This is a genomic window from Amnibacterium sp. (assembly GCF_036559085.1).
Taxonomy (GTDB): Bacteria; Actinomycetota; Actinomycetes; order Actinomycetales; family Microbacteriaceae; genus Amnibacterium.
In genome coordinates this window covers 1-50,217 of the sequence record NZ_DATBTU010000058.1, presented here as the reverse complement: position 1 = coordinate 50,217, position 50,217 = coordinate 1, and the positions used below count along the sequence as shown (strand labels likewise).

General features: G+C 71.9%; 58 protein-coding genes and 1 tRNA gene. 26 read left to right on the top strand and 33 right to left on the bottom strand.

Translation table 11 applies throughout. The features are described from left to right. Nucleotides 1-527: 527 nt before the first annotated feature. Both VIG76_RS10650 and VIG76_RS10645 read right to left on the bottom strand, forming a co-directional pair. Nucleotides 528-785, bottom strand: a complete 258-nt coding sequence (locus tag VIG76_RS10650) for a Txe/YoeB family addiction module toxin (protein ID WP_331953899.1) — start codon at nt 783-785, stop codon at nt 528-530. Next, nucleotides 782-1,024: a type II toxin-antitoxin system Phd/YefM family antitoxin gene (locus tag VIG76_RS10645; RefSeq protein ID WP_331953897.1), complete on the bottom strand. Its 243-nt coding sequence runs from the start codon at nt 1,022-1,024 to the stop codon at nt 782-784. Before VIG76_RS10645 ends, VIG76_RS10650 begins: the two co-directional genes overlap by 4 nt. A gap of 129 nt (nt 1,025-1,153) precedes the next feature. On the opposite strand from VIG76_RS10645, the gene VIG76_RS10640 reads away from it, so the two are divergent. Both VIG76_RS10640 and VIG76_RS10635 read left to right on the top strand, forming a co-directional pair. After that, nucleotides 1,154-1,792: a hypothetical protein gene (locus tag VIG76_RS10640; protein ID WP_331953895.1), complete on the top strand. Its 639-nt coding sequence runs from the start codon at nt 1,154-1,156 to the stop codon at nt 1,790-1,792. Nucleotides 1,793-1,891: 99 nt separating this feature from the next. Then, complete coding sequence (locus VIG76_RS10635; protein ID WP_331953893.1) at nt 1,892-2,614, top strand: YcnI family copper-binding membrane protein; 723 nt, start codon at nt 1,892-1,894, stop codon at nt 2,612-2,614. Nucleotides 2,615-2,747: 133 nt separating this feature from the next. On the opposite strand, the gene VIG76_RS10630 is transcribed toward VIG76_RS10635, so the two are convergent. After that, entirely contained in the window at nt 2,748-4,130 is a 1,383-nt protein-coding gene (locus VIG76_RS10630; RefSeq protein ID WP_331953891.1) for an NAD(P)-binding domain-containing protein, read from the bottom strand. An 89-nt stretch (nt 4,131-4,219) separates the two neighbouring features. Here VIG76_RS10630 and VIG76_RS10625 point away from each other — a divergent pair, with 89 nt between their 5' ends. Both VIG76_RS10625 and VIG76_RS10620 read left to right on the top strand, forming a co-directional pair. Continuing rightward, nucleotides 4,220-4,567, top strand: coding sequence for an ArsR/SmtB family transcription factor (locus VIG76_RS10625; RefSeq protein ID WP_331953889.1), 348 nt, complete (start codon nt 4,220-4,222; stop codon nt 4,565-4,567). A gap of 112 nt (nt 4,568-4,679) precedes the next feature. After that, nucleotides 4,680-5,030, top strand: coding sequence for an arsenate reductase ArsC (locus tag VIG76_RS10620; RefSeq protein ID WP_414640635.1), 351 nt, complete (start codon nt 4,680-4,682; stop codon nt 5,028-5,030). A gap of 226 nt (nt 5,031-5,256) precedes the next feature. On the opposite strand, the gene VIG76_RS10615 is transcribed toward VIG76_RS10620, so the two are convergent. Then, nucleotides 5,257-5,931, bottom strand: coding sequence for an arsenate reductase/protein-tyrosine-phosphatase family protein (locus VIG76_RS10615; RefSeq protein ID WP_331953885.1), 675 nt, complete (start codon nt 5,929-5,931; stop codon nt 5,257-5,259). Nucleotides 5,932-5,979: 48 nt separating this feature from the next. Here VIG76_RS10615 and VIG76_RS10610 point away from each other — a divergent pair, with 48 nt between their 5' ends. Both VIG76_RS10610 and VIG76_RS10605 read left to right on the top strand, forming a co-directional pair. Continuing rightward, nucleotides 5,980-6,738: an aquaporin gene (locus VIG76_RS10610; RefSeq protein ID WP_331953883.1), complete on the top strand. Its 759-nt coding sequence runs from the start codon at nt 5,980-5,982 to the stop codon at nt 6,736-6,738. A 24-nt stretch (nt 6,739-6,762) separates the two neighbouring features. Further along, nucleotides 6,763-8,148 carry an FAD-dependent oxidoreductase gene (locus VIG76_RS10605; protein ID WP_331953881.1) on the top strand — a complete coding sequence of 462 codons (1,386 nt, stop codon included), beginning with the start codon at nt 6,763-6,765 and terminating at the stop codon, nt 8,146-8,148. 55 nt (nt 8,149-8,203) lie between these two features. On the opposite strand, the gene VIG76_RS10600 is transcribed toward VIG76_RS10605, so the two are convergent. Beyond that, nucleotides 8,204-9,070: an alpha/beta fold hydrolase gene (locus VIG76_RS10600; protein ID WP_331953879.1), complete on the bottom strand. Its 867-nt coding sequence runs from the start codon at nt 9,068-9,070 to the stop codon at nt 8,204-8,206. Between the two features lie 136 nt (nt 9,071-9,206). On the opposite strand from VIG76_RS10600, the gene VIG76_RS10595 reads away from it, so the two are divergent. After that, nucleotides 9,207-10,025 carry a COG4705 family protein gene (locus VIG76_RS10595; protein ID WP_331953877.1) on the top strand — a complete coding sequence of 273 codons (819 nt, stop codon included), beginning with the start codon at nt 9,207-9,209 and terminating at the stop codon, nt 10,023-10,025. Between the two features lie 164 nt (nt 10,026-10,189). After that, entirely contained in the window at nt 10,190-10,618 is a 429-nt protein-coding gene (locus VIG76_RS10590; RefSeq protein ID WP_331953875.1) for an SRPBCC family protein, read from the top strand. Nucleotides 10,619-10,681: 63 nt separating this feature from the next. Here the strand turns inward: VIG76_RS10590 and VIG76_RS10585 are convergent, their stop codons facing one another. The 3 genes from VIG76_RS10585 to VIG76_RS10575 all read right to left on the bottom strand — a co-directional run bounded on the left by VIG76_RS10585 (nt 10,682) and on the right by VIG76_RS10575 (nt 14,342). Then, nucleotides 10,682-11,383, bottom strand: a complete 702-nt coding sequence (locus VIG76_RS10585; protein WP_331953872.1) for a Crp/Fnr family transcriptional regulator — start codon at nt 11,381-11,383, stop codon at nt 10,682-10,684. 3 nt (nt 11,384-11,386) lie between these two features. After that, the gene (locus VIG76_RS10580; protein ID WP_331953870.1) at nt 11,387-12,619 is read right to left on the bottom strand and encodes an NAD(P)-binding domain-containing protein; all 1,233 of its coding nucleotides are present in this window, start codon (nt 12,617-12,619) and stop codon (nt 11,387-11,389) included. A 328-nt stretch (nt 12,620-12,947) separates the two neighbouring features. Further along, nucleotides 12,948-14,342 carry an NAD-dependent succinate-semialdehyde dehydrogenase gene (locus VIG76_RS10575; RefSeq protein WP_331953868.1) on the bottom strand — a complete coding sequence of 465 codons (1,395 nt, stop codon included), beginning with the start codon at nt 14,340-14,342 and terminating at the stop codon, nt 12,948-12,950. 159 nt (nt 14,343-14,501) lie between these two features. On the opposite strand from VIG76_RS10575, the gene VIG76_RS10570 reads away from it, so the two are divergent. Next, the gene (locus VIG76_RS10570) at nt 14,502-14,924 is read left to right on the top strand and encodes a VOC family protein (RefSeq protein ID WP_331953866.1); all 423 of its coding nucleotides are present in this window, start codon (nt 14,502-14,504) and stop codon (nt 14,922-14,924) included. Between the two features lie 13 nt (nt 14,925-14,937). Here VIG76_RS10570 and VIG76_RS10565 read toward each other — a convergent pair whose 3' ends face one another. The 3 genes from VIG76_RS10565 to VIG76_RS10555 all read right to left on the bottom strand — a co-directional run bounded on the left by VIG76_RS10565 (nt 14,938) and on the right by VIG76_RS10555 (nt 16,912). Then, nucleotides 14,938-15,261 (bottom strand): YciI family protein, encoded by a 324-nt coding sequence (locus tag VIG76_RS10565; RefSeq protein ID WP_331953864.1) that lies wholly within the window; start codon nt 15,259-15,261, stop codon nt 14,938-14,940. Nucleotides 15,262-15,446: 185 nt separating this feature from the next. Next, a complete protein-coding gene (locus tag VIG76_RS10560) occupies nt 15,447-16,364 on the bottom strand; it encodes a prenyltransferase/squalene oxidase repeat-containing protein (protein WP_331953862.1) in 918 nt (305 codons plus the stop codon). Beyond that, nucleotides 16,364-16,912 carry a GNAT family N-acetyltransferase gene (locus VIG76_RS10555; RefSeq protein WP_331953860.1) on the bottom strand — a complete coding sequence of 183 codons (549 nt, stop codon included), beginning with the start codon at nt 16,910-16,912 and terminating at the stop codon, nt 16,364-16,366. Before VIG76_RS10555 ends, VIG76_RS10560 begins: the two co-directional genes overlap by 1 nt. A 174-nt stretch (nt 16,913-17,086) precedes the next feature. Here VIG76_RS10555 and VIG76_RS10550 point away from each other — a divergent pair, with 174 nt between their 5' ends. The 5 genes from VIG76_RS10550 (at nt 17,087) to VIG76_RS10530 (ending at nt 21,027) form a co-directional block, all read left to right on the top strand. Continuing rightward, nucleotides 17,087-17,896 carry an FAD:protein FMN transferase gene (locus tag VIG76_RS10550; protein ID WP_331953858.1) on the top strand — a complete coding sequence of 270 codons (810 nt, stop codon included), beginning with the start codon at nt 17,087-17,089 and terminating at the stop codon, nt 17,894-17,896. Continuing rightward, entirely contained in the window at nt 17,893-19,287 is a 1,395-nt protein-coding gene (locus VIG76_RS10545) for a ferredoxin reductase family protein (RefSeq protein WP_331953856.1), read from the top strand. Before VIG76_RS10550 ends, VIG76_RS10545 begins: the two co-directional genes overlap by 4 nt. A gap of 11 nt (nt 19,288-19,298) precedes the next feature. After that, on the top strand, nt 19,299-19,886 hold the full coding sequence (locus VIG76_RS10540; RefSeq protein WP_331953854.1) for an FMN-binding protein: 588 nt from the start codon (nt 19,299-19,301) through the stop codon (nt 19,884-19,886). A gap of 40 nt (nt 19,887-19,926) precedes the next feature. Next, entirely contained in the window at nt 19,927-20,631 is a 705-nt protein-coding gene (locus tag VIG76_RS10535; protein ID WP_331953852.1) for a class I SAM-dependent methyltransferase, read from the top strand. Nucleotides 20,632-20,829: 198 nt separating this feature from the next. After that, entirely contained in the window at nt 20,830-21,027 is a 198-nt protein-coding gene (locus VIG76_RS10530; RefSeq protein WP_331953850.1) for a TFIIB-type zinc ribbon-containing protein, read from the top strand. A gap of 57 nt (nt 21,028-21,084) precedes the next feature. Here VIG76_RS10530 and VIG76_RS10525 read toward each other — a convergent pair whose 3' ends face one another. The 5 genes from VIG76_RS10525 to VIG76_RS10505 all read right to left on the bottom strand — a co-directional run bounded on the left by VIG76_RS10525 (nt 21,085) and on the right by VIG76_RS10505 (nt 25,328). Further along, nucleotides 21,085-21,666 carry a carboxymuconolactone decarboxylase family protein gene (locus tag VIG76_RS10525; protein WP_331953848.1) on the bottom strand — a complete coding sequence of 194 codons (582 nt, stop codon included), beginning with the start codon at nt 21,664-21,666 and terminating at the stop codon, nt 21,085-21,087. Nucleotides 21,667-21,727: 61 nt separating this feature from the next. Beyond that, entirely contained in the window at nt 21,728-22,693 is a 966-nt protein-coding gene (locus tag VIG76_RS10520; RefSeq protein WP_331953846.1) for a nucleoside hydrolase, read from the bottom strand. Further along, nucleotides 22,677-23,174, bottom strand: a complete 498-nt coding sequence (locus tag VIG76_RS10515) for an HNH endonuclease (protein WP_331953844.1) — start codon at nt 23,172-23,174, stop codon at nt 22,677-22,679. The genes VIG76_RS10520 and VIG76_RS10515 overlap by 17 nt, the downstream gene beginning before the upstream one ends. A 358-nt stretch (nt 23,175-23,532) precedes the next feature. After that, the gene (locus VIG76_RS10510; protein ID WP_331953842.1) at nt 23,533-24,348 is read right to left on the bottom strand and encodes a C40 family peptidase; all 816 of its coding nucleotides are present in this window, start codon (nt 24,346-24,348) and stop codon (nt 23,533-23,535) included. A 287-nt stretch (nt 24,349-24,635) separates the two neighbouring features. Continuing rightward, a complete protein-coding gene (locus tag VIG76_RS10505) occupies nt 24,636-25,328 on the bottom strand; it encodes an iron-dependent transcriptional repressor DtxR (protein WP_331953840.1) in 693 nt (230 codons plus the stop codon). Between the two features lie 133 nt (nt 25,329-25,461). Here VIG76_RS10505 and serC point away from each other — a divergent pair, with 133 nt between their 5' ends. Further along, nucleotides 25,462-26,580 carry a phosphoserine transaminase gene (gene serC, locus VIG76_RS10500; protein ID WP_331953838.1) on the top strand — a complete coding sequence of 373 codons (1,119 nt, stop codon included), beginning with the start codon at nt 25,462-25,464 and terminating at the stop codon, nt 26,578-26,580. A gap of 21 nt (nt 26,581-26,601) precedes the next feature. Here serC and VIG76_RS10495 read toward each other — a convergent pair whose 3' ends face one another. Both VIG76_RS10495 and VIG76_RS10490 read right to left on the bottom strand, forming a co-directional pair. Then, entirely contained in the window at nt 26,602-27,192 is a 591-nt protein-coding gene (locus tag VIG76_RS10495) for a DUF3027 domain-containing protein (protein ID WP_331953836.1), read from the bottom strand. Nucleotides 27,193-27,196: 4 nt separating this feature from the next. After that, nucleotides 27,197-27,577: a cold-shock protein gene (locus VIG76_RS10490; RefSeq protein WP_331953834.1), complete on the bottom strand. Its 381-nt coding sequence runs from the start codon at nt 27,575-27,577 to the stop codon at nt 27,197-27,199. A 109-nt stretch (nt 27,578-27,686) separates the two neighbouring features. Here VIG76_RS10490 and VIG76_RS10485 point away from each other — a divergent pair, with 109 nt between their 5' ends. The 4 genes from VIG76_RS10485 (at nt 27,687) to VIG76_RS10470 (ending at nt 30,844) form a co-directional block, all read left to right on the top strand. After that, a complete protein-coding gene (locus VIG76_RS10485; protein WP_331953832.1) occupies nt 27,687-27,950 on the top strand; it encodes a hypothetical protein in 264 nt (87 codons plus the stop codon). Between the two features lie 103 nt (nt 27,951-28,053). Next, on the top strand, nt 28,054-28,746 hold the full coding sequence (locus VIG76_RS10480) for a response regulator transcription factor (RefSeq protein ID WP_297343301.1): 693 nt from the start codon (nt 28,054-28,056) through the stop codon (nt 28,744-28,746). Nucleotides 28,747-28,810: 64 nt separating this feature from the next. Beyond that, a complete protein-coding gene (locus tag VIG76_RS10475) occupies nt 28,811-30,499 on the top strand; it encodes a sensor histidine kinase (protein ID WP_331953828.1) in 1,689 nt (562 codons plus the stop codon). A gap of 57 nt (nt 30,500-30,556) precedes the next feature. Beyond that, nucleotides 30,557-30,844: a WXG100 family type VII secretion target gene (locus VIG76_RS10470; protein ID WP_331953826.1), complete on the top strand. Its 288-nt coding sequence runs from the start codon at nt 30,557-30,559 to the stop codon at nt 30,842-30,844. Between the two features lie 160 nt (nt 30,845-31,004). Here VIG76_RS10470 and groL read toward each other — a convergent pair whose 3' ends face one another. The 4 genes from groL to VIG76_RS10450 form a co-directional block, all read right to left on the bottom strand. Then, nucleotides 31,005-32,627 (bottom strand): chaperonin GroEL, encoded by a 1,623-nt coding sequence (groL, locus tag VIG76_RS10465; protein WP_331953824.1) that lies wholly within the window; start codon nt 32,625-32,627, stop codon nt 31,005-31,007. Between the two features lie 196 nt (nt 32,628-32,823). Then, nucleotides 32,824-33,024: a cold-shock protein gene (locus VIG76_RS10460; protein ID WP_331953822.1), complete on the bottom strand. Its 201-nt coding sequence runs from the start codon at nt 33,022-33,024 to the stop codon at nt 32,824-32,826. A 160-nt stretch (nt 33,025-33,184) separates the two neighbouring features. Further along, nucleotides 33,185-33,715: a LytR C-terminal domain-containing protein gene (locus tag VIG76_RS10455; RefSeq protein WP_331953820.1), complete on the bottom strand. Its 531-nt coding sequence runs from the start codon at nt 33,713-33,715 to the stop codon at nt 33,185-33,187. Nucleotides 33,716-33,774: 59 nt separating this feature from the next. Continuing rightward, on the bottom strand, nt 33,775-34,065 hold the full coding sequence (locus VIG76_RS10450; protein ID WP_331953818.1) for a DUF3263 domain-containing protein: 291 nt from the start codon (nt 34,063-34,065) through the stop codon (nt 33,775-33,777). A 151-nt stretch (nt 34,066-34,216) separates the two neighbouring features. Between VIG76_RS10450 and msrB the strand changes: the two genes are divergently transcribed. Then, nucleotides 34,217-34,624 (top strand): peptide-methionine (R)-S-oxide reductase MsrB, encoded by a 408-nt coding sequence (gene msrB / locus VIG76_RS10445; RefSeq protein ID WP_331953817.1) that lies wholly within the window; start codon nt 34,217-34,219, stop codon nt 34,622-34,624. Nucleotides 34,625-34,705: 81 nt separating this feature from the next. Here msrB and VIG76_RS10440 read toward each other — a convergent pair whose 3' ends face one another. Next, on the bottom strand, nt 34,706-35,794 hold the full coding sequence (locus VIG76_RS10440; protein WP_331953815.1) for a GAF domain-containing protein: 1,089 nt from the start codon (nt 35,792-35,794) through the stop codon (nt 34,706-34,708). Between the two features lie 449 nt (nt 35,795-36,243). Between VIG76_RS10440 and VIG76_RS10435 the strand changes: the two genes are divergently transcribed. Further along, nucleotides 36,244-36,319 (top strand) — tRNA-Thr (locus tag VIG76_RS10435). Between the two features lie 35 nt (nt 36,320-36,354). Here VIG76_RS10435 and VIG76_RS10430 read toward each other — a convergent pair. The 3 genes from VIG76_RS10430 to VIG76_RS10420 all read right to left on the bottom strand — a co-directional run bounded on the left by VIG76_RS10430 (nt 36,355) and on the right by VIG76_RS10420 (nt 38,294). Next, the gene (locus VIG76_RS10430; protein WP_331953814.1) at nt 36,355-36,711 is read right to left on the bottom strand and encodes a hypothetical protein; all 357 of its coding nucleotides are present in this window, start codon (nt 36,709-36,711) and stop codon (nt 36,355-36,357) included. 145 nt (nt 36,712-36,856) lie between these two features. Further along, nucleotides 36,857-37,159, bottom strand: a complete 303-nt coding sequence (locus VIG76_RS10425; RefSeq protein WP_331953813.1) for a hypothetical protein — start codon at nt 37,157-37,159, stop codon at nt 36,857-36,859. Nucleotides 37,160-37,322: 163 nt separating this feature from the next. Next, nucleotides 37,323-38,294, bottom strand: coding sequence for a DsbA family protein (locus tag VIG76_RS10420; protein WP_331953812.1), 972 nt, complete (start codon nt 38,292-38,294; stop codon nt 37,323-37,325). A 247-nt stretch (nt 38,295-38,541) separates the two neighbouring features. On the opposite strand from VIG76_RS10420, the gene VIG76_RS10415 reads away from it, so the two are divergent. Beyond that, nucleotides 38,542-39,639, top strand: a complete 1,098-nt coding sequence (locus VIG76_RS10415; RefSeq protein WP_331953811.1) for an ABC transporter ATP-binding protein — start codon at nt 38,542-38,544, stop codon at nt 39,637-39,639. 8 nt (nt 39,640-39,647) lie between these two features. Continuing rightward, nucleotides 39,648-40,931 (top strand): DUF4032 domain-containing protein, encoded by a 1,284-nt coding sequence (locus tag VIG76_RS10410; protein ID WP_331953810.1) that lies wholly within the window; start codon nt 39,648-39,650, stop codon nt 40,929-40,931. A gap of 159 nt (nt 40,932-41,090) precedes the next feature. Here VIG76_RS10410 and rlmB read toward each other — a convergent pair whose 3' ends face one another. From rlmB to VIG76_RS10390, 4 genes are read right to left on the bottom strand one after another with little or no spacing between them, the layout of a single operon-like run. Next, nucleotides 41,091-42,062: a 23S rRNA (guanosine(2251)-2'-O)-methyltransferase RlmB gene (gene rlmB, locus VIG76_RS10405; RefSeq protein ID WP_331953809.1), complete on the bottom strand. Its 972-nt coding sequence runs from the start codon at nt 42,060-42,062 to the stop codon at nt 41,091-41,093. After that, nucleotides 42,052-43,449 carry a cysteine--tRNA ligase gene (gene cysS, locus VIG76_RS10400; RefSeq protein WP_331953808.1) on the bottom strand — a complete coding sequence of 466 codons (1,398 nt, stop codon included), beginning with the start codon at nt 43,447-43,449 and terminating at the stop codon, nt 42,052-42,054. Before cysS ends, rlmB begins: the two co-directional genes overlap by 11 nt. Before the next feature lie 9 nt (nt 43,450-43,458). After that, on the bottom strand, nt 43,459-44,622 hold the full coding sequence (gene ispD, locus VIG76_RS10395) for a 2-C-methyl-D-erythritol 4-phosphate cytidylyltransferase (RefSeq protein ID WP_331953901.1): 1,164 nt from the start codon (nt 44,620-44,622) through the stop codon (nt 43,459-43,461). Next, the gene (locus VIG76_RS10390) at nt 44,619-45,101 is read right to left on the bottom strand and encodes a CarD family transcriptional regulator (protein WP_331953807.1); all 483 of its coding nucleotides are present in this window, start codon (nt 45,099-45,101) and stop codon (nt 44,619-44,621) included. The genes ispD and VIG76_RS10390 overlap by 4 nt, the downstream gene beginning before the upstream one ends. Before the next feature lie 173 nt (nt 45,102-45,274). Here VIG76_RS10390 and VIG76_RS10385 point away from each other — a divergent pair, with 173 nt between their 5' ends. Continuing rightward, nucleotides 45,275-45,841 (top strand): hypothetical protein, encoded by a 567-nt coding sequence (locus VIG76_RS10385; RefSeq protein WP_331953806.1) that lies wholly within the window; start codon nt 45,275-45,277, stop codon nt 45,839-45,841. Between the two features lie 18 nt (nt 45,842-45,859). Here the strand turns inward: VIG76_RS10385 and VIG76_RS10380 are convergent, their stop codons facing one another. Next, the gene (locus VIG76_RS10380) at nt 45,860-46,558 is read right to left on the bottom strand and encodes a response regulator transcription factor (RefSeq protein WP_331953805.1); all 699 of its coding nucleotides are present in this window, start codon (nt 46,556-46,558) and stop codon (nt 45,860-45,862) included. Continuing rightward, a complete protein-coding gene (locus VIG76_RS10375; protein WP_331953804.1) occupies nt 46,555-47,727 on the bottom strand; it encodes a sensor histidine kinase in 1,173 nt (390 codons plus the stop codon). The genes VIG76_RS10380 and VIG76_RS10375 overlap by 4 nt, the downstream gene beginning before the upstream one ends. 148 nt (nt 47,728-47,875) lie before the next feature. On the opposite strand from VIG76_RS10375, the gene phoU reads away from it, so the two are divergent. Then, nucleotides 47,876-48,529: a phosphate signaling complex protein PhoU gene (phoU, locus tag VIG76_RS10370; RefSeq protein WP_331953803.1), complete on the top strand. Its 654-nt coding sequence runs from the start codon at nt 47,876-47,878 to the stop codon at nt 48,527-48,529. 100 nt (nt 48,530-48,629) lie between these two features. Here the strand turns inward: phoU and VIG76_RS10365 are convergent, their stop codons facing one another. After that, nucleotides 48,630-49,382, bottom strand: a complete 753-nt coding sequence (locus tag VIG76_RS10365) for a phosphoglyceromutase (protein WP_331953802.1) — start codon at nt 49,380-49,382, stop codon at nt 48,630-48,632. 55 nt (nt 49,383-49,437) lie between these two features. Between VIG76_RS10365 and VIG76_RS10360 the strand changes: the two genes are divergently transcribed. Continuing rightward, entirely contained in the window at nt 49,438-50,211 is a 774-nt protein-coding gene (locus VIG76_RS10360; RefSeq protein WP_331953801.1) for a class I SAM-dependent methyltransferase, read from the top strand. Nucleotides 50,212-50,217: the final 6 nt, after the last annotated feature.

Sequence of the window (50,217 nt, the reverse complement as noted above, 5' to 3'; positions counted from 1 at the left end):
GTCCGGGAGTCCGCGCTCCGGCAGCGCCGGGCGGAAGTAGTTCCGCCGGAGACTGCCGACGCCGAGCACGCCGGATCGCCGGACGGTGGGTGCGTCAGCAGGAGCGCCGCAGTTCCGCGATGAGCCGCTGATCCAACAGCGGCACGATGCGCCTGCTGCGAGCGGACTTCGGCATTCTGGGCAAACGAGCCGCCCCTCCAGGCCTTGCAGCGTCTGCCGCACCTGGACCCGGCGCGTGACAACATTTTGACAACAACTGAGCGCATCACCCTGGCGTCGGGCTCTACCAACATCACTCCAAAGGCCCGGGATCATGCGCATTTTGTGCCCGTGCGGCGCGATTGTGGGCCTGGAACTAGGGTTCGAGTCCCTCCAGGGGCACGCTGTATCAGAGCTCGAGAAGCCCGGAATCCGCACGCGGCACGAGATCGCGGTCTCGACAGGCGTGACACCGCCCCCAGACCGGTAGACCGTCGCTCGCGATCAGCCGATCGTTGTCGAGCTCTGCCGCCTTCCCCGGTTCTGGCTCAGCGGTAGTGGTACCGCGCTTGCAGCACGACGAGATCGTCACCGTCCACGAGGTGGACGAGCCGATGCTCCTCGTCGATCCGCCGCGACCACGCGCCTTGCAGCACGTGGCGGAGCGCTTCCGGCTTGCCGATCCCTTCGGCAGGGGCGCGGAGCGCGTCCTCGATCAGACGGTTGAGGCGCTTGAGCACCGCGCGGTCGGTTCGCTGCCAGTACAGGTAGTCATCCCACCCGTTGTCCGTGAAGACGAGCCTCACGCCAGCTCGTGTGGCTGCGTCTCGGCCGTCCGGGCCTGCCGGAGGGACTCGAGGAGCCGCTCCGCGTTCGCCGGGGACCGGAGCAGGTAGGCGGTCTCGTTCAGGGCGTCGAACTCGGCGCGCGAGAGCAGTACCGCATCGCCGCGCTTCGACGTGATCTCGATCTCGATCCGGTCGTTGTTCACCTGCTCGATCAGCCCGAACAGGCCCTTGCGGGCTTCGGACGCCGTGATGGCCATGGCCCCTCCTTGTACCACAAATGGTACAACTCCCGGGTGGCCGGTGCTACCCCCCGAGCCCGCGTGGTGAAGGCCGAGGTCTCCCGGTTGCGATCAGCCTCACGCCGGCCCGGGGCTTAGGCTCCTGTCGTGGTCGATGTCACCATCGAGCGCTCGGTGCGGCAGATCCGCGTCCTCCGGTGCGTCGGCGCCTCCACGGCTGCGACGCTCGTCGCGCTGGCCTCGCACGTCGCGGCCGGGGGGACTCCGCCGCCCGCGCTGCTGGTGCTCGCCGTCTGCGTGCTCTCGTGGCTTCCCGGGCTGCTGCTCATCGGCCGGCGCCCGTCCCTGCTCGGCCAAGCGGCGACGATCCTGACCGCCGAGGTGGTTCTTCACGTGACCTTCGCGCTCGCAGCGGGCCCGGGCGCTGCGTCCCTCGTTCCGTCAGGCGGGGCCGCGATGAGGGGCATGCCGGGCATGGCTGCGCCGCCCATTCGCGCGATGTCGCCGATGTCCATGCCGTCCGCCGGCATGTGGGTCGCGCACGGTGTCGCGGCCCTGATCACGGTCCTCGCCTGGAATCGCGGGGAGGCCGCCTTCTGGGGCCTCGTGCGCGTCGGGGAGCGCCTCTCGAGGACCGTACTGGCCGATGTCGTCACCGCGATCCCGCTCGCCCGTCCGCTTGCGCGACCCGAGCCGCGGTCGTTCGACCAGCCGCCGGCACTGCACCTGCGACGTGCCCTGGCTGCATCACCTCGAAGAGGACCGCCGCTCCCTCCGCAGTTCTGATGCTTCGTCCGGGCCCTCGGCCCGGCTGCTTCCGTGCGCTGCGCACGACTCCTGCTGATCGAGCGGCCCCCTGGTCGCTGTCCCTTGTGAGGAACTCCCATGCCTTCGAAGTCCTTGTCCCGCGCCGGTCTCGCCGTCGCGGCGACCCTCGCCCTCGTGCTCGCCGTTCCGTTGTCGGCGAGCGCACATGTCCGCGTCTATCCGAAGCAGGCAGTCGCCGGCGCGGACGACACCCAGCTCACCTTCTCGGTCCCGACCGAGTCCGGCACCGCCACGACGACCAAGGTCGTGATCGACCTGCCCACATCGACACCGTTCGGCGACGTCTCCTACCAGCCGGTCGCCGGCTGGTCTGCGACGGTCGTGACGGGCAGGCTGCCCAAGCCCGCGAGGATCGACGGCACCACGGTCACCGAGGCGCCGACCCAGGTCGTCTGGACCGCTGACACCGGTACCAGACTGACCGGCGGTCAGTTCCAGGACTTCATCCTCAGCGTCGGCCCGATGCCGGATACGGGACGGCTCACGTTCCCGACGACCCAGACCTACTCCGACGGCAAGGTCGTGAAGTGGGCGGAGTCCGACACCGCGAGCGGAGCGAGACCGGACTTCCCGGCACCGGTGCTGTACGTCAACGACGCGCCGCCGGCCACCGAGCGTCTCACCTCGGACACGGTGGGGCTGAGCGCGCAGGCGCCGGCGCCGGCGTCGGACGTGACCGTCGCCCTCGTCGTCGCCCTCGTCGCGCTCCTCCTGGCCGTGATCGCGGTGGCGATGGCTGCAGCGACGATCGTGCAGGCCCGTCGAGCGCGGCGGCCCTGACGATTCGCCGCGGCCCTCACGACCTGGTGGGGGTCGCGGTCGCCGCGGCGGTCGTCGAGCAGGCGGCGGCCGACGCCGACTCGACTCGCGTGGGCTGCGACGTGCCGTCAGCGGACGACCTGAGACCGCCGTATCAGCAGCCGCCGCCTCGACTCGGCCGGACGGTCAGGAGCTGCAGCGGCCGACGAGCCGGAGCGGACGTCGACGGCGTGCTGCAGCAGGCGCTGCCTTCGCCGCCGGAGCAGACGCCGGTCTCGGGCAGCGTCAGCCGCACACGTCGCGCGGCCGCGTGGTCGCCCGCGAGCTCGTCGGCGATGGAGCGGACCTGCTCATAACCGGTGAGCAGCAGGAACGTCGGGGCACGGCCGTAGCTCTTCATCCCGGCCACGAAGAAGTTCGGCTCGGGCTGGGCCAGCTCCGCGACGCCGTGGGGCGGGACGGTGCCGCAGCTGTGCAGGTTGGGGTCGATGAGCGGCGCGAGCGCACTGGGTGCCTCGACGATGTCGTCGAGGGCGAGGCGGATCTCGCGGAGCATGTCGAGGTCGGGCTTGAAACCCGTGGCGCCGACGATCACGTCGGTCTCGATCGACACCGGCTCCCCGGCACGTCGGCCGTCGACGCGGACGGCACCGCCGGCCAGCTCGACGCGGTCGACCTCGAAGGAGTCGAGCAGCGTGATGCGCCCCTCGGCGACGAGGCAGGCGACCCGGTCGCCGAGCGCCGCCCGGTCCTGGAGCTCGTCGTCCGCGCCGGTGTAGACGCGCTTCGGGCCGGCGTTGCGGATGCCCCACACGACCTCGGTGCCGGGCTGCTGCCGGGCGAGGCCGGCGAGGGCGATGAGGGTGTTGGCGGCGGAGTGGCCGGCGCCGAGCACGAGGGTGCGCCTGCCGGCGAACCGGGCACGGTCACGCCCGAGGACGTCGGGGAGGGCGTGGCTGAGGTGCGGCCGGAGCGCGTCGAGGTCGACGGGGTCGAGGCCGGAGGCGAGGAGGCCGTTGGGGTTCCGATAGGTGCCGGACGTGTCGATGACGGCTCGGGCGAGCTCATCCCGCACGTTGCCGTTCTGCTCGACGCGGAGGACGAACGGCGCGTCGGCCCGACCGGTCGATCGGGTGCGGTCCATGCCCTGCCTGCTGACGGCTGAGACGTTGGCCGAGTAGCGGATGTGCGGGGCGAGCTGCGGCGTCGCCGCCAGAGGCTCGAGGTAGTCGGCGACGAGGTCGCGACCACGCGGCAGCACCTCCGGGTCGGGACTCGTCCACCCCTGCGCCGCCAGCAATCCCCTGGCTGCCTCGTCGATCACGTAGCGCCACGGCGAGAAGAGGCGGGTGTGGCCCCACAGCGCGATGGCGGACCCGGCGGACTCGCCGGCTTCGAAGACCACGAACGGCAGCCCTCGCCGGGAGAGGTGGGCCGCAGCGGCGAGTCCGACGGGGCCCGCGCCGATGATCGCGACCGGCAGTCCGGCGAGCCGATCCGGTGCCGTCTCGGTCGGTGCCGACAGGGTGAGGGTCACGGGTGCTCCTTCAGTGCTGCGAAATCATCGATCGCTGTCGATGCACGCACAATACATCGACCGTCGTCGATCTATGCGACACTTGGCCGGTGACGTCAGCCCTGGAGATCACCGCGACCACGGATGCGGCCTGCTGCACGCCGGGCACCGGCGGCATGGCCTCCAGCGCGGCGACGGATCTTGCTCGCACGCTGAAGGCGTTGGCGGACCCGGCGCGGCTGCGGCTGCTGTCCATCGTGGCGGCGTCCGAGGGCCAGGAGGCGTGCGTCTGCGACCTCACGGATCCGATCGGCCTGGCGCAGGCGACGGTGTCGTACCACCTGAAGACGCTGACCGACGCGGGCTTCCTGACCCGGAGCAAGCGGGGCACGTGGGCGTACTACCGGCTCGTTCCCGAGGCGCTGAACGCCGCCGGCGCTGCCGTTTCCGCTCTCTGACGCGCCACACGGGCGCCCTACACTGCCGACGACCGACCCGTCCGACCGAGGGAGCACCGTGGCGAAGCCGACCGTCCTGTTCGTCTGCATCCACAACGCCGGCCGCTCCCAGATGGCGGCGGGCTACCTGCGGGCGCTCGCCGGCGACCGCGTCGAGGTGCTCTCCGCGGGCAGCGAGCCGAAGGACCAGATCAACCCGGTGGCCGTGCAGGTGATGGCCGAGGACGGCATCGACATCACGGGCGAGGCGCCGAAGGTGCTGACGACGGAGGCGGTCAAGGATTCGGACGTCGTGATCACGATGGGCTGCGGGGACGCCTGCCCGATCTTCCCGGGGAAGCGGTACGAGGACTGGGAGCTCACGGATCCGGCGGGACGCCCGGTCGAGGAGGTCCGGCCGATCCGCGATGACATCAGGGCGCGGGTCTCCGCGCTGCTCGAGGAGCTGGTTCCCGCATCCTGACGCCGCCCGGTCAGCCTCGGCGGATCGCCGGCACACCGATCTGGTCGAGGAGGTGCAGGACGCGGCGTTCGATGTCGTCGCGCCCGGCTCGAGCCGCCGGACCACGCGACCGCCTGGTCCCCGGCGTATCGCTCGAAGAAGCCGAACCCCATCTGCGATCGGCCGGCGTTGTGCACGCAGAGGAACAGCACGGTCACGGCCGTGCCGCTCATAGCGGTGATCCTGTTCAGCTCGCGACGATGCGAGGGGCGAGGTCGCCGATCCGGCGAGCGATGTCGTCGAACGCGGCGTCGAACGCGGCGTCGGTGCCGACCCGGACGGGATCCGGCACCGACCAGTGGAGTCGACTGCGGGCACCGAGCTCCTCGTGGGCGTTGTCGCAGACGGTGATGACGAGATCCCCATCGGAGAGAACCTCCTGCAGCCCCCGAGGACGGGCTTCGTGGAGGTCCAGTCCGCGCCGATGGGCGACCGCGACGGCGCCGGCATCGATCGACTCGGCGGGGTGGGTGCCGGCCGACGCCGCGGGAACGCTGCTCGCCGTCGCCCACAGCTCAGCGGCCAGGTGGGAGCGGGCCGAGTTGGCCGTGCAGACGAAGACCACCCGGGACGCGGGCTGCGCCCGACCGGGGACGAGGCCGTCGAGGGCATCGCGCACGAGGTGGACGTAGGTTCGCCGCTTGTCCGCCTCCGACCTGCCGCGCGCGACGAGACCGGCGCGCTCGAGAACGCCGAGATGATGCGCGAGGAGGTTCGAGGGCGCCTCGAGAGCGGCCTGCAGCTCGCTCGGCGCGAGGTCTCCGAGCGTCAGCATGTCGACGATCCGGATGCGCGTCGGATCCGACAGCGCGGCATGCTTCGCGGCCCGTCGATCGAGCTCGTCATTCAACTCGACGTTCATTGAGTCAATGTTGACTGAGTGAACTGTCGCCCGTCAAGATGACGGGAGATGAACGACTCCATCCGGCGCTCCACCGGCCACACCGCTCCCCTGCCTCGCCGTCTCCTCGCCGAGCTCCTCGGCACCGGACTGCTCACCACGGTGGTGATCGGCTCGGGGATCGCTGCGCAGCGGCTCTCCCCGTCGGATGTCGGCCTGGAGCTGCTGGAGAACAGCACCGCGACGGTGCTCGGCCTCGCCGTGCTGATCCTGACCTTCGGGCCCGTCTCCGGCGCGCACCTCAACCCGGTGGTGAGCGCCGCCGACTGGTTCGTCGGCCGAGCCGCCGGCGCCGGGCTGCCCCTCATCGAGTTGGGCTGGTACGCCCTCGCGCAGATCGCGGGCGCCATCGGCGGCGCCGTCCTCGCGGACGCGATGTTCGCCGCCCCGGTCGCCATCTCCCAGACGCAGCGCGCGACCACCGGCCATCTGCTCGGCGAGGTCGTCGCGACCGCGGGACTGATCCTGCTGATCTTCGCGCTCGCCCGGTCAGGGCGCGGGACGGCCGGCGCCGCGGCCGTCGGTGCCTACATCGGCAGCGCCTACTGGTTCACCAGCTCCACCTCGTTCGCGAACCCCGCCGTCACCATCGGGCGGATGTTCACCGGCACCTTCGCCGGCATCGCGCCTTCGTCGGTCCTGCCGTTCATCGCGGCCCAGGTCGCCGGCTGCGCCGTCGGCGTCGCCGTCCTCCTCGCGCTCCACCCCGCCGCGTCGGCCACTGCGGACGACGTCGTCGTCCCGGCCGCCGAGCCGCTCGAATCCTGACCCCGTCCCCGAAAGGCCACCCTCATGCACCTCGTCGCGATCGGCGGCAGCGATGCCGGCATCTCCGCCGCGCTCCGCGCCCGCGAGCTCGACCCCACCGTGGACGTGACCGTCGTCGTCGCGGACGCCTATCCGAACTTCTCCATCTGCGGGATCCCGTACTACTTCTCCGGCGAGGTCAGCCCCTGGCAGTCCCTCGCGCACCGCACGCACGCCGACCTCGAGGCCACCGGCATGCGCCTGCGCCTCGACACGCTGGCGACCGGCATCGACGTGCCCGGCCGGCGCCTCACCCTCCGCGACCGCACCGGCGACGAGTCGGCGCTCGACTACGACGAGCTCGTCGTCGGAACCGGCGCCCTCCCATCCACGGCCGGGATCTCGGGGCTCCAGGACCTCGGCCCCGAGGACGGCGTCCACGTGCTCCACTCCATGGGCGACACCTTCGCGCTCGACCGGTTCCTCGAGTCCGCCCGGCCCGAGACCGCGATCATCGTCGGCGCCGGCTACGTCGGCCTCGAGATGGCCGAGGCGCTCACCGTGCGCGGGCTCGTGGTCACGCAGCTGCAACGCGGGCCGGAGGTGCTCTCGACGCTCGACCCCGAGCTCGGCGCCCTCGTCCACGCCGAGCTCACGCGCCACGGCGTCGACGTGCGACCGGACAGCCGCGTCACCTCGATCGCCCGCGCCGATCGTGGCCTGGCCGTCGCGGGCATCCGCCAAGGCGAGCCGTTCACCGACGTCGCCGACGTCGTGCTGGTGGTCGTCGGCGTGCGCCCGAACACCGAGCTGCTCGCGGACGCCGGCGCGCAACTCGGTGCGGGCGGCGCAGTGGTCGTCGACGAGTCGATGCGCACCGGGCTCCCGCACGTCTTCGCCGCCGGCGACGGCGTCGTCACCCAGCACCGCCTGCTCGGCGTCACCTACCTGCCGCTCGGTACCACCGCGCACAAGCAGGGCCGCGTCGCGGGCGAGAACGCCCTCGGCGGCTCGGCCCGGTTCACCGGGAGCCTCGGCACCCAGGTGGTGAAGGTCTTCGATCTCGTCGCCGCCCGCACCGGCCTCCGTGAGCACGAAGCGATACCGGCAGGCTTCTCGCCCGTCAGCTCCACCGCCGTCGCCGACGACCACAAGGCCTACTACCCGGGCGCCCAGCCGATCAGCATCCGGATCACCGGCGACGAGCGGTCGGGCCGCCTCCTCGGCGCGCAGCTCGTCGGAGCCCGGGGCACCGAGACGGCGAAGCGGGTCGACACGTTCGCCACCGCGCTGCACCACGGGATGACGGTCGCGGAGATCAGCGACCTCGATCTCTCCTACACGCCGCCGCTCGGTTCCCCTTGGGACGCCGTGCAGATCGCGACCCAGCGCTGGGAGCGCGACCGCCGCCTCGCTGCGGCCGGCGTATGAGCCACCCAGCCGTTCGGATGCACGGCTCCTGCGACCCGCCGACGCCGGCCTCGAGTCACTGCGAGGGGTCGAGCATCGATCGGAGCCGCTCGGCGAATGCCGCCGGTCGCCCCGCGTAGGGTCCGTCTCCCCCGACGAATCCTCCGTGGTGGCTCGGAAACACGACGGCGCGCTGCCCGAGCAGCGCGGCCATCGCCTCACTGGTCCGCGCCGTGAACGTGCCTGCGGACTCCTCCCCCACGGCGATGACCACACGGGTCGGCGCGGCCAGCAGCGCAGCAACATCGGGGCGGAACGCCATGACGGCCGCGGACCCGCTGAACAGCGGGTCGTCGCGCCGTCCGTCATCGACGTCGGCGAATCCGAACTCGGAAGGAGAGGGAGCAGGGCGCTCGAAGTAGTCCGCGGTGAGCTCCCCCTGCCACATGTTCATGGCGAGGAAACGCGCCATGCCCGCGCTCCATCCGCGCGCCTGATACTCGGCGACCACATCGGCGAACGCACGGTGGACGGCATCCTCATCAGGGAGGACGGATGCGAGCGGGGGTTCGTGAGCCACAAGGGTCGCCACGTCGTTCGGATGCGCGGCGACCAGCGCGAACGCCGCGACGGCCCCACCGCTGCTTGCGAACACGTCGACCGGACCCACGTCGAGCGCCCCGATGATGCGGTGGAGATCGGCACCCTGGACGTCGGGGTCGGCGTCCACGCCCCCGTCCCGCCGTGTACTGCGGCCGAGTCCCCGAGGGTCGTAGGTGACGACGGCCCGGTCAGGGAACCGATCGGCCAGCGCGGTGAACCCTGAGGCGTCCATCGGTTGCCCGATCAGCAGCAGGGGCTTCTGGTCGGGAACGGGCTCAGGGCCGCGGACGTCATAGACGATCGTGGCGTCATCGAGCACGATCGTGCGGGTCTCGAACATCGTTCCTCCTCGCCGGACCGAGCCTAGGGAGCCCGTCGCACCGACAACAGCCGTCGCGCGGGCCAGGCTCGAGCTCGGGCGCTGAGCGGCGTGTCACTTCGGAGCGTCTTGGGACGTGCTCGACAGGCTCACCGCCATGACGACTGCCACGCCATTGAGCGCGACATCTGCCGCCGGCCGGACGATGCTGAACAAGGTGCCCGAGGTCACCGTCTTCTTCTGGGTGATCAAGGTGCTCTGCACCACCGTCGGCGAGACCGTCGCCGACTTCCTCAGCACCAACCTCAACTGGGGGCTGACGGGCACGACCGCGTTCATGGGCGCGCTGCTCGCCATCGTCCTGGTTCTGCAGTTCCGCTCCCGCCAGTACCAGGCGGCGATCTACTGGCTCGCGGTCGTGCTGCTCAGCGTCGTCGGCACCCTGATCACCGACAACCTCACCGACAACTTCGGCGTCCCGCTCATCACCACGACCGTGCTCTTCTCCGTCGTGCTCGCGGTCGTCTTCGCCATCTGGTTCGCCGTCGAGCGGACCCTCTCGATCCACAGCATCACCACCACCCGCCGCGAGGCGTTCTACTGGCTGGCGATCCTGTTCACCTTCGCCCTCGGCACCTCCGCCGGCGACCTCGCCGCGGAGAAGCTCGCCCTCGGATACCTGCCCTCGGCGCTGATCTTCGCCGGCGCCATCGCGATCATCTTCGCCGCCCACAAGCTCATGAAGCTCAACGCGATCCTCGCCTTCTGGCTGGCCTACATCCTGACCCGGCCCCTCGGCGCATCCCTCGGCGACTTCCTCTCCCAGGCACGCACCGACGGCGGCCTCGGACTCGGCACCACCGCCACCAGCGGCATCTTCCTCGCCGCGATCCTCGCCCTCGTGACCTACCTCAGCGTCACCGGCCACGACCGAACCATCACGCGCGCCCCCTACACCGGCATCGCCTTCGACTGAGCGTCCACCCCGCCGCTCCCACCCGTCCGGTGCACGAGGCCCTGTTCACTCGTGCACCGGACTTCTCTCCTCGCGATAGCGCCGATCCGGCGCGACGTTCCGAGCCGAGCGGCACGGGGAGTTCCGGCCGATACCGTGTGTCCCGACACGAGACGGGACGCCCGATGACGCACGCCGCGCGCACAGTGACTGTTGCAAGGCCCATCGAGGACGTGTTCGCGTTCCTCGCCGACGGGATGAACGAGCAGCGGTGGCGTCCGGACGTCACGAGCGTTCGCCTGGCGTCCGGGTCCGGCGTGGGGGCGGTCTGGGCGCAGACCATGCGGGGGCCCGCAGGTCGATCCATCCGTGGCGACTACCGCATCACCCGCCTCGACGAACCCACCCTCATCGCCTTCGAGGTCATCGCCGGACCGGCTCGTCCCACCGGCAGCTTCGCACTCGTCGCGCTCACGCCGACCTCCACGGAGGTGACCTTCACGCTCGACCTCGTGCCGCGCGGCCTCATGCGGCTCCTCGGACCGATGATCGCGAAGCAGGTCGCCAAGGAGGCCGACGCCATCATGAACGTGCCCGCCGCCATGGAGGGCTGAGCGCGCCCTCACCGCGCTCACGGCGTCGCCGCCGGTCGACCGTGGAGCGGCGGACGCCGGTCGCTACTCCCGCACCAGCGAGCGCCGCAGCGCGACCTCGTCGAGGATGACGAAGGCCCCGCCGGACCTCGTCACGGCCCCCTCGGCGGCGAGTGCGCTGAGCGCCCGGTTCACGGACTCCCTGGTCGAGCCGACCAAACCGGCGAGGGTGGTCTGCGAGAGCTTCACCGGCAGGCGCACGCCCGCAGCAGTCCGGATGCCGTACTCGTCCGCCAGCTTCAGCAGCTGGTAGGCGACCCGGCCGCGGATGTCGTGGAACACCAGCTGCCCGAACAGCACCGACTGGGACACCGCCATCCGGCTGAGCGCCTCCAGCATCCGCCGCAGGGCCGGCGGATGTCGTTCCAGGAAGCGCAGGAGGGGCTCCTTCGGCAGGCTGAGCACGCGGCAGTCGGCGAGCGCGATCACGGACACGACGCGCTCTCCGTGTTCGAGGAAGAGCGCCGGCTCACCGAAGCTCTGCCCGGCAAGGATCAGCTGGGTGACGACCTCCTCCCCGACCTCGTCGGCGTAGACGGTGTGGAGCTGGCCGGTGAGCAGGAACCACAGATCGCTCGCGGGATCCCCCGCCCACCAGAGGTGCTCCCCCGCGAGCCGGTGGTGATCTCGGAGGAACGGAGCCAACTCGAGCACCTGGCCGACGGCCAGGTCCTGCAGCGGCGCGCAGCGGTTCAGCGTGTGCAGCTCGGCATCGGACAGGTCCACCCCTCAGAGGATGACACCCACCGGGTCGCGCTGCGCGATCGCATCCACGAGCGCGGTGGCGTCGGCGCCCGCCCCGCACAGGGTCGCCGACGTGCGGGTGCGCTGGAACGGCACCCCGGCGAAGTGCAGGTGAGGAACGACGTCGCTCGTCCCGTCCTTCTGCAGCGGGAACCCCATCGCGTCGAACGCGACCGGGATGTCGATCCACGACCGGTACGTAGGGCGGTATCCGGCGGCGACGACCACGGCGCCGACCTCCGCGAGCGGCAGCTCGGCCAGCTCCTCGGCGTGCCACGGGGAGGGGTCGGGCATCTCGGGAGCGGGCAGCCCCTTGGCGCGGGCGCTCATCTCGACGAGGCCCCGGATGTCGGCGTACCGGGCGTCGCCGAAGGCGACGGAATCCGCCAGATCCGGGGCGAAGCGGAGGGATCGGTGGTCCTCGCCCATCAGGTGGCCGGCCAGGCGGATCCCGCCGTCCTGCAGCGTGCGGTAGTTGAGGTCGCGTCCGCCGCGGGTCCCCGACACCTGGGGGTTCGGGCTGAGCCGCGCCAGCGGGCTCGGCAGGTCCTCGAGCGTCATCTCCATGAACGGAGTCCCGTCGAGCCACCAGAAGATGTCCCGGCCGCCCACCCGGCGCGGTTCCCACGGCGCCTTCCCGCACGCGAGCACCACCTCCCGCCCGGAGTCGTGCAGCTCCTCCGCGATCTGACACCCCGACTGGCCGGACCCCACGACGACGACGGTCCCGGTCTCGGGCAGGTCATTCGGACGCCGGTACGCCGACGAGGCCAGCACGGGCACGGACGCCGGCAGCGACCGCACGGCGGCGGGCCGGTGGTCGTCCTGGTAGCCGCCCGTCGCCACGATCACGCGCTCGGCCGCGAGCGGGCCGGTCGTGGTGTCGAGGCGGAACCCGTCGTCCGTCGCCTGCAGCGCATGGACCTCCACGCCGTCCTCGATCGGGGAGGCGAACGATGCGGCGTAGTCGGCGAGCAGCTCGACGACGCCGTCCCGAGGCAGGAACCCCTCAGGGTCGCTGCCCCCGTACCCCTGGCCCGCGAGCCGGATGCTGCAGTTCGGCAGCACCAGGTGGAACCCGTCCCACCTGTCCCGCCAGCGCTGCGCGACCTTCCCGCGCTCCAGCACCACGTGCTCCAACCCGGCCGCCGCCAGCTCGTGGCTCACCGAGAGCCCCGCCTGCCCGGCGCCGATCACCACCGTCTCGATCCGTCGCATGATCCGCCTCGCCGTCCTCTCGGAGGGGACGGTAGGCACTCCCACGCCGCGGCGCTGTGACGTGGATCACGCCCCGGCCGGCCGACGAGGTCGATGCGGTCGGTAAGCGCTCCTCATCACGCTCGCACCTGGGGCGGCTGACGCCGCCGAGTTCCGGAGTCCGCGCGCGGCGATCGACGCCGGCTCACCGGGAGACGCCGCGTCCCTCACTGGTACCGGCGACGGTCCATCACCAGTCGTGCACGCTCCCGTCGGGCTGTGCTGCATGTACTCCTGGATGTCGACTTCGGGATGTCATGAGACGGGCGATGGGAACGAAGTGAGTCCCTCAGGCGCCCGTCGTACCGGAGACGGCGGGCCAGGCGTTCGTGCGGATGAGCTTGCGGTTCGCGAACTCGCCGAGGCCGAGCCGGCCGAGCTCCCGGCCGAAACCGGAGCGCTTCACGCCCCCGAAGGGCAGCTCGGGGGCGTCGGCGCCGACGATGTTCACGTAGACCATGCCTGCCTCGAGGCGGTCGGCGACGCGCTGCGCCTGCTCGGGGTCGGTGGTGAAGACGTAGGAGCCGAGGCCGAACGGGGTGTCGTTCGCGATCGCCACCGCCTGCTGCTCGTCGGTGACGCGGTAGACGGTCGCGACCGGCCCGAAGAACTCCTCGCCGTAAGCGGGGTTGTCCGGCGTCACGTCCACGAGCACGCTCGGCGGGAACCAGGTGCCGTTGCGCTTACCGCCGAGCACGAGGCGCGCGCCGCCCTGGACGGCGCGGTCGACCTGCGCCTGCAGCCGCTCGGCCGCGGCCGTCGACGAGAGCGGGCCGAGTCGGGCCTCCTCGTCGTGCGGGTCCGACGGCTCGATCGCCGACAGCGCCGACGTGAACCTCTCGAGGAACGGCTCGTAGAGGTCGTCCGCGACGACGAAGCGCTTCGCCGCGTTGCAGGACTGGCCCGAGTTGTCGAGCCGGCCGGCGACCGCGGCCTCCACCGTCGCGTCGAGGTCCGGCGTCGAGAGCACGATGAACGGGTCCGAGCCGCCGAGCTCGAGCACGACCTTCTTGAGGTTCCGGCCGGCGATCGCCGCGACGGCCGAGCCGGCACGCTCGGAGCCGGTCAGGGAGACGCCCTGGATGCGCGGGTCGCCGATGACCTGCTCGATCTGCTCGTTGCTGGCGTAGATGTTCACGTAGGCGCCGTCGGGGAAGCCGGCGTCGGCGAACATCCGCTCGATCGCCGCGGCCGACTCGGGGCACTGCGGCGCGTGCTTCAGCAGGATCGTGTTGCCGAGCACGAGGTTGGGGGCCGCGAACCGGGCCACCTGGTAGTAGGGGAAGTTCCAGGGCATGATCCCGAGCAGCGCGCCGACGGGATTCGTGCGGATGAAGGCGTCGCCGTCGCCGCCGGCCAGCTCGATCGGCTGGTCCTCGACCAGAGCGGGGCCGTTGTCGGCGTAGTAGTCGATGATGTCGGCCGCGAAGCCGACCTCGTCGCGGGCCTGCTGGATCGGCTTGCCCATCTCGCGGACGATGATCTCGGCGAGGTCGTCGCTGCGCTCGCGGTGCAGCTCGGCGACCCGATGGAGCAGCTCGGCCCGTTCGGCGGGCGTGGTGGAGCGCGCCCATCCGGAGGCCGCGGCGGAGACGCGGCTGAGCGCGTCCTCGAGGCCGGCGGCGTCCACCTCCGGGTACTCCGACAGACGTTCTCCAGTGGCCGGGTTGACGACGGCGTACATGTGTGTGGCCTCCTGAGGCACGAGGGGTGGCTCTCGTCACGCTAGCGAGGCGGCCTCGTCGAATCGAGGCCACGGGCGCGACGCTCCGCCCATCATGCCCCGGGCGTCTTCCCCATGTCGGCGTCCGGTGCCAGGATGCCCCCGACGCCAGGAGGCACCATGTCGACCGTTCTGAATCCGTACCTCAGCTTCCGCGGGAACGCCCGCGAGGCGATGGAGTTCTACCGCGACGTCTTCGGCGGCGAGCTCCAGGTGAGCACCTTCGGGGAGTACCAGGCCGCCGAGGACCCGAGCGAGGCGGGGCTGGTCATGCACTCCCGGCTCACCACGACTGCCGGCTACGTGCTCATGGGCTCGGACACGCCCGAGCGAAGGCCGCTGACCCCGGGCAACAGCATCTCCGTGTCGCTCGGGGGTGAGGATCGCGAGGAGCTCGAGGGCTACTGGAACGGCCTCAGCCAGGGCGCCACGATCACCCAGCCGCTGACGGCGAGCCCGTGGGGCGACAGCTTCGGGATGCTCGTCGACCGCTTCGGCGTGACCTGGCTCGTCAACATCGCGGGCGCACCCGCGCAGGCGTAGGGCGCCCCCCTCGTCAGAGGAAGGCGCGCACCTCCACCCGGCGGTTGCACGCCTTCGAGCCCTCGGTGGCGAGCGCGACGGCCTCGTCGCGATCGGCGGCCTCGATGACCCAGAAGCCGCTGATGTACTCCTTCAGCTCGGCGAACGGGCCGTCGGTGACGATCGACGCTCCGGCGCGGTTGTCGATCACCGTGGAGGCGCTCGGCGCGCTCAGGCCGCCCGCCAGCACCCGATGGCCGCCCGTGACGAGGCCCTCGTTGAACACGTCGATGGCCGCCATCTCCTCGTCCGTGCCGGAGTTCGTCGTGTCGTCGAGCACGTTGATCAGGAACCGCATGGTCTCTCCCTTCGGGTCGGGCCGCGCCCCTGCCGGAAGCGGCTCACCTGTTCGACGAACGATGGCGCTCGGCTCGGACACCGCGCCCCCTTCCGGCCGATGAGCGCGAGGTGGGTTGCCACTTCTGGCCCGCGAAGCGCGCCTACGAGGGCGAGAAGTGGCAACTCACGGGGGAGGGTTGAGTTCTATGAAGCGGCGGCGTCGGCCCACGCGAGCACCCGCAGCGCGCGGAGGGTCGCCCAGCGGCTCGGGTCCACGGAGGGCTCGAGCTCCACCACGGGGCGGCCCGGATGGACGGACGCGCTCCACGTGCCGTCCGCCGACCGCATCCGCCGCAGCACCTCGAGCGGCTCGGCGAGGCGGGCGTCGGGCCGACCGCCGGCGCCCCGGAGGTGGTCGAGACCGCGGAGCACGTCGTAGCACCAGTAGGTCGGGACGTGGATCACGAGCCACTCGTCGTCGATGACCTCGCCGGTCGAGCGGCTGCGCAGCAGCCCGCGCTCCAGCAGGTACTCCTCGCCCCTGGCCCGCGCAGCGGCGATGGCCGGATCGGCTCCGGTCGCGCGCTCGTACTCGAGCAGCCCCTCGAGCACGCAGATCGTGGAGTGGAAGGACGAGCGGATGCTGGGAGGCGCTTCGCAGTTCCACCCGCCGTCGGCGAGCTGCTCCCCGAGCAGCCGCTCCACGAGCGGCGCGCTCGGGCGCCCGAAGGAGGCGCCCAGCGCGAGCACACGGCCGTTCACGCACGCCTCGGTCTCGCCGTCGAAGAACGGACGGCCACCGTTGCGCGACTCCCAGCGGACCTGCTCGGCGACCAGCGCGATCGCCCGCTCGACCCGCTCGTCGGCCGGGTCGACGCCGAGCTCGCGCAGGATCCAGAGCGCGTCCGTGGTCGAGTCCCAGTCGTCCCCGTCATAGACGCCGACGCCCCACTGCCCGTCCGGCCGCTGCAGCTCGAGCAGGTGCGCACCCCATCCGGCCTCGGCGATGCGCGCCCGCTCGGCCGCCACGGCATCGTCGGGCGCGACGACGAGGTCGCGGAGCACCTGCCGCCGGATCGACGGGTCCGCGTCCAGCAGCCACTCCCGCAGCCGGGCCTCCATCACGCGACCGTCTCGATGAAGTGGTCCGGCGGCACGCCGGGCCGCCCGGGCACGGGCCGCTCCGTCTCGATCCAGCGGTCCGGGCCGAACGCCTCGTCCGCGATCGCACGCCAGAAGGCGCCGGCCGCGGCGTTGTCGTGCTGGAACGCGATCTGCCAGGCGCCCGGATGCCGGGCGAGCACGTCGAGGGCCAGCGCCGTCCCGGTGCCCCCTCGGCGCGCGGCGGGGGCGACCCAGAAGCCGGCGACGGTGCGGCGGTCCGCCAGAAGCCCGCCGACCAGCGCGAATCCGATCGGGGCGTCCTCGGTGGTGTTCGGGTGCGGTCGCCACGCGAGGTAGCCCACGCCGTCCGGGGACGGGAACGCGTCGAGCTCCCGACGGCTGTACCGGCCGTCGGCGTACGGCAGTCCGCGGACGACCGGAGCGAGGTCGTGCCGGAAGGCCTGCCAGAGCCAGGCGACGACCTCCCACTGGTGGTCGTCGACCGGCAGGATGCGCAACGGGACGTCCGCCGCGCTCGGCGACTCCTCCCCAGGATCGGACGGCATCGGCCGCTCCCTTCTTCCCCGCGCCCATACTGACCCGACGACCGGGGACGCAGCGGCGTGCTCCGACGCTGCAGGCGACCCGAGCATCGCGCATCCACATTGATCGCCGCCCTCATGGGCGACGCATAGGAACCGCATCGAGGGCGCGAGGCGTCCGGGGGAATGCTCGACACCATGGAAGAGTCTGCCGACCGCTCGGTGCATGCCGAACCGGTGATGGGCACCGTCGTCTCCCTCGACCTCCGCGGCACGGGCGATCACGACGCGGCCATCGCGGACGCGGTGGCCTGGTTCCACGAGGTCGACCGCCGGTTCAGCCCGTACCTCGCCGACAGCGAGGTCGGCCGGCACGGCCGAGACGAGATCCCCGAGCAGGACCGCTCCCCCGAGCTCGCCCACATCCTCGACATCTGCGCACAGGTCACGGCCATGTCCGGCGGCGCCTTCGACGCCTGGCGCTCGGGACGCTTCGACCCGTCCGCCTACGTCAAGGGCTGGTCCGCCGGCCGGGCCGCCGAGCTGCTCCGGGCACACGGCTGCACCGACTGGGCGATCAACGCGGGAGGCGACGTGCTCGTCTCCGGCGCCCCGGCCCCCGGCGAGCGCTGGCGGATCGGCGTGCAGCACCCCTTCGATCGCGGCGCGATCGCGACGACGGTGCAGGGCACGGACCTCGCGGTCGCGACCTCGGGCACCTACGAGCGTGGCGCGCACATCGTGGACGCGACCACAGACGCCACGGCGAAGACCGCGGTCTCGGTGACAGTGGTCGGCCCCGATCTGGGGCTCGCCGACGCCTACTCCACCGCCGCCTTCGCCCTCGGCGCTGACGGCCCGGCCTGGGTCGCGGGCATCACCGGCTACGAGTGCTTCACGATCTGGGCCGAGGGCGGCGTCACCGCCACAGGGGGGTTCCCCACCGTCGTGCACGGCGTGCCCGTCGCCACCGTGCCGCACTCGGCCGGCCTGCTGGGAGCAGCATGACCGCCACCGACCTCGCCCCGGAGGCCATGCTCCCCGTGCCGCCCCCGCACCCCGCGCCCGCGCGCCGCCTCCCGAAGCGCGGACGCCCGATCGTCGTCGACGTACTCGCCGCCCTCGCGGGTCTCGGGCTCGGCATCACCCTCGCGCTCGGCATCTCGGCCCAGTCGCTGCACAGCGTGAGCACGCTGCCCGGGCTCATCACCGCCGTGGGCCGGGTCACGGGGCTGCTCGCCGGCTACGCGATGCTGATCACGGCGGCGCTGTCCGCACGGATCGGCCCGCTCGAGCGCGCGATCGGCCAGGACCGGCTGATCCGCTGGCACCGCGCGCTGGGCCCGTGGGGCCTGTATCTGCTGCTCGCCCACGTCGTGCTGATCGTCGTCGGCTACGCGGGGCTCGCCGACACGGGGATCCTGGCGCAGCTCTGGCAGCTGATCCTCACGTACCCGGGCATGCTCGGGGCGACCGTCGCGACCGCCCTGCTGTTCCTCGCCGGCATCACCTCGTACAAGCGCGCCCGGCGCCGCTTCAAGTACGAGACGTGGTGGAGCATCCACCTCTACACCTACCTCGCGCTGCTCTTCGCCTTCGCCCACCAGGTCGACAACGGCGCCTCGTTCGTCGCGCAGCCGCTCGCGACGCTGTGGTGGACGGCCATCTGGCTCGCCCTGCTCGCCGCGGTCGTCTGGTGGCGGCTCGCCCTGCCGATCGTCCGCTCGCTGCGGCACGGCATCCGCGTCGCCGAGGTCGTGCGGGAGAGCCCCGACGTCATCTCCGTCGTGCTCGAGGGCAAGCGCCTCGACCGGCTGCCCGTCGCGGGCGGCCAGTTCTTCCAGTGGCGCTTCCTCACGCGGGGCGGATGGTGGGAGGCGCACCCGTTCTCCCTCTCGCACGTCCCGCACCGCGACCGGATGCGCATCACGGTCAAGGACCTCGGCGACCACAGCCGCGACCTCGCCGCCATGCCGGTGGGCACCCCGGTGTTCATCGAGGGCCCCTACGGCCGCTTCACCGCGGACGCCGCGTCCAGCCCGCGCGTTCTCCTGATCGGGGCCGGCGTCGGCGCGACCCCGCTGCGGAGCATCCTGCAGGACCTCGACGAGCACGCGGATGTCGCCGTGCTGCTGCGGGCCCGCACCCAGGCCGACCTCGTGCTGCGCGACGAGATCGCCGAGGAGGTCGGGCGCCGCCGCGGGAAGCTCTGGGAGGCGGTCGGACCGCGCGAGAAGGTGCGGATCACCGCATCCACGCTCCGCCGGGCGCTGCCGGACATCCATCGCCGCGACGTCTACATCTGCGGCCCCGAGGCGTTCACCGCCTCGATCGCCGAGGAGTGCGCCCGCGCCGGGATCCCGGCCGACCGCATCCACGTCGAGTCCTTCGTCTTCTGAGAGGCCCAGCCATGCGACGCGCACCCATCGTCATCACCGCGACCCTCGTCGGCACCGCGGGGGTGCTCCTGTTCAAGCCGCTGCCCGTCTCGAGCCTCACCGGCGCGAGCGCCGCGAGCAGCGACAGCAGCAGCTCGACGTCCACCTCGACCGGGTCCGGATCGACCAGCGCCTCGAGCAGCAGCGGCTCGTCCAGCGCCGCGAGCCCGAGCTCCACCCCGTCGAGCAGCGCCACGACGTCGTCGAGCTCCGGCTCGTCGTCGACCAGGACCGTCACCGGCGATCTCGAGCAGGACCGCTACGGCGACACCCAGGTGAAGGTGACGATCACCGACGGCAAGATCACCGAGGTCACCGTGCTCGCCTACAACGACGGCGACCCCCGGTCGGCGGAGATCAGCCAGCAGGCCATCCCGCTGCTGCGGCAGGAGGTGCTGAGCAAGCAGAGCGCCGCGGTCGACGCGGTCAGCGGTGCCACGTACACGAGCAACGCCTACGAGGCGTCGCTGCAGTCGGCGCTCGACAAGGCCGGTTACACGTCGCCCGACGGCTCGAAGGCCAGCACGGACCTCTCGTCCGCGGACGCCAACCTCTTCTGACGCGGGTGGCGAGGCGGAGCCCACGCGGCAGGATGGGCCCATGGCCGAGCACGACGACGCCGCCTCCTGGCGCTCCGACGAGGGGATCGCCGCGTGGCTCAGCACCTCCGGCGACCGGGAGGCGCGCCGCGTCCACCAGCGCCGGCTGATGGCGGAGCTGCTCGGCTTCGCGGACGACGACCCGTTCGTGGTCGTCGACCTCGGTGCCGGCACCGGTGCGGCGGCCCGGGCGGTGCTCGACCGCTACCCGCGGTCGTCCGCGGTGCTCGTCGACTTCTCGCGGCAGATGGCGGATGCGGGGCGGCGCGCGCTGGAGCCGTACGAGGGGCGCTTCCGGTACGTCGAGCACGACCTGGCCGGCGGGGGCGCATGGCCGGACGGCGTCCCGGACCACGTCGACGCGGTGATCACGTCGCTCGTGCTGCACCACCTCTCCGGATCACGGCAGCAGCAGCTCCTCGCCGAGGTGCTGGGCCGCCTCACCCCCGGCGGATGGTTCCTCGACCTCGACCTGCTCGAAGCCGGCGATGCGCTCGTCGATGAGGCATGGAGCCGCACCGCGGACCGTCTGGACCCGGGTGCGCTGGCCGAGCGGCAGCGCCGGCACGAGCGCCACGGCTCGCTGCAGCTGACCCCGCTCGACCGGCAGCTGGCACTGCTCCGCGAGGCGGGGTTCGCCGCGGTCGACGTCTACTGGAAGCAGCTCGACACCGCGATCCTCGGCGGCCGTCGGCCTGCTGCCTGACCGGAGCGTCCAGTACGCCGCCGCCGTCCCGGCCGTAGGCATCCGTCCCGCCCGTAGGCCGATTCACGCGTATCGGCCTCCGCCCGGCACACGCCCCGACACGCGGGACCGATCCTGCGGGCCGCCAGGCCCCGACTTGCCGCCTTGCCCTTGGTTTCGGGGCTTGTCCTGCCGACCGGGCGGCCGCATCATTCCTGCGTGGTCGCATTGGGAACCAATAGGAACCGAGCGTTCGGCCCGTGCCCGCACTGCGGCGGGAAGTTCAAGGTCAAGGACGCTGAGAACTCGCGCTATCTGCTCTGCCGGTCGTGCGGACTCGTGCGCATGCTGCCGTTCGCCGCACTGAACCCGCACAGCTCCTTGCTGGACGCGCTGCAGCATCCGACCGCGGTCTGACCCGCGTCTCCAGGGCGCCTTCGGACACCGAGGCGCTGAGCGGCTCCGCGTCGACCGTCAGGCCTGCGCCCCGAGCGGTCGGAGGAGCGCCTCGCGCAGCGGGTCGGGGAGGTCCGGCGGCACGTCGACGTCGACGGCGAGCGCCTGGATGGCGCGGCTGTAGTAGTTGCGGGCAGCGGCCGCCAGCGCGATGTCCACGATCTCCCGATCGCTGAACCCGACCTCGCGCAGCCGGAGGGAGTCGTCGTCCGTCATGGCGTGGGACGCGGTGCTCACCTTCTCCGCGAAGGCCATCATCGCGACCTCGGCCTCGGTCAGATCGGCGTCGCGGTAGTCCTCCGCCAGCCGCAGCAGCTGCTCCTCCGGGAGGAGCAGCATGGTCCGGCGCCCGTGCGCGAGCAGGCAGTGCTGGGAGCGGAGGGCACGAGCGGCGGCCAGGGTCACCAGCTCCCACCGCCGCTTCCCCATCGGCCGAGCGAGGGACTGAGCGAGCGACTGCCAGGCACGGGCGGCTTCCGGATTCAGCGCCATCACCTTCGTGTGGCTCGGGACGTAGCCCTGGGCCTCGATCTCCTCCTCGTACAGCGCGGCGACGTCACCCGTCGCCGCCGACTCGTCCACCGTCCGCAGGATCGACATCCCGACGACCTCCTCACGTCATGCCGATCGTGGCACCGCGTGCGCGGTTCGGGAAGCGGGATCAGTCCGAGAGACGGAGCAGGGCCGCGGCGAGGTCGTCGCCGAAGCCCTGGGGCACCTCGAGGACGATGCGGTGCCGCGCCCCCGGCAGCGGCGGATAGCCGAGGTAGCGGCTGCGGAGGTCGACGAGCGTCTGGCCTCGCCCCGGGCCGCCGGTGGTGTCGACCTCCATCGGGACGACCGGCGCGAGCGTCGGCTCGACCGCGCCCAGCGCCACGGCGGCCGCGAGCGGATCGTGGAGCGCGCAGGCGGGTCTGCCGAGCACGGGCGTGTAGTAGCGGAAGTAGGTCTCGAGCATCCGGCCGAGCGCCACGGCGACCGGCGGCCCGGCCAGCAGGGCGTCGAGGTGCCGCTGCTCGAAGCGGGCCTCCATGGTCACGTCGAGGCCGACGACGGTGACGGGCCAGGGCGCCTCGAGCACTCGCGCGGCCGCGACGACGTCGTTGTGGATGTTCGCCTCGGCGACCGCTGTGACATTCCCGGGCACGAGGGCCGCTCCGCCCATGATCGTCACGCCGGCGACGAGCTCCGGGAGCTCGGGATCGGCCTCGAGGGCGAGCGCCAGGTTCGTGAGCGGCCCGACTGCGAGCACGTGCAGCCTGCCCGGGTGGGCGCGAGCGAGCCGGGAGAGCATCGCTGCCGCCGTCTCCCCGGTCGGCGCGGCCGGGCTTCGCGGCAGCTCGACGTCGCCGATGCCGTTCGCGCCGTGCACGCTGGGCGCGCCGCCCTGGAAGGTGCCGCCGATCGGATCGTGGGCACCCACGGCGACCGACACGTCCGCGCGACCGGCGAGCGCGAGCACGTCGAGAGTGTTCCTGGCACCGAGCTCCGCCGAGACGTTGCCGCTCACCGTGCCGACGCCGACGAGGTCCGCGCCCTCGGCGACGAGGTAGCCGAGCGTCAGGGCGTCGTCGATCCCGGTGTCGCAGTCGAGGTAGATCGGCCCGGTCTCATGCGGCCGGGGCAAGGTACTCCCGCCAGTCGGGCTGCGGCCGCTCGACGCCGCGCACGAGCCAGGTCGTGCCGTGCGGGACCCGCGGGGTGGTCCGCATCGCCCAGCCCATCTCGCCGGGGGTCCGGTCGCCCTTCGTGTTGTTGCACGCGAGGCAGCAGGCCACGAGGTTCTCCCACGAGTCCGCGCCGCCGCGCGACCGCGGCATCACGTGGTCGATGGTGGTGGCGCCCTTGCCGCAGTACGCGCAGCGGAACTCGTCGCGCCGCAGCACGCCGCGCCGCGTGACGGGCACCCGCCGGGCTCCGGGCATCCGCACGTACCGGGTGAGCAGGATCACGCTCGGCCGGTCCCACGAGCCCGAGGACCCGAAGACCGGATGGGCCTCATCGGCCGCGACGACCGTCGCCTTCCCGTTGAGCACGAGCACGAGCGCTCGTTTGAAGGACACCACCGCGAGCGGCTCGTATCCGGCGTTCAGGACCAAGGTGCGCATCGGCGTTCCTCTCGAAGCGGCCTGCACGGCTTGCAGGGGTTCGACTCGAATCGATCCGGTTCCAGGCGGGATGCGCACCGTCGCCGCGGCGCGCGGTCGCCGGGAACGAAAAAGGGCGCCGCCCGACGGACGACACCCTGGTTCTGCGCGACGGCGCTATGGCTTGCGCCTCGGAACAGGCGCTCCGCAGGCCGGTGAGCGTGGACCGCTCCCACCTGCGTGCACTCATCCCGATGCCCTTCCGCCGGATCGGGATCAGGCTAACCGGTCGGGACGACACGGCGACGCCGTTCACATGGAGACGGAATGCGACCGTAACCGCCCGTTCATGCAGCGGACGGGATGCGAGGGAGCGCTGCTACTTGACCGCGAACCGCACGAAGTGCACGTCGGAGGACCAGAGCGGCTGCTCGCGGACGCTCGCGCCGGGGTACGGGGCGTGCAGGATCATGCCGTTACCGGCGTAGAAGCCGTCGTGCGATTCGTCGTTGAAGATGATGACGTCGCCGGGCTGCGCCTCGGCCTCGGTGATCGGGGTGCCGATCGCGTCCTGCTGATGCACCGAGTGCGGCAGCGAGACGCCGAACTTCGCGTACACGTACATGATGAAGCCGGAGCAGTCGAAGCCGCTCGGGTCGGCGCCGCCGAAGACGTAGGGCACGCCCTCGTACTGCAGCGCCGTCGAGAAGACTCCGGAGAGGCCGGAGCCGGACGGCACGACGCGGGATGCGGCCGAGGCGGCGAGCTGGGCCGCGGTGGGGCCGGTGTACGAGGAGTAGGCCTTGGCGAGCGCGGCGCGCTTCAGCTCGGCGGCCGAGGTGGCGGTGACGGCGTCGCGGGTCACCTTGACGCTCTGCACGCCGGCGGCCACCTGCGGCAGCTCCTGGTCGCCGCCGCTCGTGGTCGCGCGACCCTGGGTCTGCACCCCGCCGCGCTGGCCGTGGCTCGGGTCGAATGCGTAGGAGGGGAGCGAGACCGTCGCGACGAGACCCGCCGCGAGCGTCATGACGACGGCCGAGATGGCGACGCGCGACTTCGCCCGGCGCTTCGGCGCGACCGGCGGCCTGCTGGTGACCGTGGGGCGAGCCGGTCCCGGTGCCGTCGCGCGGCGGCCCGCGTGCTCGGGCCGGGGGAACGTGCGGGGGGCGGCGTCGGCGGTGCGGGTGTCACGCATCGAGCGACGGGACGGCAGCGGGGCCCCGGTCGGTGCGCGGTACGCATCGTTCGGCGTTCCCCATCCGTGGGTCTCGGCCATGGCGGATCCTCCCGGTCCCGCGGCCTGTAGGCCGTCCTGTTCGGTGCTGCTCGAGCGACCTGCGGCGTTCACGAACAGGCGGGGGGACACCGTGATCGCCGTACCCGGCGGCCTGGCTGGCCCCCGAGCAGATTCAAGGTAACGAAACGCAAACGGATCGCCCGGCGACGCGCCGAACCTTCGATCAGAAGTAGAAGGTCGGGCGCTCAGGCGGCGACGAACACGTGGGACGCGAGCTCGGTGGGCAGCACGAGCGCGTCGTCGAAGCCCTCGACGGAGAGCCGCACGCCGCCGGGCACGACGCTCGCGGTGGCCGTCGCACCGGGCAGGACGCCGGTCGACTTCAGCTGCCCGAGCTGCTCGGGGTCGAACTGTGCCGGCTCGGCGAGGCGGCGCACCACGACCTGCGTCGGGCCCGGCTGGTCCCGCACGTGCGCGACGAGCGAGACGACGCCGTCGAGGAACCGCGCGGACGGCACGGCACCGAGGTCGTCGAGGCTGGGGATGGGGTTGCCGTACGGCGACTCGGTCGGATGCCCGAGCAGGTCGACGAGCCGTCGCTCGACCTGCTCACTCATCACGTGCTCCCAGCGGCAGGCCTCGTCGTGCACGAACTCCCAGTCGAGCCCGATCACGTCGCTCAGCAGTCGCTCGGCGAGGCGGTGCTTGCGCAGCACGTGCACCGCCTTCACGCGGCCCTCGGGGGTCAGCTGCAGGTGGCGGTCGCCGGTGAGCACCACGAGGCCGTCCCGCTCCATCCGCGCGACGGTCTGCGAGACCGTGGGGCCGGAGTGGCCGAGCCGCTCCGAGATCCGCGCCCGGAGGGGGACGATGTCCTCCTCCTCGAGATCGAGGATGGTGCGCAGGTACATCTCGGTGGTGTCGACGAGGTCCGTCACGGCAGGCGCACTCCTTCCGTCCGGGCCCCGGCGGGCCGTCCTCAATCCTACGTGCCGCTCCCCGCGCGCCCGGTGTCGCTGCGGGTCGGGCGGATCGGCGGGGCGGCCCGCGCGCCGCTAGGCTTCCGTGCTCGTGGCGAGCATCGCAATCCCCACCGATCTCCTCCCCGTCGACGGCCGCTTCGGCTGCGGGCCGTCCAGGGTGCGCCGGGAGCAGGTGGACGCCCTCGTCGCGGCGTCCCGCACGCTGCTCGGCACCTCGCACCGGCAGCGGCCGGTCAAGTCGCTCGTCGGTTCGGTGCGCCGGGGGCTGGCCTCCGTCTTCGGCCTTCCGGAGGGCTACGAGGTGGTGCTCGGCAACGGCGGCTCGACCGCCTTCTGGGACGCCGCCGCGTTCGGCCTCATCGAGCGGCGCAGCCAGCACCTCTCCTTCGGCGAGTTCGGCGCGAAGTTCGCGGCCGCAGCGAAGACCCCGTGGCTCGAGGCGCCGAGCGTCCGCAAGGCCGAGCCGGGCACCCGCCCGAGTCCCGAGGTCGAGGACGGCGTCGACCTCTACGCCTGGCCGCACAACGAGACCTCCACCGGCGTGGCGGCGCCGGTGCGGCGCGTGGCGGCGCCGGGCGCCCTCACCGTGGTCGACGCGACAAGCGCTGCGGGTGGCATCGCCTTCGACGCGAGCGAGACCGACGTCTACTACTTCGCGCCGCAGAAGAACCTCGGCTCCGACGGCGGCCTCTGGTTCGCGCTCTGCTCGCCCGCCGCCGTCGAACGGATCGAGCGGATCGCCGCATCCGACCGCTACATCCCCGAGTTCCTCAGCCTCGGCGCCGCCCTGACGAACTCGCGCCTGGACCAGACGCTGAACACGCCGGCGATCGCGACGCTCGTGCTGCTCGACGAGCAGCTGCGGTGGATCGACGCGGAGGGCGGGCTCGCGTGGGCGGCGGACCGGACGGCCACCTCGTCGTCGATGCTCTACGACTGGGCGGAGCGGGTGCCCTACGCGCGGCCCTTCGTCGCCCGTCCCGAGGAGCGCTCCCCCGTCGTCGTGACGATCGACTTCGAGGGCGTCGACGCGGCGGCGGTCGCCTCGGCGCTCCGCGCGAACGGCATCGTGGACACGGAGCCCTACCGCAAGCTCGGTCGCAACCAACTGCGGATCGGGACCTTCGTCTCGGTCGACCCGGCGGACGTGGCCGCGCTCATCGCCTGCATCGAGTACGTGGTGGAGCGGCTGCCGCAGCAGGGCTGAGCCGCACCGGATGGGCCGGGCTCAGGACCGGCGGCCGCCCTCGTCGTGCCAGGCGGCGTCCTCGTCCTGCGGCGCGCCCTCGCCGGCGGTGTCGGCGGCGGTGTCGTCCTCATCCGCCGCGTCCTCGTCCGTCCGCTCCTCGTCCGCCGCGTCGTCGTCGGTCTCGTCGTCGTCGGTCTCGTCGTCGTCGACCGCGTCCTCGAACTCCACGCCGTCGATCTCGAGCGCGTCCGGGTCGCTCTCCTCGAGCTCGTCGTCCTCGTCCTCGTCCTCGTCGTCGAGGTCCTCGTCCTCGGGGCCCGCCTCGTCCGGATGCGTCCGGCGGTACTCCGCGAGGCGCTCGGCCCACGGCACCCACGGCGGTGCGACCAGCGCGCCCTCGCCGGGGAGCAGCTCGACCTCGAGCACGGTCGGCGCGGCATCGGCCACCTGGGTCGTGGACACGGTCCACCGCCAGCCGACGTAGCCGGGCAGGCGGCACGCGAAGACGAGGTCGCGCACCCCGGGCTCGCCCTCGATCACCTCGACGAGCTCGCCGACGGATGCGGGATCCGTCACCTCGGCGAGCGCCTGCAGCGCGATCGCGGCCCGGTCGTCCTGGAGCGCCGTCACCGGGTCAGGCGTCGAAGTCGTCGGCGACGCGACGCAGCAGCGCCGCGATGCGGCGGCCGTGCTCGGCGTCGGGGTACCGGCCGCGGCGCAGGTTCGCGCCCTCGCGGTCGAGGAGCTTGATGAGGTCCTCGGTGCGCGCCGCCATGTCGTCCGCGGACGGACGCTGCAGCTTGTGCAGGCTCGGCGGGTTCTCGAGCACGCGGACGGACAGCGCCTGCGTGCCGCGCTTGCCGGCGACGACCCCGAACTCGAGCTTCGTGCCCGCCTTGACGGTGGCGCCGGCGGGCAGCGCGGACGCGTGCAGGAAGACCTCTTGGCCGTCATCAGCGCTGATGAAGCCGAAGCCCTTCTGCTCGTCGTAGAACTTGACCTTGCCGGTGGGCATGCTGACCTCGAGGGAAGAGATGTGTGGGGAGACGTGCCGGATTCGGCCGATCCAGTGTAGCGGCGCCCGGCTCCGGCTCCGGCGGGTCGCCCGCCGATAGGCTCGCGGCATGGCCGGACGGCAGAACGAGGCCCCCGCGGCCTCCCGCGCGCAGCGGACGCTCGCCGTCATGGCCGGCACCGTCATCGGGCTCTGCGTGCTCGACATCGCCGTGCTGCTCATCGCCCGCGGCGCCGGGGTGCCCTCGAGCGCCTTCTCGTCAGGGATCCTCGGCGTCGTCCAGGTGCTGCCGCTGCCGGGCCTCGCGATCGGCCTGCTGCTGGCGATCGCGGTCATCGTCGTCGGCGTGGTCGCCCGCACCCGCGGCCGCTGACAGCGGGGCCACCGAAGGACGCCAGCGCGGGTCCCAGCCTCACGGCGCTTCTGTACGGGATGCTATCAGAGAGCACTCAGGAAGCCCGCAGAGAATCTCGCGCATGGCCGACCAACCACGCGTTCTCATCGTCGACGACGAACCCAACATCCGCGACCTCCTCACGACGAGCCTGCGATTCGCCGGCTTCGCCGTCCGGGCGGTCAGCAACGGCGCCCAGGCGATCTCGGCGGTGCTCGAGGAGGAGCCCGACCTGATCATCCTCGACGTCATGCTCCCCGACATGAACGGCTTCGGCGTGACGAAGCGGCTCCGCTCGTCGGGGTACACGTCTCCGATCCTGTTCCTCACCGCCAAGGACGACACCGAGGACAAGATCACGGGCCTCACCGTCGGCGGCGACGACTACGTGACGAAGCCGTTCAGCCTCGACGAGATCGTCGCGCGCATCAAGGCGATCCTGCGCCGCACGATGCACGCGGAGGAGGACGCCGTCATCCGCGCCGGCGAGCTGACGATGGACCAGGACACCCACGAGGTGACGGTCGGCAACGAGCCCATCGAGCTCTCCCCCACCGAGTTCAAGCTGCTGCGCTACCTGATGCTCAACCCGAACCGGGTGCTGTCGAAGGCGCAGATCCTCGACCACGTCTGGGAGTACGACTTCAACGGCGACGCCGGCATCGTGGAGTCCTACATCTCCTACCTGCGGCGCAAGCTCGACGCGCACAGCACCGAGCCGATCATCCAGACGAAGCGCGGCTTCGGCTACATGCTGAAGGCGGCGAAGGTCTGAGACCGCCGACCGTTCCGCGTTCCCGAGCCGGGTCTCGGCCCCGGTTCGTACACTGACGGCCATCATGCAGTCCTCGTTGGCCGAGTGGTGGAACGCCATCTCGCTGCGCACCAAGATCACCGCCGTCACGGTCCTCGTGATGACGGTCGGTCTCGTGCTCAGCGGGTTCGGCACCATGACCGTGCTGCGGAACTACCTGATCAACGACGCCGACCACCAGATCTCGCAGACGCTGAAGGGCGTCACCGCGAGCACGGCCCAGGCGGACGAGGCCAGCGCGGCGACCCAGTTCGTCTACGCGCACTTCGACGCCTCCGGGAAGCTCACGAGCGCGAACGAGCCGTGGCGCGAGTCCGAGCCCGTGCTCCCGCACGACGCCGGGGCGTTCCTGAAGCAGCAGGGCACCGCGCCGTTCACGGTGAAGAACCCGGCTGGGGCGAACGCCTTCCGGATGGCGGTCCGGCACCTCAGCGACGGCAGCGTCGCGGTGCTCGGGCTGCCGCTCGAGAGCGTGAACCGGTTGATCGCGCAGCTGTTCACGCTGTTCTTCGTCTTCGGCATCGTCGTGGTGCTGCTCGGCGCGGTCGTCACGCGGGTCCTGGTCGGCTCCACGTTCGGTCCGCTCAGACAGGTGGAGCGCACCGCCGCGGCGATCGCCGACGGGGACTTCGGTCAGCGCCTCGGCAACACGACCGCGAACACCGAGGTCGGCCGGCTGAACCGGTCGCTGAACCGGATGCTGAACCGGATCGACGGCGCGCTCGCCGACCGTGCCCGCACGATCGAGCAGATGCGGCGCTTCGTCGGTGACGCGAGCCACGAGCTGCGGACCCCCCTCGTCTCGGTGCGCGGCTACGCCGAGCTGTACCGGATGGGCGCCCTGCAGAGCCGGGAGGACATCGCCCAGGCGATGGACCGCATCGAGCGGGAGGCGATCCGCCTCGGCGCACTCGTCACCGACCTGCTCGCGCTGGCCCGCCTGGACGAGTCCCGCGAGTTGAAGCGCACCCCGGTCGAGCTGCTGCCGCTCGCGCACGACGCGGCGCTCGACGCGCGGGCGCTCGCCCCGAAGCGCATCATCCGGGTGATCAACCACGACCCGGAGCTGCCGACCGGCACGATCGAGATCCTGCGGCCCGTGATCCCGCAGGAGGATCCGGATGCGGCGCTCACGACCGCCGCGCGGCTGTTCCGGCGGAACGCCCCGAACGACGCGAGCATCACGGGTTCCATCCGCCTCGCGAGCGCCCGCCTGCTGCGCGCTCGGCGCCGCAACGGCGAGTTCGACGAGGAGCAGCTGCAGTCGTCGTCGGTGTCCGGTTCCGCTCGGCCCGTGGTGCTGGCGGAGGAGGACAAGCTCCGGCAGGTCATCACGAACCTGATCGGGAACGCCATCCGCTTCACGCCGGACGACTCCCCCATCGAGATCGCCACCTACGTCGACCGCCTGCGGTCGCTCGCGGTCATCGAGGTGATCGACCACGGTGACGGCATCCCGCCGCAGATCCGGGACAAGATCTTCCAGCGCTTCTGGCGCGCGGACTCCTCCCGCACCCGCGACACCGGTGGCGCGGGCCTCGGGCTCGCGATCGTCGCCGCCATCGTCAGCGGGCACGGCGGCGAGATCGGCATCTCGGAGACCCCTGGCGGCGGCGCCACGTTCCGGGTCACGCTTCCTCTCCTCCCCACCCCGGACGAGGAGCCCGAGGCCGAGGTCGAGGACGACGCCGAGCAGGACGCAGCGATCGCCTGACTACCGTCCCCTCCCACGAGCCGCACGACGCGGCGAGAGCGAGATGGAGGACTCCGGATGACCCGGTACACGGTGGACAGCGATCTGGTCGCGAGCGCGGCCTCGGCCGTCGGCGGGACGGTCGGCCGACTGCAGGGCGAGGTGAGCGCGCTGCAGGGGCAGCTCGACTCGCTGCAGGACACGTGGACGGGCCAGGCGGCCGTCGCGTTCCAGGGAGTCATGCAGCAGTGGCGGACGACGCAGGCGAACCTGGAGCAGGTGCTCGGCACCATCGACCGTGCGCTGCGGCTCGCGGCGCAGCAGTACGCGGACATCGAGCTGGCGAACGCGCGCCTCTTCGGCTGACGTGCCGCACCCCGCCACGGCTCGACGGGCCACTTCGGGCGCGACGGGCGTCCGATGACGCCCGCACCCGCCCGAAGTCGCCCATCCACCGGCCCGGGAACGCGGAAGGGGCCGGGCATCCCGAAGGATGCCCGGCCCGTTCCCGATTCGTTGCTCGGACTTAGAAGTCCATGCCCCCGCCGGCCTCGGCACCGGCCGGAACCGGCTGCCGCTCCGGCTTGTCGGCGACGACGGCCTCGGTGGTGAGGAACAGCCCGGCGATCGACGCGGCGTTGAGCAGCGCGGAGCGGGTGACCTTCACCGGGTCGTTGATGCCGGCGGCGAGCATGTCGACGTACTCACCGGTCGCGGCGTTGAGGCCGTGACCGACGGGCAGGCCGCGCACCTTCTCGGCGACGACACCCGGCTCGAGACCGGCGTTCAGCGCGATCTGCTTGAGCGGGGCCTCGATGGCGACCTTGACGATGTTCGCGCCGGTCGCCTCGTCACCGACGAGCTCGAGGGTCGCGAACGCCGTCTTGCCGGCCTGGATGAGGGCGACGCCACCACCGGCGACGATGCCCTCCTCGACGGCGGCCTTCGCGTTGCGAACGGCGTCCTCGATGCGGTGCTTGCGCTCCTTCAGCTCGACCTCGGTCGCCGCGCCCGCCTTGATGACGGCGACGCCGCCGGCGAGCTTGGCGAGACGCTCCTGGAGCTTCTCGCGGTCGTAGTCGCTGTCGGTGTTCTCGATCTCGTTGCGGATCTGCTGCACGCGGCCGGCGATCTGCTCGGCGTCGCCGGCACCGTCGACGATCGTGGTCTCGTCCTTGGTGATGACGACCTTGCGGGCCTGGCCGAGCAGGTCGAGGGTGACGTTCTCGAGCTTGAGACCGACCTCCTCGGAGATGACCTGACCGCCGGTCAGGATCGCGATGTCCTGCAGCTGCGCCTTGCGGCGGTCGCCGAAGCCCGGGGCCTTGACTGCGACGGACTTGAAGATGCCGCGGATCTTGTTGACGATCAGGGTCGCGAGCGCCTCGCCGTCGACGTCCTCGGCGATGATGAGCAGCTGCTTGCCGCTCTGGATCACCTTGTCGACGATGGGGAGCAGGTCCTTGATGTTCGAGATCTTCGAGTTCGCGATGAGGATGTAGGGGTCCTCGAACACCGCCTCCTGACGGTCCGCGTCGGTCACGAAGTACTGCGACAGGAAGCCCTTGTCGAAGCGCATGCCCTCGGTGAGCTCGAGCTCGGTGCCGAAGGTGTTCGACTCCTCGACGGTGACGACGCCCTCCTTGCCGACCTTGTCGATCGCCTCGGCGATGATCGCGCCGATCTGCTCGTCACCGGCGGAGATGGACGCGGTGGCCGCGATCTCCTCCTTGGTCTCGACCTCCTTGGCCGAGTTCAGCAGCTCGCGGGAGACCGCCTCGACGGCCTTGTCGATGCCGCGCTTGAGGCTGATCGGGTCCGCGCCGGCCGCGACGTTGCGCAGGCCCTCACGGACGAGCGCCTGAGCGAGCACGACGGACGTCGTGGTGCCGTCACCGGCCACGTCGTCGGTCTTCTTCGCGACCTCCTTGACGAGCTCCGCGCCGATCTTCTCGTACGGGTCGTCGAGCTCGATCTCCTTGGCGATCGAGACGCCGTCGTTCGTGATCGTCGGGGCGCCCCACTTCTTCTCGAGCACCACGTTGCGGCCGCGGGGCCCGAGGGTGACGCGCACGGCGTCCGCGAGCTGGTTCAGCCCGCGCTCGAGACCGCGGCGGGCCTCCTCGTCGAAGGCAATGATCTTCGCCATATGTGTGTGTCGTCCCTTCTGGACGTGACGGATGGGAGGCGGGTCGGATCGCGAGACCTCACCCGCTTGGCACTCGATAGATCGGAGTGCTAATCCATCTTGGCAGTCCACCCCGGGGAGTGCAAGCCGACACCGCCGGGTCCGCGCACGCCGGATCGACCGCGCTGCCGAGGCGGCGCGGTCGCGGAAGCGGCGCTCAGGCGGGGTGCACGGACTCCGCCTGAGGGCCCTTCGACCCGGTGCCGACCTCGAACTCCACCCGCTGCCCCTCCGTGAGGGTGCGGTATCCGCTCATGTCGATCGCGGAGTAGTGGACGAAGACGTCTTCACCGCCGTCGACGGTGATGAAGCCGTAGCCCTTCTCGGAGTTGAACCACTTGACGATGCCGCTGGCCATGACGCACTGCTCCTGACACGCTCGACCGGACCGTGCTTGCACCATCCGGTTGGCTGGCAATCTACTGAGTGCGACGAGCCGAATGGGAGCCTCGGTGGGTTCCGTGGCCGGATCTCAACACACCCGTAACGGCGCCGTAACGCGGACGCCCCGAGCGACGTCAGTGCGCGGCGGCGTAGTCGGCGCCGAGCACCACGGTGAGGCGTTGCTGGCCGGGCACAGCGAACTGCTGCGACAGCGCGGTCCGCGTGATGCCGAGCGACTTCGCGAGGCCGGCTGCGGCGCCGGCCTGCGAAGCGGTGGTGTAGTAGACCGTCGTCGTCTTCACGTCCGTCGAGCTCGCGTTCGCCGTCGACCCGACCTTCCACCCGTCCTTGCCCAGCACGGACGAGGCGCTGGCGGCGAGGCCGTTCTTCGTCGTCGCGTTCAGCAGGACGACGTCGATCTTCGGATCGATCGTGGGCGTCGGCGCCGCGACCGTCGCGGTGGGCGCGCTCGTGCCGATGTCGGCGACCTTCTTCTCGATGACGCCCAGCCCGAGCACACCCGCGCCGACGAGCACACCGGTCGCGAGCGCGGCCCATGCGAAGGCGACGAAGCCGCGGCCGGCGGGACGTGGGGCGCGATGTGCTCCGACGCGTGCGAGATCGGCGGGGATGTCGTCGAAGCGGTCGCGCTGTGCGGAGGCCATCGCCTTTCGGGGGTGGTCGGTGAAGGCCGCGCCCAGAACGGGCACGGCTCCCGTGGCGCTCAGCTCGAGTGCCGGCGCAGCAGATCGGCGCGCCGTACCGTTCGGGCGTCGCGGAGGCGCTGAAGGCGCTTCACGAGCATCGGATCCTCCTGCAGGGCCGCCGGAGAGTCGATCAGCGCGCCGAGCAGCTGGTAGTAGCGGGCGGCGGAGACGCCGAACTCCTCGCGGATGGCCTCCTCCTTCTGACCGCCGTGCTTCCAGGACGCGCGCTCGAAGGCGAGCATCGCGAGGTCCCTCGCGCTCAGCTCGGGGGTGCGCCGTGCCGTGCCGGCCGCCTCGTCGTCGGTCACGCGTCACCGCCCTTCCACGGCCGTGGGCCGCTCATGCAAGAGGAATAGCAGCGATGCTAGGAGCGCTCCATCACTGGCGCCTGCAGCGACAGGCCGACGCGCCGATATGCGCCGGTCGATCCTCATCCGCCGAGCGAGGAAGGAACCCCGGATGGCATACGAAGTGACCAAGAGCGACGCCGAGTGGCGCGCAGCCCTCGACCCGAGCGAGTTCACGGTGCTGCGCGAGGCGGGCACCGAGCGGCCGTGGAGCGGCACACTGCTCGACGAGCACCGCGACGGCCTGTTCCGCTGCAAGGCCTGCGACGCGCCCCTGTTCAAGTCGACGACGAAGTTCGACTCGGGCTCCGGCTGGCCGAGCTTCTACGAGCCCGTCTCCCCCGACGCCGTCGAGCTGAAGTCGGACCGCTCCTGGGGCATGACCCGCACCGAGGTGAACTGCGCCCGCTGCGGCTCGCACCTCGGCCACCTGTTCGACGACGCGCCGCAGACGCCGACGGGCGAGCGGTTCTGCATGAACTCGGTCTCGCTGAGCTTCGACGAGGGCACGCAGGCCTGATCGCACGGAGGTCGCGGCGCGCTCCGGGTGGAGGTCGCGCCGCGGCCGGGCTCCGTCGCGGCGCCCTCGAGACCTCCTCGGTCAGGCGCCGATGAGCCTCGCCTCGGCCTGCAGGGCCAGGTCGCGGAGGGCGCTGATCTCGTCGTCGTCGAGGCGCCGCGGCCTGGTGTCGTAGACGCACAGCACCGCGATCCGGTGCCCGTCGATCGAGTGGATCGGGTGGCCGGCGTAGAACCGGACCAGTCGCCCGTTCGCGAGGCGCGGGATCCGGTCCGCGGGAAGCCGCTTCAGGGTGTCGGGGATGATCGTCGGCGCGGAGCGCCGCGAGGCGAGCACGCAGAGGGACTTGTCGGTCGACCGGCTGCCCCGGGGAAGGCCGGCGGCGGCGAGCGACCACTGCACGTCCTCCGCGACGACGTTGATCTCGGCGTAGCGGGTGTCGAAGGCGTCCCGCGCTCGCTCGACCAGCAGATCGAGCCGCTCGTCGTCCGGGCGATCGGTCAGCCCGAGCGCCTCGACCGCGCCGGCGCGCTGCGGATCGTCGTCCTCCGTCGCATCTGCCCGCACGGCGAGCCGGCGGGCGACCTCGAGGCGCGGGGACTGCAGGCGCCGGGCGATGCTCGCGGCGGCCCGCTTGCGCGACTCCAGGTCGATCCGGAGGGATCGCAGCTCGATCGCGGCGGTCGGGGACGCGCGTTCCGGGTCAGCAGCACCGTGCGGTCCCTCCCGCTCCATCGGATGCGGGTCGAGGGTGACCGAGAGGAACCGCCCCTCCGGGGCCATCTCCTGCAGGATGGCCCGGATGAGCCGGCTGCTGCGCGTGGGCCGGCCGTACGTCGCCTCCTCGGGCGCCGCGAGGAGGACGACGCTGTCGTAGCGCGCGATCCGCAGCGCCGTGAGCCCGGTGAGGACCGATCGCAGGAGGCGGCGGAGCTCCCACACCACGTCGAGGTCGACACCCCGCCGCGTGCTCAGCCAGATGCGGTCGGCGAGGTCCTCCGTCAGCTGCGCCAGGGCCTCACGCCGGGCCGCCCGGTGCAGCAGGGAGCGGCTGCCGACCACCAGGATCCGGTGCGGCAGGGCGCCGCTGCGATGCAGGCGACTGATGCCGAAGGCACCCCAGAGCACCCCTCGGCCCGACGACCGGGACCGTCCGGCCGCCCCTTGCATGGCAGCCACCTTCCGGCATGGTGTTGAGCGTTCGCTGACGAGTCATCAGTCGGGGCGGCCCGCTCGCGGGAGGAGGAGGGGCCCGGTCAGCGCCGGCGGCTGCGCGCCACCCCGGCGCGGCACAGGCCGCAGCGCCACGCGGCGCGCCCGAAAAGCCCCCGCTGCTGGACGAGCGGTTCGCCCCGATCGTCGACGCGATCGGATCCAAGCCACGCCGAGCCGCCGAAGCCTCGGGGAGCGAGCCATGGACAGGAGCCGAGAGGAGGGGTACAGCGCCGCCGCGCCCTCGCTTCCTGGCGGCGGCGCCCCGAGCACTGCATGCGGTGCGCCCGCACGACCCGCTCGTCACGCCGGGCGCGGGGTAGCGTGTGGACAGCGGATCCGGCGGTCACTCGGGTCTCTGCGGGTGGCGTCACCCGCAGAGCCGGTCGGACCCGCCGATCCGCCTGGCCGGCTTGGCGCAACTGGTAGCGCACCTAACTTGTAATTAGGGGGTTGCGGGTTCGAGTCCCGCAGTCGGCTCCAGATCCGCCCTTACTCCTCCCGTCGAGGAGCCGCAGTCAGGGTCGGCCGACCCGTTCAGCGAGCAGGCGCGCCTCCCCCAGCCGCGACTCCCACGGCTCCGCCGGCGCGCCGCCCTCGGCGGCGATCGCGAGCACGCGCTCGGCCACCTCCACCTCGAGGTCGTACCGACGCATCTGCCGCGCGATCATCGCGACGCCCCACGCCCATCCGTAGGGGAGCGGTCGCTCGTGCTCGACGGCCTCCATCCGCGACCAGGCGAGCGCGAGCGCCTCAGACAGCCGACCCTCACGATGCAGCCGCTCGATCTCGGGGCTCCACCAGAAGAGGTGGTGGTCGCGGGTCGGCGCGGCGTCCTCGACGCCCGGATCACGCGTCAGCACCTGCAGCTCCATGCGATCGTCGTCCTCACCCGCGCGGTCCGCGCCGCCGTCATCGGAGCGCCGGGCCGCTCCGGAGCGATGGTCGAGGACGGACCACCGAGAGCAGGATGGGCTTGACAGCCCCCGGGGAAGGGACCGGGTGCACGGCACCGGCCCGTCATCCGTCGTCGAGGTCGCGGCGGAGGTCCGCGATGACGACCTCCCTGGCCGGCCCTCGCAGCGAGGCGAGCCGGACGGCCTGCAGCAGCAGCATCACGGCGGGACCGAGCACGTCGGACGCATCGACCGTCGCCGTGTCCTGGTCGTCGAGGGTCACCCGGATCGCCTCGATCTCGTCGAGGCGCGCCAGGGCGAGGTTCAGGGTGCGTTCGTTCAGGGCCTCGTCGGCCTCGTCGTCCCAGGCCGCGACCGCGTCCAGCAGGACATGGCCGAAGAGCCGACCGACCTCGGGGATGGCCATGCTCGCGCACGATACCCGGGATTCCCCGGGCAGTCGCCGCCGGAGGCCGGGAGGTTCCTGGTCCTTCGGCGAGCGAAGGATTCGCCCCTCTGACCAGGCGATGCGTCCCCGGGGGACGGAGCGATCCCACCAGCTCCGTCCCCCGGGATCCCGAGGGCTCCCGCTACTTCTTGGTCGGGCTGGGACTCGGGCTCGACGAGGCGGACGCCGACGCCGACGGGCTGGCCGAGGGCGTCGGCGTGAATGCCGCGCCCGAGCTCAGCACGAACGACTTGAACTGATCCGCGTTCGCGACGCTGCCGGTGTAGTACTTGCCGTCGACGAAGACCATCGGCGTACCGACCCCCGCGGTGGGCTGGTTCAGCAGCTTCTGGATGTCCGCCGCGCTGTGCACGTTCGTGTCGGGGAAGTCGGCGCCCACGAACCGCTTCGTGGACGCGTCCACCCAGCTGAAGAACCGGTGGTTCTTGATCGCGTCGCTGATCGCCGAGAGGTTCGTCACCTTCGCCTGCTTGGCGTAGCCGATGAGCTGGTCGTCGGTGAGACCGGTCGTGCCCTCGGCGGGCTGATTGGCGAACAGCAGCGAGTGGAACGCGTAGAACCGGTCCGGCGAGTAGTTCGCGACGGCGGCGGCCGCGTTCGCGGCCCGCGTGGAGTACTGGCTGCCGGCGAAGTTGTTGTCGAGGATCGCGACCGGATAGATCTGGAGCGTCGCGTTGCCCTGCTGCAGCAGGGTCTGGATGTACGCGGCGTTCGTCTTCTCGAACTGCCCGCAGATCGGGCAGCCGAAGTCCTCGTACGTGCGGATGGCGACCTTGCCGGACGGCGCCGGACGCTGCGTCGGCTTCGCGCCGGCAGCCAGGGCGTCGGTCCGCTCGGCCGTCAGGCCCTTGGTGATGACGATGCCGTCGTCGGCCATGTTCTTCGGGCCCGGTCCGGGCGGCCGGATGGAGTTGACGAGCACCACCGCGACGATGGCGACGATGGCGAGCACGACGACGCCGATGCCCACCTGCAGCCCGATCCGGTTGCGGCGCTCACGCCGCTGCTGACGCAGGCGCTGCTCGCGGGCCTTCTCGCGTGCGGCATCACGCCGCTCGTTCTTCGACGGCCTCGGCCCGCCCGCGGTCGACACAGGTTCCTCCACAGGTCCACCGACCTGGCGGACATCGGGTGGCATGGTAGCCGCCGACCCGATGAGGGCCCGTGCAGGCGCCCCGCGGTCGCCCGTTCTGCTGCCTGCGGAGCCCCTGATGGGCCCTCACATCCGCGCCTCCGGGCATGCGATACTGACGCGACCGGCCGAAGGCGACCGGCATGACCGATGGTCATCCTCACTACGGATCGTCCGGCTCGTACCTGCCGGTGAAGGAGTCTCAACCATGGCAACCGTGACCTTCGATCGCGCGACGCGTCTGTACCCCGGTGGTACCCGTGCAGCGGTCGACGCCCTCAGCCTCGACATCGCCGACGGCGAGTTCCTCGTCCTCGTCGGCCCGTCCGGCTGCGGCAAGTCCACGTCCCTCCGGATGCTCGCGGGCCTCGAGGAGGTCAACGACGGGCACATCTTCATCGGCGAGAGGGACGTCACCGACATCCCGCCGAAGGACCGCGACATCGCGATGGTCTTCCAGAACTACGCGCTGTACCCGCACATGACCGTCGCCGAGAACATGGGCTTCGCCCTCAAGATCGCGGGCGTCAACAAGGACGAGCGCGCGCAGCGCGTGCAGGAGGCCGCGAAGCTGCTCGACCTCGAGCCGTACCTCGCCCGCAAGCCGAAGGCCCTCTCCGGCGGCCAGCGGCAGCGCGTCGCGATGGGCCGCGCGATCGTCCGTCAGCCGCAGGTGTTCCTCATGGACGAGCCGCTGTCGAACCTCGACGCGAAGCTCCGCGTGCAGACCCGTACGCAGATCGCGTCGCTGCAGCGCCGGCTCGGTGTCACCACCGTGTACGTGACGCACGACCAGACCGAGGCCCTCACCATGGGTGACCGGATCTGCGTGCTGAAGGACGGCATCCTGCAGCAGGTCGGCACCCCTCGCGACCTGTACGAGCACCCCAACAACGTGTTCGTCGCCGGCTTCATCGGCAGCCCGGCGATGAACCTGTTCGCGACGGACCTCGTCGAGGGCGGCGTGAAGTTCGGCGAGTACACGATCCCGCTGACGCGTGACGTCATCCAGGCCTCGAGCGGCAAGCAGGTCACCATCGGTGTCCGTCCGGAGGACCTCGAGGTCTCCACGACCCAGGGCGACGGCCTGCCGGTGACGGTCGACCTCGTCGAGGAGCTCGGCGCGGACGGCTACCTCTACGGCCACGCGGAGGTCAACGGCCGGCGCACCGACATCGTCGCTCGCGTCGACGGGCGCACCCACCCGAACGTCAACGACCTCGTCTACCTGCACCCCGAGCAGAACCACACCCACGTCTTCGACGTGGAGTCAGGCGCCCGGCTCTCCGCGGCGGTGTCCGTCTGAGCTATTCCATGAGCGGCTCGCTCTCCATCACCGCCGCGACCGTCGATCCCGGTCTGCTCGACCTTCCTTGGGACCTCCCTCTCGAGGACTGGCCGACGGACCGGATCGCGGCGCTGCCGAAAGGCATCTCGCGGCACATCGTGCGCTTCGCGAACCTCTCGGGGTACGTGATCGCGGTGAAGGAGACCTCCAACGAGCTCGCGACCCGGGAGTACGACATGCTCCGGACGCTGCAGCGTCTGGAGGTGCCGTGCGTCGAGCCCGTCGCTGTGATCTCCGGTCGAACGGATGAGAACGGCGGCGGGCTCGAGCCCTGCCTCGTCACCCGGCACCTGCGCTTCTCCCTGCCGTACCGGGCGCTCTTCTCGCAGACGCTTCGGCCCGACACGGCCACGCGTCTCGCGGACGCCCTCGCGCTGCTGCTCGTGCAGCTGCACATCACGGGCTTCTTCTGGGGCGACGTCTCGCTCTCGAACACACTGTTCCGCCGCGACGCGGGCGCCTTCGCCGCCTACCTCGTCGATGCGGAGACCGGCAAGATCTACCCCGGCGGCCTCTCGAAGGGCCAGCGCGAGAACGACGTCGAGATCGCCCGCGTGAACATCGCCGGCGAGCTGATGGACCTCGCCGCCGGCGGCCACGTGGACGAGGACCTCGATCCGCTCGTCACCAGCGAGCGGATCGTCTCCCAGTACCGGATGCTCTGGAACGAGCTGATGGGCCGCGAGCAGTTCTCCTCCGCGGAGCGCTGGCGGATCAACGAGCGCGTCGACCGGCTGAACGCGCTCGGCTTCGACATCGAGGAGCTGTCCATCCGCACCGCGGAGGGCGGCACCGAGGTCGTCATCCAGCCCAAGGTCGTCGACTCCGGACACCACACCCGCCGGCTGCTGCGCCTCACGGGCCTCGACGCCGAGGAGAACCAGGCGCGGCGCCTGCTGAACGACCTCGACCAGTGGCGGCACACCTTCAACAAGGGCCACCTCCCCGAGGAGCAGGCCGCGCACGAATGGGTCGCGACCGTCTTCGAGCCGGTGATCCGGGCGATCCCCCGCGACCTGCGTGGCAAGCTCGAGCCGGCGGAGATCTTCCACCAGGTGCTCGAGCACCGCTGGTTCATGTCGCAGCGCGAGTCGCGCGACGTGCCCCTCGCCGAGGCGCTGTCGTCCTACATCGAGGACATCCTGCGCCACCGCCGCGACGAGGCGACCATGATCGAGCCTGTGACGGGGTCGGTGACGGTCCCCATCCGCATCTCCGCAGGCCCCGAGGACTGGCGCGCCACCGTCTGACCCCGAGCACCGTCCCCATCGGCTCGGCCTCCACGCGGCTTCGCCGTGCGTCGGTACCGGCCGCCGCGGGCCCAGCAGGGTGTGCGCGCTTCGGCAGGCTCCTGGTGCGCCAGGGGCCTGCCGAAGTGCTCGTGCCCTGCTGAAGCGCTCGGCGGGGAACTACTTGGCGCCGGAGCGCTCCGTCGCGATGCGATAGAGGGCGATGCTCGCCGCCACGCTCGCGTTCAGCGACTCCGTCCTCCCACCGATCGGGATCGACACGATCACGTCGCACAGCTCCCGCACGATGCGCGAGAGGCCCTCCCCCTCGCTGCCGGCGACCACGAGCAGCGGCCTGTCGGAGAGGTCGAACGCCGGCAGCGACACGTCGCCGTCGCCCGCCAGCCCCGCGACGAAGACGCCGCGCTGCTTGTAGGCCGTGATCGTCTGCGCGAGGTTCGACGCCATCGCGACCGGGAGGCGCGCCACCGCACCGGCCGACGAGCGCCAGGCGGCGGCCGTCACGCCGGCGGACCGGCGCTGCGGCAGCACGACGCCGTGCGCTCCGAACGCCGCGGCGGAGCGGATGATCGCGCCGAGGTTCCGCGGATCCGTGACCCCGTCGAGGGCGACGAGGAGCGCGGGCACGTCGCCGGCACGCTCGAGCAGGTCGAGCGGATGCACGTACTCGTACGGCTTCACGGCGAGGGCGACGCCCTGGTGGAGCAGGTCACCGCCGGTGAGCCGGTCGAGCTCGGGCCGCATGACCTCGAGCACCGGCAGGTCGCGGTGGTTCGCGATCGACAGGGTCTCGCGCAGCCGGTCGTCCATCTCGACGCGGGAGGCGAGGTAGAGGGTCGTCGCGGGGACGCGGGTGCGCAGCGCCTCCAGCACGGCGTTGCGACCGGTCACGAGCTCGTCGCCGGCGGGCTTTCGCCGGACCGTCGGTGCGGGCCGCTTGGTCTCGCCGCGCTTCGCCGCAAGCCGCTCCGCCGACTGCTTGCGCTTGTGGGCCGCGTGGTACTCGCGGTCCTCCGCCCTCGGGGTCGGCCCGCGACCCTCGAGCGCCTTGCGCCCGTGGCCGCCGGTCCCGACGGTCGGACCCTTCTTGCCCCCGCGCTTGCCTGCGGGTCGGCGTGCCTCAGCGGCCATCGATGCTCCATCTCGTGCCGTCGGCGCCGTCCTCGAGCGTCACGCCCGCTGCGGCGAGATCGTCGCGCACCCGGTCGGCCGCGGCCCAGTCCCGCCGCCGCCTGGCGTCCGTCCGCTCCTCGATGAGGCGGCCGACGAGCGCGGCGAGGGCGTCGTGCGTGCGATCCCCGCCGGCGTCGTCCGCCCACGTCGTGGGGTCCACGCCCAGCACACCGGCCATCGCGTGCACGGAGGCGACCGCGTGGGCGGCCGTGCCGAGGTCGCCGGCGTCGATCGCCTGGTTGCCGCGCCGGATGGTGTCGTGCAGCACCGCGAGCGCCTCGGGCACGCCGAGGTCGTCGTCCATCGCGGCCGCGAACGCGTCGGGCACCACGGCAGCGGCGCCGCCGACGCCTGCGGCGGTCGCGCGCTCGACGAGCCGCTCCATCCGGGCGATCGCCTCCTCGGCCTCGACGAGGGATCCGTCCTGGAAGTCGCGGTCGGACCGGTAGTGCGCGGCCGCGAGGGCGTAGCGCACGACGACGGGCCGCGCGGCGCCGAGCAGATCGCTCGCGAAGACGGAGTTGCCGAGCGACTTCGACATCTTCTGGCCGTTCACGGTGACCAGCCCGTTGTGCACCCAGAGTCGGGCGAACGGCGCGCCGGACGCCGTCGACTGGGCCAGCTCGTTCTCGTGGTGCGGGAAGCGGAGGTCCAGTCCCCCGCCGTGGATGTCGAACTCCTGCCCGAGGTAGCGCTCCGCCATCGCCGAGCACTCGATGTGCCAGCCGGGCCGGCCGGCGCCCCACGGTGCCGGCCAGGAGGCGGATTCGGGCTCCTCGGGCTTGCGGCCCTTCCAGAGGGCGAAGTCGCGGGGGCTGCGCCGGTCGCGTGGGTCCGCGTCCTCGCCGCTGAGGAGGGCGTCGCCGCTCTGCCGGGTGAGCGAGCCGTACGACGGCCACGAGGCGACGTCGAAGTACACAGATCCGTCGTCGGCCGGATAGGCGTGCCCGCCATCGATGAGGCGCTGGATGAGGTCGATCATCGCGCCGATGCTGCCGGTGGCACGCGGCTCGTTCGTCGGGGGCAGCACGCCGATCGCGGCGTACGCGGCCGAGAACTCGAGCTCCACCCGGTAGGCGTGCGCCCACCACGGGTCGGGCCCCTGGTCGGCGGCGCGGAGGATCTTGTCGTCGATGTCCGTGACGTTGCGGATGAGCGTCACCGCGTAGCCGCGGTGCTCCAACCATCGGCGCAGCAGGTCGTAGCTGAGGGCGGACCGGAGGTGCCCGATGTGCGGGGACGACTGCACGGTGGGGCCGCAGACGTACATGCCGACCCGGCCGGGATCCACCGGGTCGAGCTCCTGCAGGGACTGCGACCGGGTGTCGTAGAGGCGCAGGGTCACCACCCCATGCTACCGAGCGGGCGCAGGCGTCCCTCGGCCGGGCGTCGCCTCGACGAGCGCAGTCGCCACGGCGGCGATGCCCTCGCCCCGCCCGGGGAACCCGAGCCCGTCGGTCGTGGTGCCGGAGACCGAGACAGGCGCCCCGAGGACGCCGCTGAGGACCGCCTCCATCTCGCCACGACGGGGCGCGATCCGCGGGCGACGGCCGACGACCTGCACCGCGACGTTCACCGGGCGCCAGCCCGCCTCGGCGAGCAGCGCGCCGGTGCGGCGCACGAACTCGATGCCCGGCCGGTCCTGCTCCTCGGGCCGGTCCACGCCGAACCGGCTGCCGAGATCGCCGAGGCCGGCCGCCGACAGCAGCGCGTCCGAGATCGCATGGCAGACGGCGTCGGCGTCGCTGTGCCCGGCGAGGCCCGCCTCCCCGGGCCAGGCGAGTCCGCCGAGGTGCAGGGGGCGGCCGGCGTCGACGGCGTGCACGTCCACCCCGATGCCGGTGCGCAGGACCGGAACGGGCGCGAGCAGCTGCTCGGCCCGGCGCAGGTCCCACGGCGTGGTGATCTTGAACGCCGACGGCTCGCCCTCGATCGTCTGGACGGCGCCACCCGACGCGGCGAAGAGCGAGGCGTCGTCCGTGTGCTCGCGGTCGGCCGCGGCGTACGCCGCCCGCAGCTGCTCCGCGGGGAAGCCCTGGGGCGTCTGCACCGCGGCGAGCATCGAGCGGTCGAGGGTCTCGACGACCGCCCCGCCGTGGGCGACGCGCTTCACCGTGTCGGCGGGCCGCAGCGCCGGCACGACGCCCGCACCGGCGGACGCCACGGCGGCACGGACGGCGTCGAAGAGCGATGAGGGCGTCAGCGGGCGGGCGGCGTCGTGCACGAGCACGATGTCGTCGTCGACGGCCGCGAGCGCCGCGGCCACCGACGCCTGCCGGGTCGCACCGCCGGGCACGACCCGGATGGGGACGGATGAGCGGCGCGCCGCGACGAGTGCGTCGAGCAGCGGCAGGTGCGCAGCAGGACCGGCGACCACGACGGCGTCGACCTCCGCGCCGAGGACGGCGTCGAGCGACCAGTCGAGGATAGGGCGTCCCGCGAGGGGCACCAGCGCCTTCGGGGTCCCGAGGCCGAGCCGCACGCCGTCGCCGGCTGCGACGACGACGACCGTGGTCAGGAGGCGAGCACCTCGTCGAGCACGGTGGACGCCTGCTCCTCGTCCGTCTTCTCCGCGAGCGCGAGCTCGGAGATCAGGATCTGGCGGGCCTTCGCGAGCATCCGCTTCTCACCGGCGGACAGTCCGCGGTCCTGGTCTCGGCGCCAGAGGTCGCGCACGACCTCCGAGACCTTGATGACGTCGCCGGAAGCGAGCTTCTCGAGGTTCGCCTTGTAGCGGCGCGACCAGTTGGTCGGCTCCTCGACGAACGGGGTGCGCAGCACCTCGAAGACCCGGTCGAGGCCCTCGCGGCCGATCACGTCGCGCACGCCGACGAGGTCGACGTTGTCGGCGGGCACCTCGATGGTCAGGTCACCCTGCGCCACGTTCAGCTTGAGGTAGATCTTCTCCTCGCCCCGGACCGTACGCTTCTTGACCTCGACGATCTTCGCCGCTCCGTGATGCGGGTATACGACGGTTTCGCCGACCTCGAACTGCATGGGTGTCCCTCCGAAAGCGGCCTCCAGCCTAGCACAGAGGCCTTTCAGGGACGGTCCGAGGGGGTCGGCCCCGGGGTCCGCACGGGCCTCGTCCGCTAGGCTTCACCCCGATCCGACAGCCCGTTCCCCCGTTCTTCCACGCGGGTGACGGGGACACGACGAAGGGTGCTCCGGTGAAGATGCGCGTTGCGGCATCCGTCGCTCTCGCGGGACTGATCGTCCTCGGCGCGAGCGGTTGCGAGTTCATCAGCCCGCAGGACACGACGCAGATCAACCAGGTCGCCGACGGCATGGACGCGAGCCTCGGTCCCGTCGACGTGCGCAACGCGCTGCTGTTCACGGCGGACGGCACCGACGCGGCCCTCGTCGCGAGGCTGATCAACAGCTCCACGTCGGCGCAGACCGTCTCGATGCAGTACACGAGCAGCGCTGGCTCGACCACCCAGCAGGTGTCCGTGCCGGCGAACAGCGCCATCACCATCCGCCCGGGCGTTGTCCGCCCGGGCGCGCAGGCGAGCATCACCCTCACCGGCGTGAACGCGAAGGCGGGCTCGCTGTTCCCGGTCTACTTCACGGTCGGTGGCAGGAACGCGACACTGAAGGTGCCGGTGCTCGACGCCAGCCTCCCCGGCTACCAGACGCTGACGCCCACGCCGACTCCTCCGGCGCCGCTGCCGACGCCGACCGACACCAGCGGGGTCACCCCGGCGCCGACCGGCTCGGCGACGCCCGGGGCCTGACTCAGGCCTCCCCCTGACTCAAGCCTCTGAGGGCAGGTCCTCGAACCGGTAGCCCAGGCCGCGGACGGTCAGCAGCAGCCGTGGCTCGCCGGGATCGTCCTCGATCTTCGCCCGGATGCGCTTGATGTGCACGTCGAGCGTCTTGGTGTCCCCGAAGTAGTCGGATCCCCACACGCGGTCGATCAGCTGGCCGCGGGTGAGCACCCGGCCGGCGTTGCGCAGCAGCAGCTCGAGCAGCTCGAACTCCTTCAACGGCATGGCCGTCTCGGCCCCGCGGACGAAGACCGCGTGCCGGTCGGCGTCGAGCCGCACGGACCCGGACTCGAGCACGTCCGGCCCGACGGCATCCGACGCCTCGACCCGCCGGCGCAGCACGGCCCGGATGCGGGCGAGCAGCTCGCGGCTCGAGTAGGGCTTCGTGACGTAGTCGTCGGCGCCGAGCTCGAGCCCGACGACGATGTCCACCTCCGAGTCCTTCGCGGTCAGCATGATGATCGGCACGTCCGAGACCGCGCGGATGCGCCGCGCCACCTCCGTCCCCGGGAGCACGGGCAGCATGAGGTCGAGCAGCACCAGGTCGGCACCGGTGCGGTTGAAGCGCGCGAGCGCCTCCCCGCCGTCGGCCGCCGCCGTCACCTCGTAGCCCTCGCGCTGCAGCAGGTAGACGAGGGGCTCCGCGATGGCGGGCTCGTCCTCGACCAGCAGGATCGTGGTCACACGCGTTCCTTCTCGCGACGCCTGGGTCGTCCGATCTCCGGTGCCGGCGTCTCTGGCAGTCGGATGGTGAACGTCGAGCCCCGGCCGAGGCGCGACCAGACGCGCACCTCACCGCCGTGGTTCTCCGCGATGTGCTTGACGATGCTGAGGCCGAGCCCGGTCCCCGTGCCGCCGGTCTGGCGGGAGCGGGCCGGGTCGCCCCGGTAGAACCGTTCGAAGACCCGGTCGACCTCGTCCTCCGGGATGCCGCTCCCCTGATCCGTGACGGACACCTCGACGATCCCGTCGCGGGACCGCACGCCGATGCCGACGTGACCGTTCGGGCTCGAGTACTGGAGGGCGTTCGCGATGAGGTTGTGCACGGCGGTGGTCAGCAGCGTCTCGTCGCCGAGCACGTGCACGCCGGAGCGCTTGCCGACGACGACCTCGATGGACTTCGCCTCGGCGAGCACCCGGTTCCGGTCGACCGCCGCGTTCAGCACGTCGTCCAGGGACACCGGGCGCGGCTCGTGCAGCGGGTCGCGCGACTGGATGCGCGAGAAGTCGATGATCTCCCGCGTGATGTGGGCGAGGCGGCTCGCCTCCGACGTGAGGCGCGCGGCGAACCGCCGCACCTGCTCGGGATCGTCGGCCGCGGAGTCGAGCGCCTCGGCGAGCAGGCCGACGGCGCCGATCGGGGTCTTCAGCTCGTGGCTCACGTTGGCGACGAAGTCGCGGCGGACCGCTTCGAGCCGCACCACGTCGGACCGGTCCTCGACGAGCAGCAGCACATGGCTCACCCCGACCGGCGCGGCCCTGGCCGCGACGTGGAGGGTGGGCGGCCCGACGGTGCCGCGGCGGAGCAGCAGGTCCCGGGTCCTCGCGGCGTGGGCGCCGCGCGCCTCGTCCACGAGGGTGGCGAGCTCGTCGTGGTGCAGGAGGCGGCCGCTGACGAGGCCGAGCGAGGCGGCGGCGGGCGTCGACAGCAGCACGGAGTTGGAACCGTCGAGCACGATGGCGGGCCCCTCGAGCGCCCCCAGCACCGCGGCGATGCCGTCGGGGAGGCGCTGGTCGACGAGGTCGACCGCCGCGGCCCCGCGATCCCTCGCCGCGCGCAGGAGCAGCGCGAAGACGGCACCCACAACGAGGCCGAACACGAGGGTGAGCACCACCAGCTGCGCCGTGCCCATGCGGCCTACACTAGGTGCCCGTCGAGGCATGCAGTCGGCGCTGCACCAACGGGGGCCCGCGAGTTCGACCCGTGTTCGACATCCGGGCACCGGATGTTCACTTTGGGCCTGGACGGTGGTCCCCGGCCCGGCCACAGAGGGGATGAACGTGCGCGAGGTCTTCCAGCAGGAGCTCCACGAGGTGCAGGAGCGGCTCGTCCGCATCGCGGACCTCGTCGCCGACGCGATCGACAAGGCGACGACCGCGTTCAACGGTCAGGACGTGACCCTCGCCGAGAGCGTGATCGCGGACGATCACCTCATCGACGACCTCGCCCGCAGCCTCGACGAGCTCGCAATCGACATCCTCGCCCGCCAGCAGCCCGTCGCGCGCGACCTCCGGGTCGTCGTGAGCGCGCTGCGCGTCAGCGCGTCCCTCGAGCGGATGGGCGACCTGGCCGAGCACATCGCGCAGCTCTCCCGGTACCGCTTCCCCGAGAAGGTGGTGCCGAAGACGCTGCGGCCCACGTTCAAGGAGCTCGGCCGGCTCGACGTGTCGATCGCCCGGAAGCTGACCCGGCTGCTCGAGACCGAGGACTCCGACCTCGCGGAGGAGATCCGGAACGACGACGACCTCGTCGACGAGCTGCACCTCAGCGTCTTCGACAAGGTGCTCGGCGAGACGTGGAAGGGCGCCGCGAGCGACACCGTCGACGCCACCCTCGCGAGCCGGTACCACGAGCGCTTCGCCGACCACGCGGTGTCGATCGCGAAGAAGGTGCAGTACCTGCAGACCGGCGCCTGGGTCGTCCCCACGCAGTAGGTCCTTGCAGGAGCCCCTCCCGCGGGAGTTGCCACTGGTGGCGACTTGCTGCGGCGAGAAGTCGCCACCAGTGGCAACCCCTCGGATGGGCCGGGTCGGGCTACTTCGTGCCCTGCGCGGCCACGGCGGCCGCACCTGCGGCAGCGGCCTCCGGATCGAGGTACTCGCCGCCCGGGACGATCGGGCGCAGGTGCTCGTCGAGCCGGTAGTGCAGCGGGATGCCGGTCGGGATGTTCAGCTCGGCGATGTCGTCGTCCGAGATGCCGTCCAGGTGCTTCACCAGCGCGCGCAGCGAGTTGCCGTGCGCCACGACGAGCACGCGCTTGCCCGCGCGGAGCTCGGGCGCGATCGCGACGTCCCAGTACGGGATCATCCGGTGCACGACGTCCTGCAGGCACTCCGTGTCGGGCACGTCGGGACCGAGGGCCGCGTAGCGCGGATCCGACGCCTGCGAGAACTCCGCGTCCGCCGGCAGCGGGGGCGGCGGCACGTCGTAGGAGCGGCGCCACAGCTTGAACTGCTCCGGGCCGTACTCGGCGAGCGTGGCCGCCTTGTCCTTGCCCTGCAGCGCGCCATAGTGCCGCTCGTTCAGCCGCCAGTGGCGCACGACCGGCAGCCAGGCCAGGTCGGCGGCGAGCAGCGCCTCGTCGGCGGTCTGGATCGCGCGCGTGAGCACCGAGGTGTACAGGATGTCGGGCAGCAGCCCCGTCTCGCGGATCAGGCGGCCCGCTCGCCGGCCCTCCTCGACCCCCCGCTCGGTGAGCCGCACGTCGACCCAACCGGTGAAGAGGTTCTTCTCGTTCCAGTCGCTGTATCCGTGACGGAGGAGCAGCAGCGAGTGTTCGGCCGGCATGGAGCCAGTGTACGGACGCGGTCCTCGGTGTCCCCTGCTCGGCTACCGTCGGCGCATGGTCGAGGGGCGGGTGACGCGGGGCACGACGGGCACGAACCGCCTGCGCCGCGTTGACCGCTACCTCGCCGCGTCCCCCGCGCTTCGTCGCGCGGCGGCACCGCTCGTGGTCGACCTCGGCTTCGGCGCTCGCCCGTGGACGGCGCTCGAGCTCGCCGACCGCCTCGCCCGGGTGCGGCCGGATGTGCGGGTGCTCGGCCTCGAGATCGATCCGGCGCGGGTCGCGGCGGCGCTGCCGTCCGCCACGGAGCGGGTCTCGTTCGGCCTGGGCGGGTTCGAGGTGCCGACGCCGACGGGAGCGCGGCCGGCGATCATCCGGGCGATGAACGTCCTGCGGCAGTACGAGGAGCACGAGGTCGTCGGCGCCTGGGACCGGATGCGCGCGCGCCTCGCACCCGGCGGCCTCCTGCTCGACGGCACCTGCGACGAGATCGGCCGGATCGGGTCCTGGGTCGACGTCGAGCCCGAAGGGCCGCGCCGCTTCACGATCGCCGTCCGCTTGACCGGGCTCGAGGCGCCGTCGATCGTGGCTGAGCGGCTGCCGAAGGCGCTCATCCACCGCAACGTGCCCGGCGAGCGGGTGCACGACCTGCTCCGCGCCCTCGACGACGCCTGGTCGCGCGCCAGCCCGCTGTCGGTCTACGGCCCGGTGCAGCGCTTCGTCGCCACCGCCGAGGCGCTGCGCGATTCGGGCTGGCCGGTCGAGGGCGGACCGCGCCGATGGCGGCTCGGTGAGCTGACGGTGCCCTGGGAGGCGGTCGCGCCGGCCTGAGGTCAG

Bases quoted from the DNA above. Each gene is read 5' to 3' on its own strand.
- VIG76_RS10645 (WP_331953897.1), bottom strand. From the start codon at position 1,024: ATGGCCATCACGGCGTCCGAAGCCCGCAAGGGCCTGTTCGGGCTGATC.
- VIG76_RS10635 (WP_331953893.1), top strand. From the start codon at position 1,892: ATGCCTTCGAAGTCCTTGTCCCGCGCCGGTCTCGCCGTCGCGGCGACC.
- VIG76_RS10620 (WP_414640635.1), top strand. From the start codon at position 4,680: ATGGCGGCGGGCTACCTGCGGGCGCTCGCCGGCGACCGCGTCGAGGTG.
- VIG76_RS10615 (WP_331953885.1), bottom strand. From the start codon at position 5,931: ATGAACGTCGAGTTGAATGACGAGCTCGATCGACGGGCCGCGAAGCAT.
- VIG76_RS10610 (WP_331953883.1), top strand. From the start codon at position 5,980: ATGAACGACTCCATCCGGCGCTCCACCGGCCACACCGCTCCCCTGCCT.
- VIG76_RS10605 (WP_331953881.1), top strand. From the start codon at position 6,763: ATGCACCTCGTCGCGATCGGCGGCAGCGATGCCGGCATCTCCGCCGCG.
- VIG76_RS10600 (WP_331953879.1), bottom strand. From the start codon at position 9,070: ATGTTCGAGACCCGCACGATCGTGCTCGATGACGCCACGATCGTCTAT.
- VIG76_RS10595 (WP_331953877.1), top strand. From the start codon at position 9,207: ATGACGACTGCCACGCCATTGAGCGCGACATCTGCCGCCGGCCGGACG.
- VIG76_RS10590 (WP_331953875.1), top strand. From the start codon at position 10,190: ATGACGCACGCCGCGCGCACAGTGACTGTTGCAAGGCCCATCGAGGAC.
- VIG76_RS10580 (WP_331953870.1), bottom strand. From the start codon at position 12,619: ATGCGACGGATCGAGACGGTGGTGATCGGCGCCGGGCAGGCGGGGCTC.
- VIG76_RS10575 (WP_331953868.1), bottom strand. From the start codon at position 14,342: ATGTACGCCGTCGTCAACCCGGCCACTGGAGAACGTCTGTCGGAGTAC.
- VIG76_RS10570 (WP_331953866.1), top strand. From the start codon at position 14,502: ATGTCGACCGTTCTGAATCCGTACCTCAGCTTCCGCGGGAACGCCCGC.
- VIG76_RS10565 (WP_331953864.1), bottom strand. From the start codon at position 15,261: ATGCGGTTCCTGATCAACGTGCTCGACGACACGACGAACTCCGGCACG.
- VIG76_RS10560 (WP_331953862.1), bottom strand. From the start codon at position 16,364: ATGGAGGCCCGGCTGCGGGAGTGGCTGCTGGACGCGGACCCGTCGATC.
- VIG76_RS10555 (WP_331953860.1), bottom strand. From the start codon at position 16,912: ATGCCGTCCGATCCTGGGGAGGAGTCGCCGAGCGCGGCGGACGTCCCG.
- VIG76_RS10550 (WP_331953858.1), top strand. From the start codon at position 17,087: ATGGAAGAGTCTGCCGACCGCTCGGTGCATGCCGAACCGGTGATGGGC.
- VIG76_RS10545 (WP_331953856.1), top strand. From the start codon at position 17,893: ATGACCGCCACCGACCTCGCCCCGGAGGCCATGCTCCCCGTGCCGCCC.
- VIG76_RS10540 (WP_331953854.1), top strand. From the start codon at position 19,299: ATGCGACGCGCACCCATCGTCATCACCGCGACCCTCGTCGGCACCGCG.
- VIG76_RS10535 (WP_331953852.1), top strand. From the start codon at position 19,927: ATGGCCGAGCACGACGACGCCGCCTCCTGGCGCTCCGACGAGGGGATC.
- VIG76_RS10525 (WP_331953848.1), bottom strand. From the start codon at position 21,666: ATGTCGATCCTGCGGACGGTGGACGAGTCGGCGGCGACGGGTGACGTC.
- VIG76_RS10515 (WP_331953844.1), bottom strand. From the start codon at position 23,174: ATGCGCACCTTGGTCCTGAACGCCGGATACGAGCCGCTCGCGGTGGTG.
- VIG76_RS10510 (WP_331953842.1), bottom strand. From the start codon at position 24,348: ATGCGTGACACCCGCACCGCCGACGCCGCCCCCCGCACGTTCCCCCGG.
- VIG76_RS10490 (WP_331953834.1), bottom strand. From the start codon at position 27,577: ATGCCCACCGGCAAGGTCAAGTTCTACGACGAGCAGAAGGGCTTCGGC.
- VIG76_RS10485 (WP_331953832.1), top strand. From the start codon at position 27,687: ATGGCCGGACGGCAGAACGAGGCCCCCGCGGCCTCCCGCGCGCAGCGG.
- VIG76_RS10480 (WP_297343301.1), top strand. From the start codon at position 28,054: ATGGCCGACCAACCACGCGTTCTCATCGTCGACGACGAACCCAACATC.
- VIG76_RS10475 (WP_331953828.1), top strand. From the start codon at position 28,811: ATGCAGTCCTCGTTGGCCGAGTGGTGGAACGCCATCTCGCTGCGCACC.
- VIG76_RS10470 (WP_331953826.1), top strand. From the start codon at position 30,557: ATGACCCGGTACACGGTGGACAGCGATCTGGTCGCGAGCGCGGCCTCG.
- groL (WP_331953824.1), bottom strand. From the start codon at position 32,627: ATGGCGAAGATCATTGCCTTCGACGAGGAGGCCCGCCGCGGTCTCGAG.
- VIG76_RS10460 (WP_331953822.1), bottom strand. From the start codon at position 33,024: ATGGCCAGCGGCATCGTCAAGTGGTTCAACTCCGAGAAGGGCTACGGC.
- VIG76_RS10455 (WP_331953820.1), bottom strand. From the start codon at position 33,715: ATGGCCTCCGCACAGCGCGACCGCTTCGACGACATCCCCGCCGATCTC.
- msrB (WP_331953817.1), top strand. From the start codon at position 34,217: ATGGCATACGAAGTGACCAAGAGCGACGCCGAGTGGCGCGCAGCCCTC.
- VIG76_RS10440 (WP_331953815.1), bottom strand. From the start codon at position 35,794: ATGCAAGGGGCGGCCGGACGGTCCCGGTCGTCGGGCCGAGGGGTGCTC.
- VIG76_RS10430 (WP_331953814.1), bottom strand. From the start codon at position 36,711: ATGGAGCTGCAGGTGCTGACGCGTGATCCGGGCGTCGAGGACGCCGCG.
- VIG76_RS10425 (WP_331953813.1), bottom strand. From the start codon at position 37,159: ATGGCCATCCCCGAGGTCGGTCGGCTCTTCGGCCATGTCCTGCTGGAC.
- VIG76_RS10415 (WP_331953811.1), top strand. From the start codon at position 38,542: ATGGCAACCGTGACCTTCGATCGCGCGACGCGTCTGTACCCCGGTGGT.
- VIG76_RS10410 (WP_331953810.1), top strand. From the start codon at position 39,648: ATGAGCGGCTCGCTCTCCATCACCGCCGCGACCGTCGATCCCGGTCTG.
- rlmB (WP_331953809.1), bottom strand. From the start codon at position 42,062: ATGGCCGCTGAGGCACGCCGACCCGCAGGCAAGCGCGGGGGCAAGAAG.
- VIG76_RS10390 (WP_331953807.1), bottom strand. From the start codon at position 45,101: ATGCAGTTCGAGGTCGGCGAAACCGTCGTATACCCGCATCACGGAGCG.
- VIG76_RS10375 (WP_331953804.1), bottom strand. From the start codon at position 47,727: ATGGGCACGGCGCAGCTGGTGGTGCTCACCCTCGTGTTCGGCCTCGTT.
- VIG76_RS10365 (WP_331953802.1), bottom strand. From the start codon at position 49,382: ATGCCGGCCGAACACTCGCTGCTGCTCCTCCGTCACGGATACAGCGAC.
- VIG76_RS10360 (WP_331953801.1), top strand. From the start codon at position 49,438: ATGGTCGAGGGGCGGGTGACGCGGGGCACGACGGGCACGAACCGCCTG.